The 57,671-nt window shown below is 40.9% G+C and carries 55 protein-coding genes, 2 tRNA genes and 1 pseudogene (1 of these 58 running past the window's edge); 18 read left to right on the forward strand and 40 right to left on the reverse strand.

Translation table 11 applies throughout. The annotated features are described in order from the left end of the window. Positions 1 to 216 precede the first annotated feature (216 nt). Positions 217 to 786 (reverse strand): annotated as a pseudogene (locus ASF86_RS17050) (TetR/AcrR family transcriptional regulator). 88 nt (positions 787 to 874) lie between these two features. On the opposite strand from ASF86_RS17050, the gene ASF86_RS17055 reads away from it, so the two are divergent. Next, positions 875 to 2,089, forward strand: coding sequence for an oxygenase MpaB family protein (locus ASF86_RS17055; protein ID WP_056483928.1), 1,215 nt, complete (start codon positions 875 to 877; stop codon positions 2,087 to 2,089). A gap of 67 nt (positions 2,090 to 2,156) precedes the next feature. Here the strand turns inward: ASF86_RS17055 and ASF86_RS17060 are convergent, their stop codons facing one another. The 4 genes from ASF86_RS17060 to def all read right to left on the reverse strand — a co-directional run bounded on the left by ASF86_RS17060 (position 2,157) and on the right by def (position 5,596). Continuing rightward, entirely contained in the window at positions 2,157 to 2,363 is a 207-nt protein-coding gene (locus ASF86_RS17060) for a DUF4199 domain-containing protein (protein WP_056483931.1), read from the reverse strand. A 54-nt stretch (positions 2,364 to 2,417) separates the two neighbouring features. Next, positions 2,418 to 4,523 carry a TonB-dependent copper receptor gene (locus ASF86_RS17065; RefSeq protein ID WP_017391507.1) on the reverse strand — a complete coding sequence of 702 codons (2,106 nt, stop codon included), beginning with the start codon at positions 4,521 to 4,523 and terminating at the stop codon, positions 2,418 to 2,420. A gap of 73 nt (positions 4,524 to 4,596) precedes the next feature. Then, the gene (locus tag ASF86_RS17070) at positions 4,597 to 5,022 is read right to left on the reverse strand and encodes a DUF2946 family protein (protein ID WP_017391508.1); all 426 of its coding nucleotides are present in this window, start codon (positions 5,020 to 5,022) and stop codon (positions 4,597 to 4,599) included. A 43-nt stretch (positions 5,023 to 5,065) separates the two neighbouring features. Beyond that, positions 5,066 to 5,596 carry a peptide deformylase gene (gene def / locus ASF86_RS17075; RefSeq protein WP_004795267.1) on the reverse strand — a complete coding sequence of 177 codons (531 nt, stop codon included), beginning with the start codon at positions 5,594 to 5,596 and terminating at the stop codon, positions 5,066 to 5,068. A 122-nt stretch (positions 5,597 to 5,718) separates the two neighbouring features. Between def and ASF86_RS17080 the strand changes: the two genes are divergently transcribed. Genes ASF86_RS17080 through ASF86_RS17090 form a run of 3 tightly spaced genes read left to right on the forward strand, consistent with a single transcriptional unit; the run spans position 5,719 to position 8,645 of the window. Next, positions 5,719 to 6,873, forward strand: coding sequence for a LysM peptidoglycan-binding domain-containing protein (locus ASF86_RS17080; protein WP_056483933.1), 1,155 nt, complete (start codon positions 5,719 to 5,721; stop codon positions 6,871 to 6,873). Between the two features lie 20 nt (positions 6,874 to 6,893). Then, positions 6,894 to 8,024, forward strand: a complete 1,131-nt coding sequence (gene dprA / locus ASF86_RS17085; protein WP_056483935.1) for a DNA-processing protein DprA — start codon at positions 6,894 to 6,896, stop codon at positions 8,022 to 8,024. A gap of 51 nt (positions 8,025 to 8,075) precedes the next feature. Then, positions 8,076 to 8,645 carry an L-threonylcarbamoyladenylate synthase gene (locus ASF86_RS17090; protein WP_056483937.1) on the forward strand — a complete coding sequence of 190 codons (570 nt, stop codon included), beginning with the start codon at positions 8,076 to 8,078 and terminating at the stop codon, positions 8,643 to 8,645. A gap of 390 nt (positions 8,646 to 9,035) precedes the next feature. Here the strand turns inward: ASF86_RS17090 and ASF86_RS17095 are convergent, their stop codons facing one another. Together ASF86_RS17095 and ASF86_RS17100 are read right to left on the reverse strand one after the other, a co-directional pair. Continuing rightward, positions 9,036 to 9,956: a DMT family transporter gene (locus tag ASF86_RS17095; protein WP_003655508.1), complete on the reverse strand. Its 921-nt coding sequence runs from the start codon at positions 9,954 to 9,956 to the stop codon at positions 9,036 to 9,038. A gap of 105 nt (positions 9,957 to 10,061) precedes the next feature. Continuing rightward, a complete protein-coding gene (locus tag ASF86_RS17100) occupies positions 10,062 to 10,715 on the reverse strand; it encodes a TetR/AcrR family transcriptional regulator (protein ID WP_081407765.1) in 654 nt (217 codons plus the stop codon). Between the two features lie 135 nt (positions 10,716 to 10,850). Here ASF86_RS17100 and ASF86_RS17105 point away from each other — a divergent pair, with 135 nt between their 5' ends. From ASF86_RS17105 to ASF86_RS17120, 4 genes are all read left to right on the forward strand, one after another. Next, entirely contained in the window at positions 10,851 to 12,065 is a 1,215-nt protein-coding gene (locus tag ASF86_RS17105) for an MFS transporter (RefSeq protein ID WP_005037438.1), read from the forward strand. A gap of 21 nt (positions 12,066 to 12,086) precedes the next feature. Continuing rightward, positions 12,087 to 12,851, forward strand: coding sequence for an AraC family transcriptional regulator (locus ASF86_RS17110; RefSeq protein ID WP_056483943.1), 765 nt, complete (start codon positions 12,087 to 12,089; stop codon positions 12,849 to 12,851). 121 nt (positions 12,852 to 12,972) lie between these two features. Further along, complete coding sequence (locus ASF86_RS17115; protein WP_004640554.1) at positions 12,973 to 13,518, forward strand: glutathione peroxidase; 546 nt, start codon at positions 12,973 to 12,975, stop codon at positions 13,516 to 13,518. Between the two features lie 141 nt (positions 13,519 to 13,659). Then, positions 13,660 to 14,256 (forward strand): hypothetical protein, encoded by a 597-nt coding sequence (locus ASF86_RS17120; RefSeq protein ID WP_081407766.1) that lies wholly within the window; start codon positions 13,660 to 13,662, stop codon positions 14,254 to 14,256. 62 nt (positions 14,257 to 14,318) lie between these two features. Here the strand turns inward: ASF86_RS17120 and ASF86_RS17125 are convergent, their stop codons facing one another. The 10 genes from ASF86_RS17125 to ASF86_RS17170 all read right to left on the reverse strand — a co-directional run bounded on the left by ASF86_RS17125 (position 14,319) and on the right by ASF86_RS17170 (position 22,496). Then, the gene (locus tag ASF86_RS17125; protein ID WP_003655525.1) at positions 14,319 to 14,738 is read right to left on the reverse strand and encodes a F0F1 ATP synthase subunit epsilon; all 420 of its coding nucleotides are present in this window, start codon (positions 14,736 to 14,738) and stop codon (positions 14,319 to 14,321) included. A 17-nt stretch (positions 14,739 to 14,755) separates the two neighbouring features. Next, positions 14,756 to 16,150, reverse strand: a complete 1,395-nt coding sequence (atpD, locus tag ASF86_RS17130; RefSeq protein WP_003655528.1) for a F0F1 ATP synthase subunit beta — start codon at positions 16,148 to 16,150, stop codon at positions 14,756 to 14,758. Between the two features lie 30 nt (positions 16,151 to 16,180). Beyond that, positions 16,181 to 17,050, reverse strand: a complete 870-nt coding sequence (gene atpG, locus ASF86_RS17135; RefSeq protein ID WP_003655530.1) for a F0F1 ATP synthase subunit gamma — start codon at positions 17,048 to 17,050, stop codon at positions 16,181 to 16,183. Positions 17,051 to 17,127: 77 nt separating this feature from the next. Next, positions 17,128 to 18,672, reverse strand: coding sequence for a F0F1 ATP synthase subunit alpha (atpA, locus tag ASF86_RS17140; RefSeq protein WP_005037448.1), 1,545 nt, complete (start codon positions 18,670 to 18,672; stop codon positions 17,128 to 17,130). Between the two features lie 46 nt (positions 18,673 to 18,718). After that, on the reverse strand, positions 18,719 to 19,255 hold the full coding sequence (locus ASF86_RS17145) for a F0F1 ATP synthase subunit delta (RefSeq protein WP_003655534.1): 537 nt from the start codon (positions 19,253 to 19,255) through the stop codon (positions 18,719 to 18,721). Positions 19,256 to 19,267: 12 nt separating this feature from the next. Continuing rightward, positions 19,268 to 19,738, reverse strand: a complete 471-nt coding sequence (locus ASF86_RS17150) for a F0F1 ATP synthase subunit B (protein ID WP_003655537.1) — start codon at positions 19,736 to 19,738, stop codon at positions 19,268 to 19,270. A gap of 38 nt (positions 19,739 to 19,776) precedes the next feature. Then, positions 19,777 to 20,022 (reverse strand): F0F1 ATP synthase subunit C, encoded by a 246-nt coding sequence (gene atpE / locus ASF86_RS17155; protein WP_000424060.1) that lies wholly within the window; start codon positions 20,020 to 20,022, stop codon positions 19,777 to 19,779. Positions 20,023 to 20,107: 85 nt separating this feature from the next. After that, the gene (gene atpB, locus ASF86_RS17160; RefSeq protein WP_017391519.1) at positions 20,108 to 20,983 is read right to left on the reverse strand and encodes a F0F1 ATP synthase subunit A; all 876 of its coding nucleotides are present in this window, start codon (positions 20,981 to 20,983) and stop codon (positions 20,108 to 20,110) included. Between the two features lie 104 nt (positions 20,984 to 21,087). Beyond that, complete coding sequence (locus tag ASF86_RS17165) at positions 21,088 to 21,486, reverse strand: ATP synthase subunit I (RefSeq protein WP_003655545.1); 399 nt, start codon at positions 21,484 to 21,486, stop codon at positions 21,088 to 21,090. Positions 21,487 to 21,656: 170 nt separating this feature from the next. Next, positions 21,657 to 22,496, reverse strand: a complete 840-nt coding sequence (locus ASF86_RS17170) for a metal ABC transporter solute-binding protein, Zn/Mn family (protein WP_005037453.1) — start codon at positions 22,494 to 22,496, stop codon at positions 21,657 to 21,659. Between the two features lie 127 nt (positions 22,497 to 22,623). On the opposite strand from ASF86_RS17170, the gene ASF86_RS17175 reads away from it, so the two are divergent. The 3 genes from ASF86_RS17175 to znuB are packed head-to-tail and all read left to right on the forward strand — an operon-like array spanning position 22,624 to position 24,695. After that, positions 22,624 to 23,121 (forward strand): transcriptional repressor, encoded by a 498-nt coding sequence (locus tag ASF86_RS17175; protein ID WP_003655556.1) that lies wholly within the window; start codon positions 22,624 to 22,626, stop codon positions 23,119 to 23,121. Beyond that, the gene (gene znuC / locus ASF86_RS17180; protein ID WP_056483949.1) at positions 23,094 to 23,882 is read left to right on the forward strand and encodes a zinc ABC transporter ATP-binding protein ZnuC; all 789 of its coding nucleotides are present in this window, start codon (positions 23,094 to 23,096) and stop codon (positions 23,880 to 23,882) included. The genes ASF86_RS17175 and znuC overlap by 28 nt, the downstream gene beginning before the upstream one ends. Before the next feature lie 3 nt (positions 23,883 to 23,885). Next, complete coding sequence (gene znuB, locus ASF86_RS17185; protein ID WP_005049046.1) at positions 23,886 to 24,695, forward strand: zinc ABC transporter permease subunit ZnuB; 810 nt, start codon at positions 23,886 to 23,888, stop codon at positions 24,693 to 24,695. Between the two features lies 1 nt (position 24,696). Here znuB and ASF86_RS17190 read toward each other — a convergent pair whose 3' ends face one another. After that, a complete protein-coding gene (locus ASF86_RS17190; protein WP_005037459.1) occupies positions 24,697 to 25,323 on the reverse strand; it encodes a LysE family transporter in 627 nt (208 codons plus the stop codon). Between the two features lie 159 nt (positions 25,324 to 25,482). Here ASF86_RS17190 and ASF86_RS17195 point away from each other — a divergent pair, with 159 nt between their 5' ends. Then, complete coding sequence (locus ASF86_RS17195) at positions 25,483 to 26,403, forward strand: Dyp-type peroxidase (protein ID WP_056483952.1); 921 nt, start codon at positions 25,483 to 25,485, stop codon at positions 26,401 to 26,403. Between the two features lie 42 nt (positions 26,404 to 26,445). Here the strand turns inward: ASF86_RS17195 and ASF86_RS17200 are convergent, their stop codons facing one another. Continuing rightward, a complete protein-coding gene (locus tag ASF86_RS17200) occupies positions 26,446 to 28,143 on the reverse strand; it encodes an NAD-dependent malic enzyme (protein ID WP_004640531.1) in 1,698 nt (565 codons plus the stop codon). A gap of 496 nt (positions 28,144 to 28,639) precedes the next feature. Between ASF86_RS17200 and argS the strand changes: the two genes are divergently transcribed. After that, positions 28,640 to 30,430 (forward strand): arginine--tRNA ligase, encoded by a 1,791-nt coding sequence (argS, locus tag ASF86_RS17205; RefSeq protein ID WP_056483954.1) that lies wholly within the window; start codon positions 28,640 to 28,642, stop codon positions 30,428 to 30,430. 156 nt (positions 30,431 to 30,586) lie between these two features. Then, positions 30,587 to 31,201, forward strand: coding sequence for an SPOR domain-containing protein (locus tag ASF86_RS17210; RefSeq protein ID WP_003655571.1), 615 nt, complete (start codon positions 30,587 to 30,589; stop codon positions 31,199 to 31,201). Positions 31,202 to 31,240: 39 nt separating this feature from the next. Here the strand turns inward: ASF86_RS17210 and ASF86_RS17215 are convergent, their stop codons facing one another. From ASF86_RS17215 to guaA, 7 genes are all read right to left on the reverse strand, one after another. Continuing rightward, positions 31,241 to 31,909 carry a glutathione S-transferase family protein gene (locus ASF86_RS17215; protein ID WP_026056168.1) on the reverse strand — a complete coding sequence of 223 codons (669 nt, stop codon included), beginning with the start codon at positions 31,907 to 31,909 and terminating at the stop codon, positions 31,241 to 31,243. 112 nt (positions 31,910 to 32,021) lie between these two features. Next, positions 32,022 to 32,429 (reverse strand): OsmC family protein, encoded by a 408-nt coding sequence (locus ASF86_RS17220; RefSeq protein WP_003655574.1) that lies wholly within the window; start codon positions 32,427 to 32,429, stop codon positions 32,022 to 32,024. Beyond that, on the reverse strand, positions 32,426 to 33,373 hold the full coding sequence (locus ASF86_RS17225; protein WP_056483958.1) for a pirin family protein: 948 nt from the start codon (positions 33,371 to 33,373) through the stop codon (positions 32,426 to 32,428). Before ASF86_RS17225 ends, ASF86_RS17220 begins: the two co-directional genes overlap by 4 nt. A 157-nt stretch (positions 33,374 to 33,530) precedes the next feature. Next, positions 33,531 to 33,836, reverse strand: coding sequence for a DUF3861 domain-containing protein (locus tag ASF86_RS17230; RefSeq protein WP_042898427.1), 306 nt, complete (start codon positions 33,834 to 33,836; stop codon positions 33,531 to 33,533). A 22-nt stretch (positions 33,837 to 33,858) separates the two neighbouring features. Then, entirely contained in the window at positions 33,859 to 34,248 is a 390-nt protein-coding gene (locus ASF86_RS17235) for a Fur family transcriptional regulator (protein ID WP_056483960.1), read from the reverse strand. A gap of 13 nt (positions 34,249 to 34,261) precedes the next feature. Next, positions 34,262 to 34,789 carry a PadR family transcriptional regulator gene (locus ASF86_RS17240; protein WP_056483963.1) on the reverse strand — a complete coding sequence of 176 codons (528 nt, stop codon included), beginning with the start codon at positions 34,787 to 34,789 and terminating at the stop codon, positions 34,262 to 34,264. A 190-nt stretch (positions 34,790 to 34,979) separates the two neighbouring features. Further along, entirely contained in the window at positions 34,980 to 36,548 is a 1,569-nt protein-coding gene (guaA, locus tag ASF86_RS17245) for a glutamine-hydrolyzing GMP synthase (protein ID WP_004640513.1), read from the reverse strand. A gap of 385 nt (positions 36,549 to 36,933) precedes the next feature. On the opposite strand from guaA, the gene ASF86_RS17250 reads away from it, so the two are divergent. After that, positions 36,934 to 38,151 (forward strand): DUF445 domain-containing protein, encoded by a 1,218-nt coding sequence (locus ASF86_RS17250; RefSeq protein ID WP_171058524.1) that lies wholly within the window; start codon positions 36,934 to 36,936, stop codon positions 38,149 to 38,151. A gap of 66 nt (positions 38,152 to 38,217) precedes the next feature. On the opposite strand, the gene ASF86_RS17255 is transcribed toward ASF86_RS17250, so the two are convergent. Next, a complete protein-coding gene (locus ASF86_RS17255) occupies positions 38,218 to 38,655 on the reverse strand; it encodes a DoxX family protein (RefSeq protein ID WP_003655588.1) in 438 nt (145 codons plus the stop codon). 194 nt (positions 38,656 to 38,849) lie between these two features. Between ASF86_RS17255 and ASF86_RS17260 the strand changes: the two genes are divergently transcribed. After that, a complete protein-coding gene (locus tag ASF86_RS17260; protein WP_056483966.1) occupies positions 38,850 to 39,491 on the forward strand; it encodes a DedA family protein in 642 nt (213 codons plus the stop codon). 7 nt (positions 39,492 to 39,498) lie between these two features. On the opposite strand, the gene ASF86_RS17265 is transcribed toward ASF86_RS17260, so the two are convergent. The 5 genes from ASF86_RS17265 to ASF86_RS17285 all read right to left on the reverse strand — a co-directional run bounded on the left by ASF86_RS17265 (position 39,499) and on the right by ASF86_RS17285 (position 42,332). Further along, entirely contained in the window at positions 39,499 to 40,089 is a 591-nt protein-coding gene (locus tag ASF86_RS17265; protein ID WP_056483969.1) for a LysE family translocator, read from the reverse strand. A gap of 214 nt (positions 40,090 to 40,303) precedes the next feature. Further along, entirely contained in the window at positions 40,304 to 40,690 is a 387-nt protein-coding gene (locus ASF86_RS17270) for a hypothetical protein (RefSeq protein WP_004795328.1), read from the reverse strand. Between the two features lie 10 nt (positions 40,691 to 40,700). Then, positions 40,701 to 41,543, reverse strand: a complete 843-nt coding sequence (locus ASF86_RS17275) for a ParA family protein (protein WP_005037493.1) — start codon at positions 41,541 to 41,543, stop codon at positions 40,701 to 40,703. 76 nt (positions 41,544 to 41,619) lie between these two features. Further along, on the reverse strand, positions 41,620 to 42,012 hold the full coding sequence (locus ASF86_RS17280) for a SirB2 family protein (protein WP_004640503.1): 393 nt from the start codon (positions 42,010 to 42,012) through the stop codon (positions 41,620 to 41,622). Between the two features lie 11 nt (positions 42,013 to 42,023). Beyond that, positions 42,024 to 42,332 (reverse strand): BolA family protein, encoded by a 309-nt coding sequence (locus ASF86_RS17285; RefSeq protein ID WP_004640501.1) that lies wholly within the window; start codon positions 42,330 to 42,332, stop codon positions 42,024 to 42,026. Positions 42,333 to 42,562: 230 nt separating this feature from the next. On the opposite strand from ASF86_RS17285, the gene ASF86_RS17290 reads away from it, so the two are divergent. Continuing rightward, positions 42,563 to 42,638, forward strand: a tRNA-Gly gene (locus tag ASF86_RS17290). 45 nt (positions 42,639 to 42,683) lie between these two features. Next, a tRNA-Gly gene (locus ASF86_RS17295) sits at positions 42,684 to 42,759 on the forward strand. 94 nt (positions 42,760 to 42,853) lie between these two features. On the opposite strand, the gene ASF86_RS17300 is transcribed toward ASF86_RS17295, so the two are convergent. The 8 genes in view from ASF86_RS17300 to ASF86_RS17335 are tightly spaced (at most 53 nt apart) and all read right to left on the reverse strand, a layout consistent with a single transcriptional unit that may run on beyond the window. Further along, entirely contained in the window at positions 42,854 to 43,615 is a 762-nt protein-coding gene (locus tag ASF86_RS17300) for a 4'-phosphopantetheinyl transferase family protein (RefSeq protein ID WP_056483972.1), read from the reverse strand. Next, positions 43,615 to 45,468 carry an alpha/beta fold hydrolase gene (locus tag ASF86_RS17305; protein ID WP_056483975.1) on the reverse strand — a complete coding sequence of 618 codons (1,854 nt, stop codon included), beginning with the start codon at positions 45,466 to 45,468 and terminating at the stop codon, positions 43,615 to 43,617. Before ASF86_RS17305 ends, ASF86_RS17300 begins: the two co-directional genes overlap by 1 nt. A 53-nt stretch (positions 45,469 to 45,521) precedes the next feature. After that, positions 45,522 to 46,796: a hypothetical protein gene (locus tag ASF86_RS17310; RefSeq protein ID WP_056483978.1), complete on the reverse strand. Its 1,275-nt coding sequence runs from the start codon at positions 46,794 to 46,796 to the stop codon at positions 45,522 to 45,524. Beyond that, positions 46,793 to 50,434 (reverse strand): outer membrane lipoprotein-sorting protein, encoded by a 3,642-nt coding sequence (locus ASF86_RS17315; RefSeq protein ID WP_056483980.1) that lies wholly within the window; start codon positions 50,432 to 50,434, stop codon positions 46,793 to 46,795. Before ASF86_RS17315 ends, ASF86_RS17310 begins: the two co-directional genes overlap by 4 nt. Positions 50,435 to 50,458: 24 nt before the next feature. After that, positions 50,459 to 54,418: a non-ribosomal peptide synthetase gene (locus ASF86_RS17320; protein ID WP_056483983.1), complete on the reverse strand. Its 3,960-nt coding sequence runs from the start codon at positions 54,416 to 54,418 to the stop codon at positions 50,459 to 50,461. After that, complete coding sequence (locus tag ASF86_RS17325) at positions 54,415 to 54,675, reverse strand: acyl carrier protein (protein ID WP_056483985.1); 261 nt, start codon at positions 54,673 to 54,675, stop codon at positions 54,415 to 54,417. Before ASF86_RS17325 ends, ASF86_RS17320 begins: the two co-directional genes overlap by 4 nt. Next, positions 54,672 to 56,447, reverse strand: a complete 1,776-nt coding sequence (locus ASF86_RS17330; RefSeq protein WP_081407768.1) for an acyl-CoA dehydrogenase — start codon at positions 56,445 to 56,447, stop codon at positions 54,672 to 54,674. The genes ASF86_RS17325 and ASF86_RS17330 overlap by 4 nt, the downstream gene beginning before the upstream one ends. Before the next feature lie 50 nt (positions 56,448 to 56,497). Then, positions 56,498 to 57,671, reverse strand: partial view of a fatty acyl-AMP ligase gene (locus tag ASF86_RS17335; RefSeq protein ID WP_056483991.1) — the 3' portion only. 716 nt of this gene lie beyond the right edge of the window; the window shows 1,174 of its 1,890 coding nt (coding positions 717-1,890); its start codon lies off the right edge, out of view; it ends in the stop codon at positions 56,498 to 56,500.

The raw sequence follows: 57,671 nt of genomic DNA on the forward strand, positions 1-57,671 counted from the left end.
AAGCAACCAACTCAATTCCAAGTAACTGTTTTTCAACAAGTTTCTATCTGCATCACCGCCGATGGATGTGCATTATAGAGGATTAAGATCCCTTTGCAAGCGAAAATTAAAAACTTATGACTTGAGCGTTCATTTTTAAAACAACAATCATATTAACTAATTGTTTTATATCAATAATTATTTTAATTATTTATTTTTGACTTAAATAAGCCAGTATCATGCTCGATAATTCTTGTTTAAGTTGTTGTTCTGAGATAAGAAAATTGTTCTGACTAACATATCTCATCATTGTAAAAAGCGTACTATTGATGATTACAAAGGATTTATGCTTCACCTGTTCGAAGTCCCATTGATGGGGATTTCTACTAAATGTATATAGTCCAACTTCAAAAAAATGTTTTTCTAAAATCTGAGCAGCTTGCGAATGACTATAGTCATGCCAATGCTTTAGTACCTCTATAAAAAACCATGATCGGCTTTTAATGCAGCAAATCCTAGTTCTATTGCTAAGGGGATAAGGATATCCAAAGGAATATTTCCTTGCTGCATAACTAATTCTTTGAGTTGCTGCCCCAATAGTTCGCTTTTACGGCGCAACAGTTCTTCTATGATTTGATCTTTATTCTCAAAGTATTGGTAAATTGAACCCACACTTACTCCAGATCTCTCTGCAATTTTAGGAGTGGTGGTATGGAGCAATCCATATTGGGCAATACAGTGCTGTGTCGCCTCTAAAATATGGTCAACAATAATTTTTGAACGCTGTTGCTGTGGGGCTTTTCTCATTGGTTTTTTATTCTTTAAATGTGAATTGAATGCGAATAATTATTCATATTAGCCTATTTATTATTCAGTTCAATAAGTAAGTGACAATATGCAAACAAGCAGCCCGACTCGACTTGCCTCTTTTAATGACATGCAAGACAGTAATTTCTTTACTCAGTTTTTAAATGTCTGTTGCGAAAAACCAGCACAGCCAAGCTATACAGAATATGTGTCTTTACAACGTGCTCTTTATGAAGGGGACGTTGTAATGGATAAAGTAATTGATTGGGTTATGCAAGATCCCAAAGATCACCGCATGATTTTTGAGAAGATATTATTTCAAGGCCGCGATGACTTATCTAAACCCATACCTATTGAGTTAGAAAGTTTCTTTAATTACATTGAACAAAAGCCTGAATGGCTAGATCAACATCAAATTGATGAGGCTATTAAATTTACTCATCGTTTAGGAATAAATAATGGTTTTATTCTTAGAGATTTATCTTTGATGGCAGGATATTTATACCCTGGGTTTAATCAGCCTCTAATTTTAACAGGTGCATTAAAGAAACAGGCGGGTACTCGTTTAGCAGAAACCACAAAATGGTGGGTGGATATTACTGAACCTCAAGGGCTTTCTCGTTTGGGTTCAGGCTTTACCTCGACCATTTATGTTCGCTTTATTCATGCACTCGTTCGCCGGCAATTGAAAAAGTCTGATCGTTGGGATAGCGAAGTTTGGGGAATTCCTCTTAATCAGTTTGATTTAGCAATGACCAATTTAGCGTTTAGCAGTGTGGTTTTACTCGGTATTAGAGCTTTAGGAATATGGCCGACAAAACAGGAAACTAAGAATTTTTTACATTTTTGGCGTTATGTTGGCTGGCTGATGGGTATTGAGGAAAAATGGCTTATTCAATCTGAAACCCAAGGCTGGCGGTTACTTTACTGGATGCAGTTTGCTCACCCGCGCTCCGATCACAGCAGTGTTGAGTTAGGATCAAGCTTATCTAAAGAGCCTTTTGAGAGAAAATATCTGCATTTACGCTCTTTGCAGCAGAAGCTTGCTTACCGACAACATTTAGAACTTACACAATTTTTTATTGGTAAGAAAAGAATGAAACTACTCGGATTACCTCAGCAGTCTGCTTCATGGTTTGCTTATTATCTGATTTTGCGTAATTCATTACTTTATAGTGGTGCAAAGCTTTCACCAAAAATTGAAAACTTCTTATCCAAATCAGGGCGTAATATACAAAAACTTGGTCTAAGTCTTTATCAGAATCAAGGTAAAACAAAAACCTTGGCGAGTATGCATCAATAATTTTCCAAGCCTAAAAATAAAGAATGGAAGTCTGGATATCAGACTTCCATTTTTAAATGTTAGGAACTTATTGAGGCGATGAACTATGCATTTCAGCGTGATTCATTTGCTCAGATGTCTCCATCATTTGCTTATTTTTTTGACTTGGCATGTAGTCAGGCTCATTGTTGATTGCCAAGTAAAAAATGATCATAAACAATAAACTCAAGATAGAAGCCACAATAAGTAACTTCCATCCCCACCAAGACTGTTCAGGCGATAATTTATTTGTCATTTCATTTCTCTCATTAAATTAATATTTTCAGTTCATTTAATTCGCTACAGCTTATTAAAACTTCATGCTCATACGAACCCAGTAGTTTCTTCCAATATTATTGAACTGCTCTTCACTCGCAAATCCAAAGCCTGCACTACCCGCTTTATTTAAGTGTTCGGTGTAGGTTTTATCTAATACGTTGTCGATGCCGACAGAGACATCAATATCTTTACGAAGGTTGTAACTTCCGTTTAGAGAAAGAGTTGAAAAACCTTTACTTGGTTTTAGGTCATATCCCACGATGTTACCCTGATGTAGACTCACGCGGTTTTGCTCAGCAACAGCTCGCCACAACAGACCTAAATTATATTTGTCAGCTACATAGCGAATATTTAAACGACCTTCTAAAGGGGAGATTTGAGGTAGTGGTTTATCATCTGTGGTGTTTTTACCCCAAGCATACATCGCACTCAAATCTGCCTGAATATGATCAGTAAATTGATATCCAATACCCGCTTCCGCGCCTGCAATGGTTGCATCGACATTTTTAGCGCCTGGCGTAATGCCGTGACTACCATGCCCACCATGCTCGTTAGTATGCAAGTGACTATGATCATGATAATTCATCAAAATATAGTCATCTACTAAGCCTGCATAAGCAGAAGCCCATGTATTTAAAGCACCATGTTGTTGTTGGAACCCCATATCCAACTGTAGTGTTTTCTCAGGATTTACACCATTAAAGGTATTAGTTGAGCCAGCATTTCCATGCTCAGGCGAGAAAAGCTCCCAATAATCAGGCATACGCTCTACATAACCTAAACCGATATAGCTTTTTAGGTCATGCTCAGGATGTTGGTTTTCCCAGCGTACAAATGCGCTTGGTAAAGTCTTTTCAAGTTTGGTGTTAAAGCCTTGTGCTTGAGAGTCGGCACGTTCATCTTCAATTGTGACTCGATCTAAACGCACACCTGTGACCAGTTTGCTGAGATCGTTCCATTGATAACCAAGCTCACCAAAAGCACCGTATGATTGAAAACGCATATCTTGACTAAACGGCATATTCATTTTTGGTGAAGACATGCTTCCACCATGTTTATTAAATTGAGAATCTACACCTGTAATCAAACTCCATTTATTCCATTCAGTGGTCATGGCTAAACGTGAATTTAGTGTTCTACGCGTTACTTGCATAGCTGATTTATCTAGATATATTTCATGAGTTTCATGATCATGCTTTATTTCTGGCTGCCGTAAGCTAAAGTTATCCATAATATGGTCGTTATAGCTGTAGTTCACCTGCCCTTCTATTTTCTTGATGACATTAGTGATGTTTTTCTTTTCAAAACGTAGACCTAAGCTTTCACGCGAAAATTGTGAACCGTCCATTGAACGTCCAGCATAAAGCGATTCGCCATCAGATTTTCCACCAGTGAGTTCAACCCATGTGTTTTCATCTGGAGTGAAACCAATCGCCACATCAGCATTCCATTTTTCCCATGCTGAAGGTACGGTATTGCCGTCACCATCTTGATAACTATTGGACTCTGAACGATTAGCATTTAAACGAATATATTTCTTTTCATTACCAATTGCCGCTTCAACATTATGGTCAATACGCCCATATGAACCTAACAAAACACTGGCTTGCCCACGATAAGGTTTCTCTGTAGTGAGCTTTTCAGGCTGACGTTCAAAAAGAACAGTCGCTGCTGAACCCGTATTGGCATATTGAACCGTTTGCGGACCTTTAATGACAGAAATACGGTCATAACTTTCTGGAGAGATATAAGAAGTTGGGGCATCCATACGGTTTGGGCATGCGCCTAAATTTTCGGTTCCGTCAGTTAGAATTTTGATGCGTGAACCAAACATACCTCGGAATGTTACATCGCCATTTGTTCCACCGCTTTGTATTGAGTTAAAACCCATAATACTTTGCAGGTAATCTGCACCATCTGTAGCAGGTACTGGCTGAATCGGTTGCTTTGGATCTGCATGAACAATAAGACCATTTGCATCATTGCCTTGCTGTGCTGTAACAACGATAGGTGCCAATGAATGAAGTGTTTTGGTATCGACATCATTTTTTTGGGAATCAGCAAAAGCTATACCCGAATGAGAGACAGCAAACATCGCAACCCATAAAGGTTGTAATAAGAATTTAGAATGTGACATTTTTTATACGCTCTAAAACATAAATAAAGTGATATTGAAGTCAGTTAAGACCCCAACAAAAAATTGCTTTTATTTATGCAAATAGAGGTGGTGCACGCCCTTGCGGGAGTAGGAAAAGTCGCTGTAGCGCAAAATAAACATGTTTGAATGCTTGCTGATAGGCGACTAAGCGAACTTGTATGCGAACTAAAACTTCTTTTATGCCGAATTCAGGCGGTAAAACCAGATTGGCATAGACGGTACAATATTGACATTGATGGTTTGCATCATGATGGTCATGGTGTTCAGGTACTTGAGCCTGCTCAATATGATGTTCATGATGTGAATGCATGGTATGTGACATGGCTTCCGTCTGTGCTTTAGGCTTCAGCAAAGCACGGGTAATAGTTTCACAGACCGGAGCAATTTGATATTGCTTCGGTAATAGCGGCTGTAGAAATACCGCGACCTGTAAAAATACTGCTGCGCATGCAAGCAACAGACCACTACGAAAAACCAAAAATCACATCCACACTATATTAATATTTGAAGAATAGAAATTTTTAACGTTTTACTGCAACTTTTTCACGCTCACGTTGACGAACAACTTTTTCGACTTTTTCTCGCGCACGCTGACGTTTAAGTGGCGACAAATAATCCACAAATAATTTGCCATTTAAGTGATCCATTTCATGTTGGATACAAACAGCGAGAAGTCCATCAGCTTCTATCTCAAATGCTTGACCTTCAAGGTTAATTGCCTCAATTTTCACACGTGACGGGCGCTCAACTTTGTCGTATATTTGTGGCACCGATAGGCAGCCTTCTTCGTACTGCTGCTTATCTTCTGTCAGTGGAGTGATTTTGGGGTTAATAAAAACCAAGGGTTCATCTTTAGCTTCAGATAAATCTATAACGATTAACTGAATATGACGATCTACCTGTGAAGCTGCTAAACCAATACCTGGTGCGGCATACATGGTTTCAAGCATATCTGCTGCAAGTTGACGAATTTCATCAGTAACTTCTTCAACAGGCTTAGCAATGGTACGAAGACGGGGATCAGGAAAACTTAAAATAGGTAATAAGGCCATACTGACGTCCTCACTTATGCCATTGATTGAAAAACCAAATGAAGGAAATACTTCATCGAAAAATTGTGTGTAAGCCGCTCATTATAACGCATCTGCACACATAATTTTTAGGAATTATCATAATGAAAAAGGTTTTTAACGGCATGGATGAATTTCATGCTTTGGGGATAAAAAAGCATTTACTTGCTTTCGCACTTTTTACAGGGGTTGTAATGGGTACAGTAGCAGAGGTTCATGCTGCTAGTCCGAACCATAATCCACCCTCTCTAAAAAGTAATGCACCACATGTCTACGTTGTAAAACGAGGAGATACGCTGTGGGATATTTCTGGTCATTTCCTAAATAAACCTTGGCGCTGGCCAGAAATCTGGGCAAGTAATCAGCATGTCAAAAATCCACACTGGATTTACCCGGGTGACCGCTTATTGTTATGCAGTTTAGCTGGTCGCCCATTGATAGGTAAAGATGAGGGAGATGGTTGTGTCGGCATTATTCGTCGCTACACAGGCCAAACAGCAAACTTACAACCTCAAGTTCGTGTGGAGTCGCTCAACGATAATGTGCCTGTTATTCCACTTGAAGATATCAAACAGTGGTTAGAACACGGCACAATTTTACCAGCCGATGCAATTGAACACACCCCCTATGTAGTGGGAACTGCCGATCAGCGCGTACTTGCTGCAAAGGGTCAAACGATTTATGCCCGTGGACAAGGCTTAGTTAATGGCCAACGTTATGCAGTCTACCGTGAAGGTGAACCTTACTATTTCACAGACAGTAAAGGCAAAAAGCACAGTCTAGGTATTGAACTACAACAAGTTGCCTCGGGAATTGCGATCTCTTCTGAAAAAGACATAACAACGCTTGAGTTAACTGATAGCTACGATTCCGAAGTGCGTCGTGGTGATCGGGTTATGCCAGAAGAAGAAGCAACATTACCTACTTTATTTTATCCGGTAGACGCCACTCAAGTTACAGATGCCGGCAAGATCATTCGTGTAATGGGTTCAATTGGCAGCGCTGCCAAAAATAGTGTAGTGACTTTGGACCGCGGTACGGCTCAAGGTGCTAAGGTTGGTCAAGTTTTTGATATTACCCAACAAGGTGAAACCATTCGAGACCCTAAAACCAAAGAACCAATACAGTTGCCTGGACAACAGATTGGTAGTCTTATGGTTTTTAGAACCTTTGATCAGCTTAGCTATGCCTATGTATTAGAAAGTGAATTACCTATTAAGGTAGGTTCAAGTATTCAGCCACCTCGTTTTGATGATTAACGCTGGATATACCCTTTACAATGCTTACTCAACTTTCATCACACCATTACCACACCCTTAAAGTGTGGTATTTGGTTCAGCACTCTTTAGTTAGCTTTAAAAAAATTTTCGACTATTTCGGTAGCTGTGAAACGGCTGTACAACCTGCTGGGTTAGCCCAATGGTCTAATCTCGGTTTACATGCCAATCATTTAAAACGCGTAGATGAATTTCAAACTGCTCAAGGTCAGGCTCATTTTGAAAAATTGATTGAGCAGATCCAGCAATATACCGACTTTATTTTAACGCCCGATGACTCTGGTTATCCTACGCAATTGCTACCTTACACAGATCATCCGCCCATCATTTTTGGAAAAGGCCAAGCTCAAGCTTTGCTACAGCCACAAATTGCTATTGTAGGTAGTCGAAAACCAAGCCCGCATGGTCGTCAGGTTGCTTATGACTTTGCCTATTACTTAAGTGAAAAAGGATTTTATATAAGTAGTGGTTTGGCATATGGAATTGACGAAGCTGCTCATCAAGGAGCTTCAGTACATCAACGAACTATTGCTGTAACCGGAACAGGTCTAGACAGCACCTACCCTGCTCAGAATAAAAAACTTGCAGAACAGATCTTGGCTCAAAACGGCGCCATCATTACTGAGTTTCTACCCGGTACGCCACCATTACAGCAGCATTTTCCACGTAGGAACCGAATTGTTAGTGGTTTGAGTTTAGGAGTACTCGTCGTCGAAGCAACTTTAAAAAGTGGCTCTCTGATTACTGCCAACAAAGCTGCTGAGCAAGGTAAAACGGTGTTTGCTATTCCTGGCCATATTTATAGTGAGTTTCATCAGGGCTGTCATCAACTCATTCGTGAGGGCGCAATCTTAGTCGATCACCCTGAACAGATTATTGAGGACCTTGCTCTCCCAACACAGTGGCAGAGTCAACAACAAAGCCAAAGTGAAGCAACTGAAACTGGCGCGCCAGAAATTCCTGAACATTTAATTAAACTATATCAATCTTTAGACTGGATCGGTCAAGATATCGATCAGCTTGTTGTGCACCATTCACAACCCGTTGCTGAACTCACCTCTTCACTCATGGAACTAGAACTACTTGGTTTATGTATGCAACAATCAGGGCTGTATTTACGTTGTCGCTCTTAGTACTGGAGCGCACAATAGCAATTCTGTCTGATTGAAAGGAAGAGTATTACCATGATTACCACCTCAGTTACCGAAGCAGCCGAAAGTTTACATCAAGGTCAAGTCTTGGCGTATCCAACTGAGGCAGTTTGGGGGCTAGGTTGCGACCCTTTTAACGAACAAGCTTTTCAAAAAATTCTAGAGCTGAAACAAAGACCTATTGAGAAGGGTGTCATTTTATTAGCCGGCCATATTAGCCAAGTTGAGCACCTGTTAACCTCTTTACCTCAAACAACCCAACAAGAAATTATTGATTGTTGGACGCATCACCAACCCTCAGAAAGAGCCACAACTTGGCTCTTGCCAGCTGGTGAACATATTCCTTCATGGATTAAAGGTGAACATCCACTTGTCGCTGTTCGAGTCACCACACATCCTTTGTGTGTAGCATTATGCAATGCTTTTCATGGTTTTATTGTCTCGACTAGTGCCAACCCGAGCGGGCAAGAACCTGCTCATTCACTACAAGATGCCTGCCAATACTTTGGTTCACAATTAAACTATCTCAATGGTGATTTAGGCCAAAGTCAGCAGCCAAGTAGAATTATTAATGCTCTCACAGGCGAGATTATCCGCGCTTAATTTCAAACAAAAAAAAACTCAGTTATATAGGGATAACTGAGCATAAAAAAGGATGGGTATATACCGCATCCAGAGGGTTTGGATATCTCTGCAACGAAAGATAATTTGCCAAAAAGAGCGTCTTTCGTAGTGGTCGCTATTATGTGGCAATAGACTAAATGAGAGAAATATATAATTTCTCTAAAAAAAGCATGAAAAGTGTAGAGAATTTACGGTTTTTCGCTTAAAAATTAAAATTATATTAATATTTTTATTCGGCTTTTTTAATATTTATATTTCAACCTAGTTTTATAATCTATTTATAAATCATATAGAAAAGCTTTAACTAATAAAAAAATGGCATATTTTCATTAATTTTTTTCAAAATATGCCATAGTTTTTTTAGTGGTCTTAGTTTTGCTCTTGTATCAACTCACTCTTTTTGGAACTGACCTTCTTTTGAGCCATGATGATACCAATTAAAATTATTACACCACCTAGTGTGTGATAAATGGTCCACTGCTCAGATAACCAGACACTCGCAATAATTGCTGTAAACACAGGAACTAAGTTCATAAAGATACTTGTTCTATTAGGACCAAGTTGCTGAACAGCCAACATCCAAACTAAAGGCGCAATGAGTGAAGCAAATACTCCTGCATAAATAGCACTCGGAGCATTTTGTGCATTTAAAGCATCCAGTCCGAACCAGAAAATCAAAGGAAGGTGAAATATTACAGAAAAACCAATCTGGACATATAAGCTCGTCATGATTGGAAGTGGCAACTGCCATTTTTTTAGAAAAACCCCATAAAATGCATAAAAGAACACAGCGATAATCATTAAGGCATCACCAAGATGTCCACCAGAACTTAATAAGTGACCAATATCTCCTTGGGACATGACATAGAGCAAACCTGCAAAAGACAAAATACTGCCAAAAACTGCAAAGCGATTAGGCACATCTTTTAAAATGGCAAGAGAAACGAAAATCGTAAAGATCGGAATAAATGCATTCACAATTCCCATATTAGTTGCACTGGTATAATGGGCAGCCGTATAAGCAAGCCCTTGATAAAGCACCATTCCAAATGCACTTAATACTGCTAATTTAGGCAAATACTGTTTTAATAAGTGTCGCTGTTTCCAAACCGGTAACAACATAAATGGGGTTAAAATAATAAAGGCGATTAACCACCGGTAAAAACTGATACTGACCGGAGAGATATAATCAGAAACATAGCGGGTAACTACAATATTCAAAGACCAAATCAGTACTGCCAAAATGGGAAATATAAATGCCCATTTATGATATTTCATGACCTGACTCATAGTAATACGCCATCTGTAAAAGAGAGTTTATTTTGAAGAATGTCTTAATAAATTGAAATATCGTATTTCCGACATTGATATTGAACTTAGGACATCATCCATTTTTTAGAATAATGTCCAAGTCTTCATGGCATGTTCCACAACTTTGTGTAATTGCTCGGTACTCGCCCCATCTCTTGCCTGAATCGTTAACCCTTGAATGACAGTTGCATAAAAGTCTGTCATTTCCTGTAACGGTGCATTCGAAGACAAATCACCCTGCTCTACGCCTTGTTGAAGACGTTTGAATAATTTTTCTTTGGTCTTTATTCTTTTATCGAGAAGATTTTGCTGCACATTCTGAGTAGCGTCAGAACAATTCATAGCTGCAACAACGAGCATACAACCAGCGGGCTTATTTGGCTGGACGAGTCTTTTAACGTTATCGTATAGATAAAGTTCAAAAGCGATTTTTGCTGTTTTTGCTTCTAAAAAGATGGTTTCAATAGGGCATGCTTCATGAGCCAAGTAGTAATCAATACTTTGATAAAACAGCCCAGCCTTATCTCCAAACGTACTGTATAAACTTGGTGCTGTAATTTCCAAAGCCTGTGTTAAATCACTGATCGACGTTGCTTCATAGCCATGCTCCCAAAAAAGCAACATTGCCTTTTGCAAAACCTGCTGTTCATCAAAGCATTTAGGACGTCCACGCTTTTTTTTCAGCGTGTCCTCAGCAGCGATCAAATTCGTTTCATGCCTATTTGTCATAAAGATCACATCTATTTTTATAACAATCGTTATTAAATTAATTGACGTTCGATTTTTTATCAACTATTTTATTTTCATAATGATCGTTAGTTAATTAATAAATTGCCTTTCCTCACTCCAAATTTAGCCAAGTAAGGATTTCCTATGGACCAATCTTCTATCTCTAAAGCGCGACCCACGACCTCCCCACAGGGAAGCTGGTTTGCCATTTTGGCCGTTGCCATTGCAGCATTTGCATTAGTAACAAGTGAATTTTTACCTGTTGGTGTTTTAAATAGTGTTGCAACAGATTTAAATATTTCTGTAGGTACAGCCGGTCTTATTATTACTGTACCCGGCATTATGGCCGCGATTGCCGCCCCCTTATTACCAGTTTCAGTGAAACAACTTGATCGACGCTATGTTCTCATTTTACTGACAGCAATTATGGTTATTGCCAATACCATTACTGCTTTTGCTGAAAACTTTCATATTTTATTACTCAGTCGCTTAATCTTAGGCATCTCAATTGGCGGGTTCTGGGCCACGGCAATCGCTTTAAGTGGAAAATTAGCTCCCGCTCATCTCCCTATTGCTAAAGCAACTGCTGTTGTAATGGCTGGTGTAACTTTTGCGACAGTTTTAGGTGTTCCTATTGGAACATGGTTAAGTGAATTTTATGGCTGGCGCAGCGCTTTTGGAATTACAGCAGGAATTGGCTTAATTGTTTTAATCTTACAATTAATCTTTTTACCTAAACTTGTTCCAGACTCGCCAATCCATATGAGGGACTTACCAGCATTATTACGCACGCCTAAAGCACGTAGCGGCATGCTGATTGTCTTGCTTATCGGCCTTGCTCATTTTTGTGCATATAGCTATTTAGCACCTTTCTTTAAGAATATTGCTGGCTTTAACGGAACAACGATTAGCTCATTATTATTGCTCTACGGAATTGCAGGTATTTTCGGAAATGCATTTGCTGGATATAGTGGTAATTTGAATGTCCGATATACACTTGCCTTTGTTAGTGCTTGCTTTGCAATTGTATTTTTTGGATTCCCACTTTTTGCCATCCATGAATTTGGTGCTATTGTCTTAACTGCTTTATGGGGCTTCGCATTTGGTGCTTTTCCTACCTCAGCCAATATCTGGATGTTTGTACATGCGCCACATGCAGTTGAAAAAGGTATGCCTCTTTTTGTAGGTATGTTTCAGGTCATGATTGCCACAGGTTCATTATTAGGCGGTTATGTGGTTGATCATTTCAATGAAAATACCTTAATTTATGGCGTATTAAGTTTTGTAGCTTTAGCACTCGTAAGTACTTTTACCCTAGCAAAAGGCTTAAATAACCCTAAAGCGACCTGTGAAAATTAAAATATTAGTCTGAGTACAAAGATGAACAATGAGGACCAACAATTTTCTTTATTGAACAGTATAGAAGTTCATGAATTTCTATATCAAAAAGAAGATATTGTTCGTCCTCATGCCTCGCTCTGGGGAGATTTTAATTTCAGCTTAAATGGCATTTTAGAAATGCAGGTGGAAGAACAGCTATATCTGTCTCCACCTAGTTATGGACTTTGGATTCCACCTCAAACGGTTCATCAATCGACTGATATTGATCACGAAATTCACTATATCTGTATTCGTCTACATCCCCGCCTATGCTCTGTTTTAGGAGATGTCTGTCAGTGTTTTAGTATCCAGCCCTTTTTTCGGACGTTGGTCCTCCAAATTCTGGAACAACAGAAGCAGAATAAAAAACCTGAATATTTAGAACATCTTTTACAAGTCTTATTCGACCAATTACAACAAGCCCTAGCCTATTCGCATTATTTGCCTCAAACGCGGCATCCAGTTTTATTGCCTATTTTAGAAAAGCTTTCCGACCCATTACTTTTTGATCACTCTTTACAACAGTTACTCCAAAATTTCTCGGTAAGTGACCGTCACCTGTTACGTTTGAGTCAACAAGAGCTACAACTCTCTTTATCTGAATGGAGAAATCGAGCCAAAATTGTTTATGCGATTCATCAAATACGACAAGGTACTCCAATTAAACGTTTAGCATATGATTTAGGTTATCAACATAGCTCAAGTTTTATTGAGTTTTTTAAACGTTATACTGGACAAACACCTATTCAAATTAGAAATAACTAGAATTCGCTTTATCTTTTAAAATCTTTTTCTTTTTTGAACACGAATATTATTGCACTACCCCTCAATAGCAGTTAAAACAAATGCGTTACTTGATATCAACTACAATCTTTAGGAAATACTCATGACACAATCTGTATATCACATCCCAGTAAAAGCTATTTCAGGCGAAACGGTTGACCTTGAACAATATAAGGGCAAGGTTTTACTTATTGTAAATACTGCTTCTAAATGTGGTTTAACTCCACAATACGAAGGCTTAGAAAAGCTTTATCAAGCAAAAAAAGATCAAGGCCTTGAAATTTTAGGTTTTCCAGCAAACAACTTTAAAGAGCAAGAACCAGGTTCAGATGAAGAAATTCAACAATTCTGTTCATTAAATTACGATGTTCACTTCCCTTTATTTTCTAAAGTGTCTGTTGTCGGTGAAGATAAGCACCCACTCTATGAAACTTTGACAGCAGCTCAACCAGAACGTACTGGTGAAGGACCTTTCCGTGAGCGTTTAGAAGGTTTAGGTATTCCAACTAATCCAGCTCCAGAAGTTTTATGGAACTTCGAAAAATTCTTAATTAATAAAAATGGCGAAGTAGTGGCTCGTTTTGCTCCAAACCTAACTGCGGATGATGAACAAATCGTTAAAGCAGTTGAAGCAGAGTTAGCAAAATAACGTTTAAAAACGTAAAAAAGAGCGTTTTCTACGCTCTTTTTTATTATCTGGTCAAAATGTTGTTTGTTTGCAAAAATACAATCTTTCTCCATATTTTATGCCTATAGTACCTATTTGCTTTATTTGATGTTGTTTGTAGTTATGAAAAAAGTTTTACAGGGTGCGTTTCTTCCTTTTGTAATTTTTGCCTCAGGCATGCTTTTACTCGGGTGTGATCAGGCACAAGACCATGCTACTGAACAAGAAAATACTGAAATAACTGAAAAGGCGTCCGATCAAGCTATTGAACGACAAGAGTCAGATATTGCTCCAAGCAAAACCGAATTTAAAAGCGGCAATATTTTTTATATGGTTCGAGATGCTGCTAATTTACAGCTTAAAGCTGGAGATTATGTTGAACAACTTAAAGACACTCAACTTGACGTTGAACAAGCTATTCAAGATAAAAATCAAAATGAATTAAAAACAACTGTTTCAACTTTAAAACAGCAATTACAAGGTTTAAATCAAGCTCTTCTCACCTTAGATATCAAAAGTCAGGAAATTGAGAATATTCGCCAAAGTTTATTACATGCAAATCAACAAGCTCTAAGCATGCCTTTACTAAATGGGAAATTAGATCAAATCAATTTTGAACAAATTGAAAAACAGCTTAATACCATTCAAATGGATATGGTTAAACTCGCAGCTATGATTATGGCTGGAGATGAAAAACCTGATCCAAAAACTGATTCTTAAGTTATATCCAAATAATAAAAAAGCCACCTTACGGTGGCTTTTTTTGATGAACACTGCACAAATTATAATGCGCGGTTCTTCATCTTACGGATAGTTTCAAGCTGACCTGAAATCTCTGATAGAGATGCCAATGCAGCAGCTGAGTCCAAATCACTCTTTTGGTTCGCAAGCAATTGTTCAGCATTTTTACGTGCTTCTAAAATTGCAGCTTCATCCAAGTTGTCAGCACGGATTGCAGTATCTGCAAGAACCGTTACAACATGAGGTTGAACTTCTAAAACACCGCCAGATACATAGACGATTTCTTCTGTACCATTTTCCAACTGAACACGAATCGGGCCCGGTTGAAGCAAAGTCACAAGTGGTGCGTGTCCTGGCAAAATACCAAGTTCACCACCTGCGCCTTTCGCGATTAACATCGTTACTGCGCCAGAGTAAATAGACTCTTTAACACTTACGACATCACATTGCATAGTCGCCATGAGATGATCTCCTTAAATTAGAGTTTCTCAGCTTTAGCAATCACTTCGTCAATACCACCAACCATATAGAACGCTTGTTCTGGGATGTGATCGTATTCACCAGCTAATAGACCTTTAAAGCCACGAATCGTTTCTTTAAGCGATACTAATTTACCAGGAGCACCAGTAAACACTTCAGCTACGTGGAATGGTTGAGAGAAGAAACGTTGGATTTTACGCGCACGGTAAACAACCAATTTATCTTCTTCAGCTAACTCATCCATACCCAAGATCGCGATGATGTCTTTAAGCTCTTTATAACGTTGCAAAATGTTCTGTACAGAACGTGCAATTTCATAATGCTCTTGACCAACAACTAATGGGTCTAACTGACGTGAAGTTGAGTCAAGTGGATCGATCGCTGGATAGATACCAGAAGATGCGATGTCACGGCTCAATACTACTGTTGCATCTAAGTGAGCAAATGTAGTTGCAGGCGATGGATCTGTTAAGTCATCGGCAGGTACGTATACTGCTTGGATCGATGTGATCGAACCAGATTTAGTAGACGTAATACGCTCTTGAAGAACACCCATTTCTTCTGCAAGTGTAGGCTGGTAACCTACTGCAGATGGCATACGACCTAACAATGCTGATACTTCAGTACCTGCAAGAGTATAACGGTAGATGTTGTCGACGAATAATAATACGTCACGACCTTTACCATTTTCGTCTTTTTGATCACGGAAGTATTCAGCCATAGTCAAACCAGTTAACGCTACGCGTAAACGGTTACCTGGTGGCTCATTCATCTGACCGTAGACCATTGCTACTTTGTCAAGAACGTTAGAATCTTTCATCTCGTGATAGAAGTCGTTACCTTCACGAGTACGCTCACCAACACCAGCAAACACAGATAAACCTGAGTGAGCTTTCGCGATGTTGTTGATCAACTCCATCATGTTAACGGTTTTACCAACACCAGCACCACCGAATAAACCAACTTTACCACCTTTTGCAAACGGGCAAAGTAAGTCAATTACTTTAATACCAGTTTCTAAAAGGTCAGTAGAAGCAGCTTGTTCAGCATAAGAAGGCGCTTGACGGTGAATTGGCAAACGTTCTTCAGTTGCAACTGGACCAGCTTCATCAATTGGGCGACCCAAAACGTCCATGATACGACCAAGCGTAGCTGGACCTACTGGAACAGAAATCGGTGCATTTGTGCTAGTTACATTAAGGCCACGTTTAAGACCTTCTGTAGAACCCATTGCGATGGTACGAACAACACCATCGCCAAGCTGTTGCTGAACTTCTAATGTAGTTTCAGTACCGTCAACTTGGAGAGCGTCATAGATCTTAGGAACGCTATTGCGCTCAAACTCGACGTCGATAACCGCGCCGATGATCTGAATGATACGACCGCTACTCATTGCTGTCTCCTCAATTCAAACTTAATAATGTTAAACGGCAGCGGCACCGCCAACGATCTCAGAAATTTCCTGAGTAATCGCGGCTTGACGCAGCTTGTTGTAAATGAGTTGTAGGTCTTTAATCAGTTGTCCTGCGTTGTCTGTCGCTGCTTTCATCGCGACCATACGAGCTGACTGCTCACATGCAACGTTTTCAATCACACCTTGATAAACCATAGACTCGATATAGCGAACCAACAAACCATTTAACAATTGTTCTGCTTCTGGTTCGTAGATATAGTCCCAACCATAAGTACGGTTGAGATCATCGCCTTCTTCTGCTGGTGCTAAAGGAACAAGTTGTTCTACTTTAGGCTGCTGAGTCATTGCATTAATGAAGCCATTTGATACGAGGTAGATACGATCTAATTCGCCCTTATCAAATGCATCAAGCATAACTTGGACTGAGCCAGTTAACTGTTCCAAACTCGGCGCATCGCCAAGTTGGGTAGTTGCACCAAGCACTTTACCGCCGTAATTCTTAAAAAACGAAACCGCTTTTTGACCAATTAAAGCAAATTCAACTTCAATTGACTGCTGTTGTTGTGCTTTGACATGCTGCACAACTTTCTTGAACAAGTTAATGTTCAAGCCACCGGCCAAACCACGATCTGAAGACACTACGATATAGCCAACGCGCTTAACTGGGCGGTCAACCATATAACGGTGTTTGTATTCAGGGTTTGCTTGAACCAAGTGAGCAATTACACGGCGCATATTATCGGCATACGGACGGCCCTGAGCCATGCGCTCTTGCGCACGACGCATTTTAGAAGCAGCTACCATTTGCATCGCGCGAGTAATCTTTTGCGTGCTCTTGATACTAGCTACTTTGGCGCGAATTTCTTTTAAATTTGCCATACGCTTAACCTAGTATTCGAAAGCCCTTTCGAGCTTCCGAAGGTTGATCCGTGAACCAAACTTAACTAAAACTAAACTTAGTAAGTTTGAGTCGCTTTAAAGCTTTCAATACCTGCTTTGATTGCTGCTTCGATGTCTTTGTTGTAATCACCAGTTTCATCGATTTGTTTCATCAACGGAGCATATTCTGAGCGGAAGTAAGAGATTAACGCAGCATCAAAGTCTACGATTTTCTTAACTTCTACGTCAGCCATATAGCCTTCGTTAGATGCATAAACAGAAACAGCTTGGTCAGCAATTGAGTAAGGAGCATATTGCTTTTGCTTCATTAACTCAGTTACACGTTGACCATGTTCAAGTTGCTTACGAGTTGCTTCGTCAAGGTCAGAAGCGAACTGAGCAAACGCAGCCAATTCACGGTATTGTGCTAAAGCAGTACGGATACCACCAGACAATTTTTTGATGATCTTAGTTTGAGCAGAACCACCAACACGAGATACAGAGATACCCGCGTTCACAGCAGGACGAATACCTGCGTTGAATAATGATGTTTCTAAGAAGATCTGACCGTCAGTAATCGAAATTACGTTCGTTGGTACGAATGCAGATACGTCACCTGCTTGAGTTTCAATAATTGGCAATGCAGTTAAAGAACCAGTTTTACCAGTTACTGCGCCATTAGTGAATTTCTCAACGTAGTCAGCAGATACACGAGAAGCACGTTCAAGAAGACGTGAGTGAAGATAGAATACGTCACCCGGATACGCTTCACGACCTGGTGGACGACGTAAAAGCAATGAAATTTGACGGTAAGCAACAGCTTGCTTAGACAAATCATCATAAATAATAAGAGCGTCTTCACCGCGGTCACGGAAGTATTCACCCATTGTACAGCCAGAGTACGGAGCTAAGTACTGCATTGCAGCAGGATCAGCAGCCGCAGCAGCGACAACAGTTGTATACGCCATAGCGCCAGTTTCTTCTAGCTTACGTACAACGTTTGCAATTGTTGATTGTTTTTGACCAATCGCAACGTATACACATTTAATGCCAGAATTTTTCTGAGCGATAATCGCATCGATCGCCATCGCTGTTTTACCAGTTTGACGGTCACCAATAATCAACTCACGCTGACCACGACCCACAGGAATCATGGTATCAACTGATTTATAACCAGTTTGAACAGGTTCGTCTACAGACTGACGCCAAATTACGCCTGGTGCTACTTTTTCAACAGCATCAGTTAATTTCGCATCAATTGGGCCTTTACCATCAATTGGGTTACCCAAAGCGTCGACAACACGGCCAAGAAGTTCCGGACCAACTGGAACTTCAAGTACACGACCTGTACAACGAGCTTTTTGACCTTCTTGAAGGCTTAAGTAGTTACCTAAGACAACGGCACCCACTGAATCCTGTTCTAGGTTCAGTGCCATACCAAATAAGCCGCCGTCAAATTCGATCATTTCACCGTACATTGCATCAGCAAGACCGTGAATGCGCACGATACCGTCGGATACCATAACAATGGTACCTTCGTTTTTAGCGGTCGCGCTGGTGTCCAGATCGCTGATACGCTGTTTAATGAGCGCACTGATCTCGGATGGATTCAGTTGTTGCATTGCGCTATTCCTCAATCTTTTAATAGTTCAGTCTTCATCATTTGCATTATGCAAGAAGACGAGTACGCATTTTTTCAAGCTTGTTAAGCGCAGAATCATCTATCACTTGATCGCCTGCACGAATTACAACACCTGCAATAAGCTCAGGTTTAACTTCAACTGAAACAGTTACAGTACTGTTAAAACGCTTTTCTAAAGCAGATTTCAACAATTGCTCTTGCTCAGCAGTTAATGGGAAAGCCGATTCAATCACGACATCCACATTGTTGTTATTCTGTGATTTAAGCTGTTCATATTCTGCTTCAATTTCAGGTAACAACATTAAACGATCGTTATCTGCAAGAAGTGTCAAAAAGTTAGACACTGCTTGAGACTGATCTTCACCTAAAACTTTAGCAAAAAGCTTCACTTGCTCCACAGGAGTAAGTTCAGGGCGATTTAAATAAGCGGAAAATGCTTCGTCTTGCACCGCAGCACTGAGCACTTGTAACGCATTCGACCAATTGTCTGTTGCACCTTGCTCAGAAGCATAAGCAAATGCTGCTTTGGCATACGGACGTGCCAACGTCAAGAGTTCAGCCATGATTCGCCTCTCTTAAAGTTTAGCAGCCAGCTGAGACAGCATGGCGTTATGAGCTTCTGCGTCAACTTGCTGGTTCAGGATTTTTTCTGCGCCAGTTACTGCCAAAGCAGCTACTTGTTGACGTAATTCTTCGCGAGCAGAATTGATTTCTTGATCAACAGCTTCTTTAGCCTGTTGACGAATACGCTCACCTTCAGCCGCAGCTTGAGTACGAGATTCTTCGATCAATTGTGCTGCACGACGGTTCGCTTGTTCGATCAATTGAGCCGCTTGTGCTTTAGCTGCATCAAGCTCTTGCTTTACTTGCGATTGTGCATCGGCAAGCTCAGCTTTCGCTTTTTCTGCTGCATTTAAGCCATCAGCAATTTTACGCTGACGCTCACTAATCGCATTGATTAGTGGTGGCCAAACAAACTTCATGCAGAATGCAACAAAGAATGCAAACGCAATCGCTTGACCAATCAATGTGAGGTTGATATTCATTGCAATTCCTCAAATAGTGGATTTAGGAATTAAGATGATTAACCTACAAATGGATTAGCGAAGATGAAGAACAAGCCAATACCAACACCGATCATAGGCACAGCATCAAGAAGACCCGCGATTAAGAACATACGAGTTTGAAGTTGTGGAGCCAATTCTGGTTGACGAGCAACAGCTTCTAGAAAGCGACCACCCAAAAGACCAAAACCAATCGCAGTACCTAAAGCACCGAAAGCGATCAAGATAGCAGATGCAATTGCAACTAGACCTAAAGTGAGTTCCATGAAAAATTCCTCAGAGGTTAGGTTATTACCAAATTAAATTAAAAAAAATTCAGCCCAACCATCGTTTGATAGTTAGGCAATACCATTAATGTTTTTCGCTTGCCATGCTCAAGTAAACGATGGTAAGCATCATAAAGATGAATGCCTGCAACGTGATTACAAGAATGTGGAAGATCGCCCAAGGCACAGATAACGCCCATTGAATCCAGAACGGCAATAAAGCAATTAGGATAAAGATCAGCTCACCTGCATACATGTTACCGAATAGTCGGAGAGCTAATGAAATCGGACGAGCAAGGAATGTTACCAATTCCAAAATCAAGTTCACTGGAATAAGCAACGCTTTTGCAACTGGATTACTTGGGTTAAATGGGTTAAGTGCCAACTCGCCAACGAAACCACTAACACCCTTTTCGCGGATGCTGTAGAACAAGATAAGTACAAATACAGATAAAGACATACCTAAAGTAATGTTTGGATCTGTAGATGGAACGATCTTGAAGTAAACGTGGTGAGGGTTCATACCAAATACGTTTGTACCCACAAATGCTGCAACTTGAGGAATCCAGTCAACTGGGAACAAGTCCATTAAGTTCATGAGGAAAATCCACACGAAAATAGTTAATGCAAGCGGAGCGATTAAACGTGATTTGCCATGAAAGGTGTCACGGACACTTGAGTCAACAAACTCAATGATCATTTCAATTGCAGACTGGAATTTAGTTGGAACACCTGCATTTGCAGCTTTCGCAACCATCCAGAATAACAAACAGAAAATAACACCAAGGCCAATTGACCAACCCATTGAATCCAAGTGAATTGCAGTGAACCCCATCGAATGAGCTTCTTCAGCAGTCTCAGCCAATTTCCATGTACCGTCTGGCATTTTGCCATAGGTCATATTGGTCAAGTGATGCTTGATATACTCTGTCGAAGTGAGGGCATGTTCTTCAGCAGCCATAAATCACACCTGGTCAATGTCAATTACTAAAAAGAAGGGTTACGAACATCGGCGTACTGTCGATATCTCGCCACCCTCCAAAAAATCTTCAATTCTTCTTGTTTCTATACCCGTTTTTCTAGACGTGACACCCAAAATGGAGCGACCCACGACATTGCCTGAACGAGAATAAAACCAAACAGCAATGCTAACGGTGATAAAGGTTTAACATTGCTCAAAATCAAAATAAATCCAACGATCATGATTGCAAATTTGCCTAACATGCCCCTATACATGTTAGACAGCACTTGTTTTGATGCTCTCGCACCTGCTGTTCTGAAGGATTGCCATGAGAAATAACTCATAGCAAGCCAGCAAACCAGTGCACCAAGTGCCGCACTTAATGCTGCTGTCATGTCTTTTATGCTCCACGCCACGAGGGCGGAAACAGGGATCATACATGCTTGTAAGAAGACCAAAGCTTTTGCTAATCGTCGGTCAATCAAGCGACTAGTTCGGCTCATTATTTATCCACTCACAGCATAAATGCTTGACAAGTTTAGCTGATGATCGCTTTTAATCGCAGGCATTATAGAGTTACACCCCTGAACATGCAATCTTTTCCCGACTTTAGTCGGGGTTTTTCATGACCGGTGGTGCTGACGCTACAGTCAGCCTTTGTTTATTTTTTATCTTACTTTTGCGTACTTAATACACATTTATCTGTTTTTATAGCCAGTTTCTTCCATGCAGTGACGAAATCATCCTCGTTATTCATGCTCTCGTCTACTGGCTGAAAAGTAATGTTACCTAATTTTTGATACTGACTTTTAGTCGTAAAACTTTCTGCGAGCAAACACATCTGATTTTTCGGTCGATTATCATTAAGATACTTAATTTGAGCCGCTGTTGGTGCAACATGCGGATCATCCGTCAAAGCACCTGCGAACTTTAAGTTTAACGAGCGCTCTAAATATTGATAGGCATCATGATATGACCAATATGGCTTACCATTACTTGTACTGTCGTAAACTTGTGCAGCCTGAAACATCTTACGGGCAAACATATTGGCATTATTCCAATATTTAGCCTTATTTTCAGGATGCTGCTGAGAACGTAAAGCAGCAATAAAGAAACCGATTCGAACTGCGTTGTTTGGTTCTAACCACACATGGGTGTCTACTGTATTAGGTAAAGCCACACCGCGTGTACTACGCAGGGGTAAAACAGAAACTATGCCACTATCTAATAAGGCAATCGCTTTCTTATTATTACCTAACAATTTATTTAGAGGTGCTTCATGAGCCTTACCCAACCAGATCACTAAAGATGCATCATTAATTGCTTTACGGTGAGCCGGTGTCAACTGTACGTCATGACCTGTCTGACCTTTAAGCAAAAGCTGAGGTTCTTCAACACCCTGAGTGATTTCTTTTGCAATCAGATAAATCGGGTGTGTAGAAACCACCAAACCCTGACTCCACCCTAACGTACTCAAAAGCGAGAACATACTGAAAACAAAAAAACGGAACATGCTAGACCATCAATTTAAATTAGCTCGAAGCATGTTATAATATAACAAAGTTACAAAAATACCTAAGATTAATCGAATGAAGCATCGCTTCATGCTAATATTCCGTTAAAAATTCGAGGTTATTTCTATGAGTTCCTGCTCGCATGAACATCATGATTCTTTGCATGGTGTGCATGATCACCATAATGTCGCAAACCGTTTAGCTGAAGCAGAAAATTTATGTTCTGCGACTGGCGCACGACTTACGCCTTTGCGCAAAGAAGTTTTGGAACTCATTTTAAACGCTTCAGGTCCAATGGGTGCATATGACTTACTCGCACGTATAAAAAGTCAAACTGATCGCCCGGCTGCTCCTCCAACTGTATATAGAACTTTAGATTTTTTATTAGAAAAGGGTTTGATCCATCGCCTAACTTCTATTAATGCCTATATTCCCTGTTGCCACCCTCGTGAAGGCCATCAAGCAGCATTCTTGATTTGTACCGAATGCCACATGGTTAAAGAAGCCTCTTCTCAAGGTTTAACTCATCAGCTTGACCAACTTGCAGCGTCAGATGAGTTCGTGGCTCAACACAGCATTATTGAAATTTCGGGGAAATGCCAACAGTGCCGCACAACTCCTTAAATCCTGTATTAATTCAGCTTGAGCAGGTTTCTGTTCATCGCGATGATCGGGATATTTTAAAAAAAGTTGATTTTGCTCTACATCAAAATGAAATTGTGTCTTTGATTGGTCCCAATGGTGCAGGTAAATCAACACTTATTAAAGTTCTACTCGGTATTCTCCAGCCGAGTGGTGGTCGAGTTATCCATCATAAAAAACTTAAAATGGCTTATGTGCCACAAAAGTTCAATCCTTCACACAGCCTACCTTTACGTGTTCAGGATTTACTTGATTTAGAAAAATGCAACCCTGCCCTGCGTCAGGAAATTATTCAAGACACAGGCATTTCCAAGTTACAACAATCAAAAGTACAACAACTTTCTGGTGGAGAACGCCAACGGGTACTACTAGCGCGTGCCTTACTTCGCCAGCCAGATATTTTAGTTCTTGATGAACCGATGCAAGGCTTAGATATTCAGTCAGAAGCTGAACTTTATGAGTATGTCCGCAGTTTGCCGGAAAGATATAGCTGTGCAATTTTAATTGTTTCCCATGACTTACAATGGGTGATGGAAGGAACACACCGTGTGGTGTGTTTAAATAAACATATTTGCTGTAGTGGACTACCCGAGAACATTCAACAACATCCTGAATATCAGGCAATATTTGGAACTCAACGGGTTTTCTATCAACATCATCATGATCATTGTGCTCACGGTGATGCTGCACACCCCTGCCCTCATAATGACCGCCCTCACATCCACCCAGAACCGGAAGCTTAAGCCATGATGGAATGGTTACAATTATTGTTGCCCGCATGGATTATGGGAACCTTGCTGGTGTTTTTGACTGCACCTCTTGGTTGTCTAATGCTTTGGAGACGGATGTCTTTTTTCGCTGACACCATGGCACACGGCACTCTACTTGGGGTCGCTATCGCAGGTGCTTTAAGTCTTCCTCTTTGGCTTGGTGTTGCAGGCACTGCCATTTTATTAGTCGCAATTTTATGGGCGCTCCATGACAATCGCTTACCCAATGATGCTCTCTTAGCCTTATGCTCAGCGACATTACTGTGTAGTGGTTTATTGTTTATTCAACATGTTCCAAGTTTAAGACCTGAGCTTTTGAGTTACTTATTTGGTGATTTACTCAGTATTGATTGGCCTGACTTACCTGTTTTCACTCTAGTTATTGCGATATCACTCGTAATTCTTTACCGCTTTTGGCAACCTCAAATTCAGTTTGCAATTGATCCAGACATTGCAGTCAGTGAAGGTGTTAGTGCGAACTGGCAACGTCTTATTTTCATGCTTTTATTGGCTTTATTTACTGTCTTAGCTTTGCGTGCTGTAGGTTCTTTACTTATGGGTGCATTACTTGTAATACCTGCTTTAAGCGCTCGCTTACTGGCAAACTCGCCAAAGCAAATGGTTATTTGGGCTTTTGTGTTAGCCCAGCTTGGGGTTAGTGTTGGATTATGGTCAAGCGCAGCACTGAATATCTCTACAGGCTTGAGTATTGTTTTATGTATGGCGTTAACTTTTGCCATTATTTTTATAACTCAAAAGCTAAAAAATCAAACACAGGCGGCCTGAATTAGGACGCCTGATGAACTGTACTTAATAATAAAGCCGCACAGCTAAACATAACAGCAAACCCCCTATTCAAATATTTTTGCTGTTTAGGGGAACGAAGTAATCTTAGAACCTTTGATGCCAGCCCTGTATATCCAGCCATGACAACCAAATCAATACTAATCATAGTCACAGCCATAATCAGGTACTGTATCCATTGAGGTTTACTCAAATCTAAAAACTGCGGCAGCACAGCCAATAGAAATACAATCGCTTTGGGATTACTAATATTGACCACAAAGCCATTTAGCAATAGCGCAAATACAGATTTATCTCTTTTTTCTTGTTGAATTTCTATATCTTTTATAGGTGCTGTCCACTGTAAATAAGCAAGATATAACAAGTAAATCACACCAAACCATTTCACAAACTGAAAAGCCAAAGGTGTCGTTGCAAATAAAACTCCAACACCCGCTGCCACCACCATAATTTGAAGTAGCAAAGCAATTTGTAAACCGATTGCATTCCAATAACCATGTCTAAAGCCATAGTTTAAACCACTCGACATTGAAGCAATTGCTCCCGCACCTGGTGAGATACTAATTACCCAACAGGCCAACATATAAGCAAACCAAACTTGCAGAGACATAGCGAAAAATAAACTATAAAAGTGGAATTATACTGTTTTATAAAACTATCTTGATGAGAATTCAAACAATAAAATCAAGAAATAGACTACTAACAGCTCTGCGCATCAGGCACAATAATTAAAACTCATATCAAATTATAATCGAGGAGATTCCTTCCAATGAGTGCTCAATCTGTCATTTTGCCGTTGCCATCAGACCATGCACGCTTTATTGTTCTTCGTTTAAAAGACTTAACTATTGATGAATTAAAAAACCAACTTAATGCTTTATTTGAAGCACGTGACCGCCTTATTACCCAACATTCAGATGCTCAAATTAAAACAGCAGTCGCTTTTGGTCCTGAATTATGGGAACAGCTATATTCGCAAACTCCTATAGGCTTTAAGCAACTTGCGCCTGAACAAGGTGCATTCAACATGCCCGTTGTACCAGCTGATGTTCTCATTCATATTGCCAGCATGCGCTCTGATATTTGTTTTGCATTGAGCCAAGCATTTTTTGAAGGTATTCAAGATAAAGTTGAGGTTCTTGATGAGCGTGTATGCTTCCGTTATTTCGATGGCCGAGATATGACCGGCTTCATAGACGGAACCGAAAACCCTCAATTTCCAGATGACCGAGCTGAAACAGCGCTCTTACCAGAAAGCACTGGGGTATTTGCAGATGGCAGCTTCATTTTTGCGCAGCGCTATGCCCATGATTTAGAAAAATGGAAAAAATTGAAAGTTGATGCGCAAGAAAATGTTATGGGCCGCACAAAACTTGAATCTATTGAATTAGATGATGACGTTAAACCAGAAAACGCCCATGTTGCCCGTACTGTTGTTGAAGATGATGAAGGCGAAGAAATGGAAATTCTACGTCATAGCCTACCTTATGGAGATGGTCGAGGTGATCAAGGCCTATTTTTTATTGCCTATACTAAAGATCTCACTATTATTGATGCCATGTTAAAGCGTATGTTCGGTACAAGTGGAGATGGTATTCACGACCGTTTATTGCATTTCGTGACCCCACTTGATGGTGCTTATTATTTTGCACCTAGTGAAGAGTTGCTAGAAGAAATTTTAGAAGATTAAAATAAAAAGAGGAGTTTAAGCTCCTCTTTTTTATTCTCATTCTTAGAAAGGAATACGCTTATATTTGCGGTATTCAGGTTTCCAGAACGACTGATCAATTTTCTGTTTCAACAAATCATCACTAATTGTTACAGCAACGCCATCAGCCATAGCAGCTTTTGCAACTTCGAACGCAATAACTTTAGAAACTTGTTGAATCTCACCCAATGGCGGTAATAAATCAGCTTGTGGATCTTTAAGCAATGGAGAGCAATTTGCTAAAGCACTACTTGATGCCATTAACATATTTTCTGTAACACGCTTAGCACCCGATGCCACCACCCCCAAACCAATGCCTGGGAAAATGTACGAGTTATTACACTGCGAAATATTGTAAAGTTTGCCGTGATGATTCACAGGAGCAAACGGACTACCTGTTGCAATTAATGCTTTACCTTCAGTCCACTCCACAATATCAGCAGGTACAGCTTCAACACGTGAAGTCGGATTAGATAATGGCATTACAATTGGTCGTTCACAATTTGCTGCCAAAGTCCTAATAATTTCTTCTGTGAACAAGCCAGGCTGTCCAGAAACACCAATTAACACTGTAGGCTTAGCATTTTTAACAACATCGAGTAGTGAAATAACTTCTTCGATATTGCCCCACTGATCAACCACCTCAGCTTTTTGTGCCAACTTACGCTGGAAGTCGAGCAAGTTTGGTTGATTCTCAGTGATCAAACCAAAACGGTCTACCATATAAACGCGAGCACGTGCTTCTGCATCAGTTAAACCTTCTGCAATCATTTGTGCAACAATTTGTTCTGCAATACCACAACCTGCCGAACCCGCACCTAAAAACGCAATTTTTTGATCTTTTAATTGCTTGCCCGCTGCACGACTCGCAGCAATCAAGCTACCAACCGATACCGCTGCTGTTCCTTGAATATCATCGTTAAAACAGCAAATTTTATCGCGATATTTTTCTAAAAGTGGCATCGCATTTTTTTGTGCAAAATCTTCAAACTGAATTAATGCTTTTGGCCAACGACGCTTCACAGCTTCAATCACCATATCTACAAATGCATAATATTCATCGCCACTAATACGTGGCTGACGCCAACCCATATAGATCGGATCATTTAACAATTGTGGATTATTCGTACCAACATCAATTGTGATTGGCAATGTATAGGCTGGGCTAATACCACCACAAGCCGTATAGAGTGAAAGTTTCCCAATCGGGATTCCCATTCCACCAATACCTTGATCACCAAGACCTAAAATACGTTCACCATCTGTAATGACGATAACTTTTACATTGTTTTTATTTACGTTTTGCAAAATATCATCAATCACATCACGATCTGGATATGAAATGAAGATACCGCGGTGACGACGATAGATATCAGAGAAACGCTGACATGCCTCACCTACGGTTGGGGTATAAATAATCGGCATCATTTCTTCGAGATGATTTTCGATTAAATGATAGAACAAGGTTTCGTTGGTATCTTGGATATTACGCAAATAGATATGTCGATTAATATCATCAGTGAAAGCGCAATATTGCTGATAAGAGCGCTGGCTTTGCTCTTCAATAGTTTCAATAATATGGGGGAGTAAACCGTGTAAGTTAAAGTTACTTCTTTCTTCTTCAGTGAAAGCCGAACCTTTATTTAAAAGTGGTAACTCTAAAAGTGTAAAACCTGCATATGGGATATAAAGGGGATGTTTACTTGGGTGTCCTGATATCATTGCCTATCTCATTTTCCAGCTTAGAGTAGAGAAAAACACGTTTTGTATGGTCTCTAAAACTCTTTGTGCGTATAAGCTTAAGCCTAATTCGTTCAAAATAGATATTTTAAACTGTGATGTTAAAATTAAAGACTATTTAGTTAAAACATGTTTAAAAATAATTAATAAATATCAACACTTTAATAATTTTATATTTTTAAAAAATTCTTTTATTTATCTAATTTCAAAAGCTTTTAATATATATTTTTACTTACATAGCCATTTTTATAATAAATAATGGTGAGATTAAAAGCTAATCTACTTTTTAAAACCTCTTAGAAGGCTTGTATTTGTTTGTTTTTAGAATAGTGAAGTGATTCACCCTGCAATATTCATTTAAAAAATAATCCTCAGTAAATTGCACAAAAAGAATTACTGGAATATCAAATCCACTCCCCTAACTCATAGGAAATTTGCTATATTTGACGTTTTTCTGCGACATCTATTTTCGATTGATATGAATACGGCAATACAAGCAGCTCTCGACCATGCAGTGCAAACTCTTCAACAAGAAGGGGTGCTTCCTTCCGACTGGAATAACACAAGCAACTTAACACGCACCAAAGACCGAAGCCATGGCGACTTTGCTTCTAATATTGCCATGATCGGCTCGAAAGCTGCTGGTATGAAACCACGTGATTTAGCTGAGAAAGTTCTAGCTGCATTACCAGAAGTTGCAGATATCAGCAAAGCTGAAATCGCAGGACCTGGTTTTATTAACTTCTTTTTAAATGCAGACCAGCGCTTTGCTATTCTTGACCAAATTCAAGCACAAAAAGAATTTTTTGGTCGCAGTCAGGCAAATGCAGCGAAAAAGATTCAAGTCGAATTCGTTTCTGCAAACCCAACGTCTAGTCTACATGTAGGACATGGTCGTGGTGCTGCATATGGTATGACTGTTGCTACGTTACTTGAAGCAACAGGTGCTAAAGTTGACCGCGAATACTATGTGAATGATGCTGGCCGTCAAATGGATATTTTGGCGACTTCTACTTATTTACGTTATTTAGAATTACTAGGTCAAAACCTTGTATTTCCAAAAAATGCTTATCAAGGCGATTACGTTAAAGAAATAGCACAGACTATTATTGATAAAGATGGCGATGCATATCTTCGTGAAGTGGCTGATGTTTATAAAGATGTGCCAGAAGATGTACAGTATGCTGAAGAACTAGATAGCGACGGCAATAAAGTCGTTTTATCTGGCGACAAAGAAAAACATATTGATGGTCTTATTGCCAACTCTCAACAATTACTAGGTGAAGGCTACCGCGTATTCCATCAAGCTGCTCTTCATGCCATTTTAGATGATATTAAAGATGACCTTGCTGACTTTGGTGTAACGTTCAACCAATGGTTTAGTGAAGCATCTCTTAGCGCAAAAATTGACGAAGCTTTAGAAACACTTGATCAACGTGGCTTCCTTTATGAAAAAGATGGCAACATCTGGTTTAAATCGACTGAATTTGGCGATGAAAAAGACCGTGTTGTTAAACGTCGTAACGGTCAAACCACCTACTTTGCATCAGACATTGCTTACCACTTAAATAAATTACAACGTGGTTATACCGACCTGATTGATATCTGGGGTTCTGATCACCACGGCTATATTTCTCGCGTAAAAGCGGCAATTGATGCAATGGGTTACGACTCTAAAAAATTGACTGTGCTTTTGGTTCAGTTTGTAAGTTTATGGCGTGGCGGAGAGATGGTTCAAATGTCATCTCGTTCAGGTCAGTTCGTGACTTTACGTGACTTGCGTAAAGAAGTGGGCAACGACGCAGCTCGTTTCTACTACGTGATGCGTAAGAGTGAACAACACATTGACTTCGACCTTGACCTTGCTGTGTCACAAAGTAAAGACAATGCTGTGTATTACATTCAATATGCACATGCACGTATTTGCCGTATGTTAGAAAAAGCATTAAGCACAGGCTTACAATTCGATGTAAACGCTGCACGTACACATGCTACTCGCCTATCTCTTGATGCTGAAACTGAGATTCTTGCTAAACTGGCAGCTTATCCAGATGCAGTGTTGCGTGCTGCAAATGCGTATGAACCACATCAGGTGGGTAACTACTTAAAAGAATTAGCTGCCTTGTTCCACGCTTGGTACAATGAACATAAAGTATTAAGCGATGATGCTGAGCTTACACAAGCACGTTTATTGCTTTCAATCAATGTACAACAAGTGTTGCATAATGGTTTAGAATTACTTGGTGTATCTGCACCAGACTCTATGTAAAAATTATATTGCATGGCAGTAAAATAAAGGTCATGCAACATATAGTAAGCAGTGGTTTGTAGAGTTAAAATAGCTTATACAAGCCACTGTTTTTAGCATCGTAATACGAGAATCAAACTCGAATTAAAACAATCAAAATACAGAGGAATAATCCACGTGTTTGGCAAAACGCAACGCGGTGTATCTGAAAGACCTAACAAGCCTAAAAAGCCCCTAATTCCCAAATGGTTAGGGACACTTGTCGCTATTTTGGCGGTCTTATGTATCGCTGTAATGCTTATGCTTTGGAAACCTTGGCAACCTGTTCCCGCAAAAAATCAGATTACTTCTGAACATTATCAAGAAGAAGATACCAATAAAGACTATCGTTTCTACGATCTACTACCCCAACAGCAAGTAACTCCTATTCCGGAACAAGCGATTCCTGAAAGCAAAAATCAAGGCACAGCCATGATTGTTGAGGCACCAAGTGCAACTCAACCAGCTGCTTCAGAAAGTGCAGGAATTGATACGAATCCATCAGCCACCGCTCCTCAGCAACCTACTTATATTTTACAGGTTCGCAGCTATAATGACCCAGATCAAGCTGATGCTCGCCGTGCAGAAATCATTTTAAATGGCTTATCTGCAGATGTAGTTAAGAGTACTGAAAATGGGCAAATATGGTACCGTGTTATTTCAGGACCTTATGACACCCAAGATGCTGCATTGGCTGCTCAACAGACTTTACAACACAGCGGCATTGACTCTATCGTGATCAAACGAAAGTAAAGTGAAAATAAAAAGGAACAAATATTTGTTCCTTTTCTTTTAAATATCAGCACAATTCCTTTCATTAGAACCAATTCCCTTTTTTTTCGCTTTTTGAAACGCTACCCTTCGCCGAATACGATGTAAAAAAGCCTGAATATTAGGGTATTTCCCTTGCAAGCGTGATTGCAAGGCTTCTAAAGGAAAACTCATTTGAATATCCGCAAATGAAAAGTCGCCTGCAAAATATTCATGCTCTGCCAAATAGTTTTCTAAAAAACTAATATGATCTTTCATACGTGGGCGGACAAAATTTGCCTTCACCCCTTCCGTGATTTTTTTTGCTACTGGTTGAATTAACCACGGCACATGCTTATTTACACTATTCATGACCAAAGTCATGACTAAGAGTGGCATGAGTGAGCCTTCTGCATAGTGCATCCAATAAATATACTGCTGTAAATCTTGGGGCTGTGTAGGTTTAAATTGTTGATTCTGATCATAACGTTGCTGTAGATATTCCAAGATCACAGCAGATTCTGCGATGACTTGCTCATCATCTGTCAGAATTGGAGCCTTACCCAAAGGATGAATACATTTCAATGTTTCTGGAGCGGAATAGTTAGGTAGGCGCTGATAATAATGAATATCATAATCTAAGCCTAATTCTTCTAAAGCCCATAAAATTCGAAATGATCGCGAACATTCCAGGTGGTGTAAACTAATCATGTTATTGCCTGCTTTTATTTTTCTTTTTACATAAAAAACAGCATGTGAACATGCTGTTTTATTCCATTTGTGGGATGGATATAAAATCATCCACCTCCACAAAATAGCATTTTTACACTGTAACAAGCACAGTATGAATGTCTAAACTACGTAACAAAGTTTTAGTGACCGGAGTTTTACTACATACCACTAAGATTTTTTGTTGGAGCTCTTCATCTGGTAAGTCTTTAAAAACAATACGACGCTCAATATGTTCTTCATGCTCTCTATTGGTATGAAAATCAATTTCAACTGAGAACTCACCAAAGTCATAACCTTTATGCTTCGCATACATTCTTAAAGTAATGAGTGTACAAGCTGCCAAACTTCCAGTAAGCAAATCATAAGGCGCTGGGCCTTGATCTTGCCCTTCTAGCTTTTCAGGCTCATCACAAAAATACTGATGGCGACCACTGGTAATCTCACCCTTCCATTGCTCGGCAAGGGGCTTTGCTTTACTACTTGCGATTACTGCTGTCATTTTGATGCTCTCATTTGATCTGGAAGAACAGGGGCTTCTAAGCGTGCACCAACATAATCTGGGATTTCACCAAAACGCGCATCATGATTAATCCATTGCTCACGAGCTTCTTTTAAATCATCCATTGTACGCGCAACAAAATTCCACCAGAGCAAAATCGGCGTTTCAAACGGTTCACCACCAATTAAAAGAACACGATTGCCTTTTTTTACTTCAATCTCAATTTCACTTAGTCCAGTATCCAAAACAACCATGTTATCAGCAGTTAACTCATGACCATTCACATGGGCAATACCTTCTAATGCCATAAAACCATATTCATAATTAGGATTTAATGGAATACGGGTTTTCGTATCTTCGGTAGCAATTAAATCGACACCCACTAAAGGCGTATGTACCACTACTGGAGAAGTAGTTGCCAGATATTCGCCCACAAGAACAGTAAATTCTAGACCGTCCTTTTCAACAACCGGCAACTCTGGATAATGTTCAAATTTCGGATCCATATTGCGCTTATGGTCAGGCAAAGCAATCCAGAGCTGAGCAGCGTGCATTTGAGTTTCAGTATCAGGTGCAACTTCTGTATGCGAAATGCCGCGACCTGCTGTCATCAAGTTAACTTGCTTAGGACGAATCAGTTGTTTTGAACCTAAACTATCGGTATGCATCATGGTTCCTTCAATCATCCAAGTGAAGGTTTGCAAACCAATATGAGGATGAGGGCCAACATCCAGACCGTCTCCTGCAGGAAAAGACACTGGGCCTGCATGATCTAGAAAACACCACGCACCAATCATTCGCTTTTGTCGGCTAGGTAAAGCCCGCTTAATCACTGTCCCCTGTCCAATTTCAGCAGAGCGAATTGGAAATTCCTGAATAAACTGATTGGCAAATTTTTCGCAATCGTTTGAATCAGAAATATCGTAATCATTATTATTGCTCATGATATTACTCTCTTTTACCTATGCTTTTGCAATGAGTTGTTATAGTGATCTTAACAATACACTCATTATTCAATATAGTCTTTTAGTAATACACAGGGTGTTATGAATGAGACAATCCATTTTTAATTATAGAAAAATTAAAGCTGCATGATACAGCTTACGATGATTGTGTTTTAACGAGTTGTTTTAGATTTTTCATGAACAATCCAAATTGTGGGAAAAACTCTTGAAATAGAGGGTGGTCTCGATTTTCCAACATAACTTCACTAAAAAGTTTTAGTCCAACCCCAAAAGATTTTGTAGTTTCATCATCAAAAAAATCTGCTTTTTTTAAGCGCTCCACAATTTCAAAGATATCGTCATGATTACCCGCATAAAACTCAAGACGCTCGGTATATGTAGAGGCCTCTCCTTTTGCATTCTTTAAATGTTGTACAGTGACATGATATTGATGTTGTTTCATATATAAATTCTCTATTAAAAATTTAATGACTTTTGATGATTTCAACCTGCATAAGATTGACTTCAAACTGGCTAAATACAGTTTTTAAAGAAGCTAAAAATTGCTCTTGTTTAGCGGCCGTTAGATCTGTACAGCGAATTTGCAATAATTGATTATTCTCGACTGTTGGTAAGTTAAATTTAGCTTCATCTCGTTGTGGCTGACGATTTGAAATTAAACCCACTCCCGCCAAGTCGTTCACTACCCGATAAACTGTGGCTAAACTTAATTTCTGTTTTTGGGCATATAACTTTTGGTAAATCTGTTTGACAGTTAGATCTTCTGCTTGCTGTTGAATTAAAGACAAAACAGCAAGTCTTGGATGAGTGACTTTTAGGCCCGTTTCTTTGATTTTATGCTGTAGCTCTAACATTTCTATTTCCAACTTATAATCGCCCAATTGCAACCGCAGCTTGATCAATTTTTTCAGCAATTTGATAAATCTGCTCTTGCTGTAAACTCGCCGAGTTCAACTTCAAACGTAAGGCTGTTTTTAGGTTTTCCATCGCACGGTGAATTTCAATTAATTCATCATTACTGTGAATTTCACGTCTAAGTCGTAATTTTTCTAATAGCTCAGTCAGCTTGTCTTGTTGTTCGGTTAAGTAAGTCTTACCCAACTCTGTGATTTGATACTGCTTACGTTCCACGTCTAACAAGATAATGAAATTCATTTCTTCCAGACTGGTTAATGTTGGATAAATGGTTCCTGCACTTGGCGTATAGCCATCACCCACCAAATCACTTATTTCTTTAATAATTTCATAGCCATGCTTTGGGCTTTGCTGAATAAGATGAAGTACTAAAAGTTTCATTCTGCCCGCTTCAAAAAGTCTCCCACGACGCCCTGAACGGTGATGGCTGCGATGATGCTCATTGTGTTCATCATGATGATGTTCTGATTGCTGTCTCATCTTTAAAGTTTCTCTAATATGTTTAATTTATGTTTGTTAAGATATATCTTAATATATCTTTTATCAAGCGTAAGTAATAAGATTAGATCTATTGTTTTGATATTTATTAAAATTAATTTTAATCGTTAAAATTTAAGTAATAAAAAAGGACGCTAATGCGTCCTTTTCTTTACCAACAAGCAGAGGAAAATTATTCCCACTCAATCGTTGCTGGTGGTTTAGATGACACGTCGTATACAACACGTGATACATCTTTAATTTCATTCATAATACGCGTTGAGATTTTATCAACTAATTCGTATGGTAAATGTGCAAAACGAGCTGTCATAAAGTCAACTGTTTCAACTGCGCGAAGTGCAATAACCCATGCATAACGACGGCCATCACCTACTACACCAACTGACTTAACAGGTTGGAACACGGCAAATGCTTGAGCTGTTTTGTCATACCAGCCGCTGTCACGAAGCTCTTGCATAAAGATGTCATCAGCAAGACGAAGAATATCCGCATATTCTTTTTTCACTTCACCCAAAATACGAACACCTAAACCTGGCCCTGGGAATGGGTGACGGTAAATCATGCTGTGTGGCAAGCCAAGTGTTGTACCTAATTTACGTACTTCATCTTTAAACAAGTCACGTAAAGGCTCAACCAATTCAAATTCTAAATCGTCTGGTAAACCACCCACATTGTGGTGAGATTTAATGACGTGTGCTTTACCTTGTTTGCTTGCAGCAGATTCAATCACATCTGGGTAAATCGTACCTTGTGCTAAGAATTTCACGCCATCAAGTTTACGTGCTTCTTCAGCAAAAACTTCAATAAACTCACGACCAATGATTTTACGCTTTTTCTCTGGATCAACTTCACCAGCTAATGCAGTTAAGAAACGTTCTTCAGCATCTGCACGAATTACACGGATACCCATGTTTTCAGCAAACATTTGCATTACTTGGTCGCCTTCGTTCAAACGAAGCAAACCGTTATCAACAAATACACATGTTAACTGGTCGCCAATTGCTTTGTGTAAAAGCGCAGCGACTACAGATGAGTCAACACCACCAGAAAGACCTAAAAGAACTTTTTCATCACCAATTTGCTTACGTAACTGCTCTACACGTAAATCAATGATGTGTTCAGGTGTCCAAAGGCCACCACATCCACAAATTTTATGAACAAAATTTGCAAGTAATTCTTCACCTTTTGCCGTGTGCGTTACTTCTGGGTGGAATTGCACACCATAGAAACGGCGTGTTTCGTCACTTACAGCAGCAACTGGACAACTTGGCGTGCTTGCAGTAATGCTAAAACCTTCTGGAATCTGGCTCACTTTGTCGCCATGACTCATCCAGACATGAAGTTGGTCTTCACGGTCTTGTAGGTTGCCAATCAGTTGGTCACGTTTAACGATATCAACTTCGGCATAACCAAACTCATGTACAGTACCCGGCTCAACTTTACCGCCTAACTGTTCAGACATGGTTTGCAAACCATAGCAAATACCCAATACTGGAACACCCAACTCAAACACCACTTGCGGTGCACGTGGGCTGCCTTCTTCATGCACACTCTCAGGTCCACCTGACAAAATAATGCCATTTGGCTTAAAAGCGCGAATGTCTTCTTCAGACATATCAAAAGCATACATTTCAGAGTAAACACCGGCTTCACGTACACGACGTGCAATGAGCTGGCTATATTGAGAGCCGAAATCCAGAATCAGGATACGATCTTCAGTAATTTGAGTATTGGTAGTCATGACAAACCACTAAATGGCAAAAGAATTAAGCGCGCCATTTTAACATTTTTCACGCTTCGGCGCACCGCAAATCATCATATATCTTATTTTTTTCATTTCTGAATCATTTCTATAGCTAGATTCTGTGACAGAAATCAATATTTAGTTATATTTATCAATAATCTGAGTTAATCTTAAAAACTTCACACGTATTGATAAATTCATCACATTCTATGCAGCATCACCATGAATTTGATGTTAAGATGACCCGATAAAACAGGCATTACCATGGAAAGGTAAATACCATAAGCGATATTTGTCTGTGTTTAAACAATTATCCATTTTTATGGCTTGTTGCCCCCTATCAAAATCAATAGAAATCCAAGGAACAACAATGCTTCAAACTATGATTGCAGATTTCCAGCAACATTTTTGGTTGTATATCTCTATTCCTTTTATGAGTGGTTTAATTGGCTATATCACCAAAGTGATTGCCATTCAAATGATGTTTTCGCCACTTGAATTTAAAGGCATTAAACCATTTCTAGGTTGGCAAGGCATCGTGCCACGCAAAGCCGAGAAAATGGCAACAATTGCTGTTGAACTGATGACAGCCAAGCTCATTAAACCTGAAGAAATTTTTGCCCGCCTAGATCCTAAACGTATTGCTAAAGAAATAGAAAAACCACTACTTGCCGCAGCTGAAGATATTACCCGTGATGTTGCGCAAGAATATCAGCCTGGGTTATGGGAAGGCATGCCAGAGTTTGCGCGCCAAAGACTGATTCGTCGTGTGCAATCAAAAGCACCCGAGATTGTTGAACATATCATGGGTGAAGTACAACGTGATGTGAACCGATATTTTGATATTAAACATCTGGTTATTAGCAACTTGCTTAAAGATAAGCGCCTACTCAATAATATTTTTAAACGAGTAGGAAAACAGGAATTTAAATTTTTCAGTAATGTCGGATTTTTCTTCGGTTTTGGTATTGGTGTGATCCAAATGTTTTGCTGGATCGTCACGCAAGGAAAATACCCGTGGATGCTTCCAATGTTTGGCGGCTTTGTGGGTTTTTTCAGTGACTGGATTGCACTACAAATGATGTTTAGACCACTTTATCCTAAAAAAATATTGGGTTATACATGGCAAGGTTTATTTATCAAACGTCAAAATGAAGTTGCAGCCGACTATGCTGCGCTCATTTCTAAACAGCTTCTGACTTCACGTCATATGATGGAAGAATTATTTTCTGGTACACATTCTGATCGTGTTATTGATCTGGTTAACCGTCATGTAAAACAAGAAATTGATATGCAAGCAGGCGTTATTCGCCCGTTGGTCGTATATGCAATTGGCGGAGAAAAATATCAGGATATGAAATCGCAAGTTGCTGAACGAATTATGCAACGGCTTCCAGAGACTATGAAATACGTAGAGTCTTATGCAGAAGATGCCATGAATATTCGTAGTACTTTAATTGAACGCATGCAGAAATTAACGCCTTCTGAATTTGAAGGCATGTTACGCCCTGCATTTAAAGAAGATGAGTGGGCACTCATTGCAGTTGGTGCAGTACTTGGTTTTGTTGTCGGGGAATTACAAATCCAGTTCATGCTCTAATTTTCAAATCATAGAAATAAAAAAACCGGATGAATTGATCATCCGGTTTTTATTTTGTCTTAAATATTATTTCTCGATTGCATGATCCAGACTAATACGACCAGCACCATGAAGCATCAAGAAGAATAAGCCACCTGCCATTGCAAGATTTTTCATAAAATGAATGCCATTGTTATATTGCGCCGCTGCATCAGCACCGCCTTGGTGGAATAAAAAAGCAGTAAGAATACTAAAGATCCCAAGCCCAAAAGCCGCAAAGCGTGCTTGAAAACCAAATAACAAGGCTAAACCACCACCGAACTCAACCAAGATAACTAAAGGAAGAATTCCAGCTGGAACTCCCATTGCTTCCATATATCCAGCAGTTGCTGCATAACCAGTAATTTTCCCCCAACCCGCAACAAGGAAGATATAGGCGATAAGAAGACGCGCAACAAGGCTAATGAAACTGTCTGCGCCTGATTGCGTTACGATATTTTTGACCACTACATTTGGATTAAACATATTGCCACCTTTATTTAAATGCTTATTTATTGATGAGCTCATTCTAGGTTTGAGACATTGATAATTAAATACTCAAAATCCATATATATCGTTGCATAAATGAGATGATCAATTTGTATTTTTTTGATGTTTTATACTGACTTTCTATAGGCTCACTGCTAGGATTTGAGCACGGTTTACCACTTGCTCTTATCATGGAACTTCTTGATTTTATTCTACACGTTGATCAACATCTCGCCGAATTTATTATAAATTATGGGACGTGGATTTATGGCATTCTATTTTTAATTATTTTTGTTGAAACCGGTTTAGTGGTTATGCCGTTCTTGCCGGGAGATAGTTTGCTATTCGCGGCAGGTGCTTTAGCTGCATCTACAGGTGCGATGGATCCATGGGTATTAGGCACTCTACTCTTCATTGCTGCCGTTTTAGGTGACACGGTAAACTACCATATTGGACGTTTTATCGGTCCACGTGTGTTTGAAATGAACTCTCGATTCATCAATAAACAGCACTTAGTTAAAACTCAAGAATTCTTTGCTCGTCATGGCGGCAAAACCATTATCTTTGCTCGTTTCATACCATTTGCCCGTACCTTTGCACCTTTTGTTGCTGGGGCTGGTAGCATGAACTATAAGTTTTTCCTAACTTATAACATTATGGGCGCATTCTGTTGGGTCGCTTCTTTTGTAACTTTAGGCTACTTATTTGGAAATATGCCAATCGTTAAAGATAATTTTACCCACCTTATTTTTGGCATCATTATTATTAGCGTTTTACCAGGCATCATCGCATTTATACGTGAAAAACTAAAAAATCGAAAAGCCAACGTTTGAGATTAATTTAGAAAAACCGGAATACTACTGGAAGCATACATAAAATAAGTAACATGGCCGATCCTTTATATAAATGATCGGCTTTTATTTTTTTGATTGGACCCGTTAACAATGCTCGTCCAAAAATCATCCAGAAACTTGCAGCCGGAATTAGGATTAATGTAAAAACACCAAACACTATGAGAAAATTTTCAGGCGAATTCCATGCTTCAGCAGGAAAGATACCCGCTGCAAACAACAAAGCTTTAGGATTTTTTAAGGTAGATAAGAATAATTGACGTGGTCGAATATTACGATGACTTTGACTGAACTGTTGTAAATGGGTGTTCTTCCATAAGTGAAAAGCAAGCCAGAATACATAAAGTACACTCGTAATATGCAAAATGAGCAGTAGTGCTGGCCAAATTGGAGCAGCTAAATGAATAAATACAGCCCAAAAGCTAATACCGTAGGCATAGCCTAACCATTCCATTGGAATAAGCCAGAATGCTTTAGATAAACCCTGAGAATGAGCAGCGGTTGCAAGTAAAGCATTTGTCGGCCCCGGAATGAGCAAAACAGCCAACATTGCCAATACAAAAAACCAACTCTCAATCATAAAATTTCCACAACATCCAAGATGGGGCCACCTTAAACGAAATAGGCAAAATATAGCAAGTTGATGAGGGCTTTTGATTATATAAAATACAGGATTTATGAAGCTTGAAAATTTAAAATGTATTGATTTATATTAATTTTATTATGAAACATTTTGCTAAACTTTATTCATCACAATATGCCTTAACTAGCATATTGTGATGCGAAATTGGCTACTAATTGGTCTTTTTTCGAACAATAATTGGACAATTTTTGAATTGAGCAGCCTGAACTATTGCTTCTTGCTGACCTAAAACACGTGAAAGTTCAGTATTTTTGGTTGAAGAAGATTGTCCCATATTGACAGAGATGGATGGACCGAATCCCCAACCGCCTCGTCCCCAGCCGCCACCTAGTCCAAGTCCAACACCCATACCGGTACTTTTCGGAGTTTGGACACCATTGTCGATATATTGTTGGATACGGTTATATTCACTTTGTAGCTGCTGACAGCCCAAAGATTGATATTGAGTCGGAGACACGTAAGTCGGTTTTACCGTCGTCGCACAAGCGCCTAGTAATAAAGTGGCTGCCACCAAAGGCGCAATATATAAGCCTTTCATCATTTTTCTCTTATCGTTTTGGCTCAATTTCACCAAACAATGTCTCATAAGCTTGAGTCAATTTATGTTCTGGTGCCAAATGAGCCAAAGGTAAATTTTTCTGATGCGATTCTTTCATTAAAACCGAAGGCGGTAACATGCTATTAAGTACAGGCAACCCTTCATCTTTCAACTGCTGAACCACTTCCCGAGGTAATTTTGCTTGAGCTTGAAATTGGTTGACGACAATTCCTTCAATTTCCAAGCGATCATTATGATCATCTTGCGTTTCGAGAACATTTTCAATCAATGTTTGTAACGCGCGCTTTGAAAAGACATCACAATCGAAGGGAATTAAGACTTTATCTGCTGCTATCAGTGCTGACAAAGTAAAAAAGTTAAATGCAGGTGGTGTATCTATATAGATACGATCATATCGTCCAATTAAGTTTTGAATTGAATCACGTAATTTATAAATTTTATGTTTACTTTCAAGTGCATGTTCAAGAGCACCAAGTGTTGGGCTGGCAGGAAGCACGTCTAATTTTGCAAAAGGAGTTGAATGTACAAAGCTATCAATATCTTTATTTCGCGGGGCTTTTAAAATCGAACCTAATGCATTACCGATTAAACCCTTTTGTTGATTGTTTCCCAACACATCATCAAAGAAATTTTCGATATTTGGTTCTAAAATTGATTTTTCAGCAGAATAGGTTGCGTCATCCCCTAAAAGGTACTGACTAGAGTTGGCTTGAGGATCAAGATCAATGACCAATGTCCTTAAGCCATGCTTGGCACTAATTGCGGCCAAATTTACAGTAATACTTGATTTCCCTACACCGCCTTTTTGGTTAAACACCACACGAGTTAACATGTTTCCCTCTGCATATTTTTTTACTGTACGCAGTTTAACCTAGAGCTTAAGCAAAAAGGCAAAGAATGTAGAACAATTAAGCAAAAACAGGCTTCACAATCACTAAAATAATAATAGCAATAAATGCGATAGCGCTAATCATTAAACCCGCCCTACGTTGCGCTAATAAAAGAGTGTCATCTTTTTTAAAGGCTTTCATAAGGGAAGATAATAAGACTAAAAATAGAATAATTTTAGCGTAAAACCACGGCTGTACCTGAAAGTCTTTCATAACCAATAAAATTGCGCCAGTAATAAAAACTACGGTAAATGATAGATGTTGTAAGGCAACTAATATTTTACGTCCCGCCGGATTTGGTTGTTCGCCTTGCACACCCACAAAAAGAGTCGAAGCGCGTAATACAAAAACCATAAGGGCGGCAGCCACCGCGGTCATGTGAATAATTTTAGTCAGTAAATGTGCATCCATGAAATTAGCCCTTAACTTTTAGGTGCATGAGCACATTCTGGGCTAGCGGGTGCCTGACCTTGCCACTCACTTGGTAAATAAGCATGAATTGCTAAAGCATGAATTTGTCCTGGATTCATTAAGTCTGAAGCTAAGGCATAAACTTTTTGATGACGTTGAACCAAACGCAATCCATTAAATTCATCGCTCACTACAATCACTTTAAAATGTGATTCTTTACCCGGGAAATAACCACCGTGTCCGGCAGATTCATTGATGACTTCCAAATGGCTGGGTGCAAGGGTCTGTAACCGTTCAATCAATTGTTGTTCAAGGCTCATAGCTTTTCCTTTTACGATTATTCGTATATTTGAACCTAGTATACCCTGTCTGCACACAAACAAAAGTTGCTCTTGTACGCTTTGGCTTCAAACAAAATGTCTATTTATTCGGCAACTTATCGATAAAAATACTTCTAAATACTCATTTCTGTTTTTATTTTATGCAATCAGCATAATTATTTGCATAAAGTTGTTGACCCATGTTTCGCTTAATGTATTATAAGCGGCACGCGGGAATAGCTCAGTTGGTAGAGCATAACCTTGCCAAGGTTGGGGTCGCGAGTTCGAGTCTCGTTTCCCGCTCCAAATTGGTTTTTTTTGAGAAAGTTTTCGTAAAAACTGCTTATATATGCGGGAATAGCTCAGTTGGTAGAGCATAACCTTGCCAAGGTTGGGGTCGCGAGTTCGAGTCTCGTTTCCCGCTCCAAATTTAAAAAGCCCTAGTCGAAAGACTGGGGCTTTTTTCTTTTGATTTCTTTATATATCTATACGTTTAAAATCACCAATTGTAGTGATTCAATCTAGTTATATTTGCAAGGTGTTGGGGTTATCCGATTCATAGATATAAATGGTAATAATTGAAAACAATCTAGATTAAAGCATTCTATATTGTGGCTCTGCTGTAAGCATATGGAAAAGATGAAGTTAGAATCGTAGATATAGCTTTCAAAATAATACTCTTCTGTTTTTTGAGCATTATTGGTTGAGTCGAGAAACTGTATACGTTCGGACAACACATGAAAGTTGAGCATCTTTAAATGACGACTCATTCCATCGCCAGTACATTTGATATAAGCCTCTTTTAACGTCCAAATTTGAAAAAACCGCTGATATACACTGAATGGATCAATCAGTTCATTCCCCTTAATCCATTCAATTTCACTTGGTGCTAACACACTATCCACACGCGTCCAATCGAACTCACGATCCACTCGTTCAATATCAACTCCTATTTCCCCTTCTTCAGTCACAGCAAGGATAATAACGTCTGCTGAGTGAGTAAGATTAAAATACACAGCCTTGCTGCCTTGTACAAAAGGCTTGCCGTTGGGATGTAATTGGAGGTTGACCTCATAGGGTGCAATACCTAGTTTATCTGCCAACACAGACTTCACTAACACACGAGAGATCAAGAAAAGACGAGCCGCTTTAGGGTGATATTGATCATATCTCAGCTTTTCTGCCTCGTTGAGAAAGCCGAGATAATGACTTAATACCAAATGATCTTGTGGTACCCGTGAAACTGGGCAGACATAAACCTGTACTTGGGCACGATCAGGCATTAGGAAGCTGTAGTGCTGATGTATTTCGTCAGAACAGGTGCGAGATAGTCAGAAACCGCATCTACATGTGTAACGTGTGGATTATGGCCTGCACCAGCGATAATATGTATAGGGATATCTGCGCTTATTGTGGTAACAATTGGATCTTTATCTCCCACAATGATTTCAACTTTAGAACTAAGTTCATTTAACAAAGCTGTCTGAGTTGCTCGCTGCTGCGGCAAACTAATACGGTGCATATACTCACTAATATGCTTGGCTACCGACACTCGACGTAAAGAATCCATTGCATAACCAACAGACGGATTTTGTTGTCCATCTGGATGTAGGTCTTTAGCAATCATATCTTTTGGCACAAAACGGAAAATCAGATTAGATATAGCTTGTATCTGAAACATTTTAGCGGCCTGCGCCTGAACAAAATAAGGCGATATGAGGATAAGGCGTGCAACTTTATCTGGATATTTCTTTGCAAGATTCAATGCAAAGAGACACCCTAGCGAGTGTGCAATAACAACACTATTTGGCGCTAAAAGCTTTGCAGCGGCATCAATAAATTGATGGTTGTTGTCTTCCATCATCTCATAACTGCCTGAACGCCCAAGACCAGGGAGGTCCATCATAGCCACCTGATCATATGTAATTTTATTGATGATTGGAGACCAGCATGCACTATCGAATGGAATCCCATGTAAAAATAGTGCAGATGATTTTTCTGATTTAACTGGCTGTTTAGTATAAATTTCTGTCCAATATCGACTCTGATAGCCAAAACCACTAGGTGTAGGTACTTGCATGCGACCAAAACGTGTAAGAACCAAGCGATCAATCCAGCGAGAGAAATAAGGACTGATATTGATCAGGTCAGCGATACCCATCTTCGCCGCCATCGCCTCTGCCCCAGCAACATGATAGTGCTCGGTAGAAATGAAAGAGAGTTGCTCTTTAGAACCGTCAAGTAATACCTCAGGTAATTTCTCGAGCAGACCTTTGGGTACTTGTAAATGTGGTGAGCTGACTCCTAAGTGCTCGGCAGCTAGGTGAACTAAGCTATGAAATTTCGGTGTCGCAGGATCAAGCAACATATACTCCTGAGCAATGGTCTCAGGATAAGACATCGTTCGGATCAGAAAGCTCACGATATACTGCATATTGCACAGCGGCAGGAATGTATCACGCCCACCTGGCAATGCCAGCAAGCGGCCCTGATATAGCTTATCAATCATGTCGGCGACACCTATATACTGCATATCGCCATATGTATAGAAACCATCAATGACTGTCGCTGGATTTATTGCAGTCCATGGCACATTTAAACGCTTACAGGCCTCAATGAAAGCTTGATAACCCAAAATTTTCGAAGCTTCATAGCCACCATGTTTGCAATACAACTCATCAGCCGACTCTTGCGGTGGAGCAGCCACACGATATCCGCCAATCCAGATAAATCGCTCAAGCTGCTTCAATGTTGCAGCCCATTCAATCAAAGCGAGTCCTGATTTAATGTTCGTACGCTCTGCTTCAGCTTTGCTAATGCCCCAATTAAATGAAGCAGCAAGATGATAGACAACATGGATCTTTGCCTGAGCATCCGCTAGCAGAGAGTCCAGCTTAAAATCACGGCTTAAATCATATTCAACAAATGAAATAGATGGATCAACTAATCCTTGCGTTGTAATGAAACCTAACAGCTTATCTTTCTTGGTTGCGGCATTACGCAGCGCAGCAATCACCTGATGACCTTCACGTAAAAGTTCAACAATCAATCTGCTGCCAATAAAACCTGCTGCACCTGTTACTAATATGGTCTTCCGTGAAAAATTATCTTTTTTTGCGTTATTTAAATTATCCATAAATCACCTTATTAGGGACTGGGCACTCCAGCATTGTTTTGGAGCGAATTATCTTAAAAATTATATCGAATCTGGGCATACACCAGACTGTTATCTCTAAATTGTCCTAACACCGTATCATTTTTACCCCAGAAGCGATCTCCACCTGCATTCAACTGCCAGTGATCATTGAGGCTGTAATTAATACGTACTCTCAACAATTCATTAGGCTCTGGTGCAAAATAGAATCCTGTTACTTCCAGCTTTAGATTATCGTTCAGCAAATTAAGTGCATAGCGCAGCATAGCTCCATACTGATCCTGCTCATATTGGTCACTGATTGTTTGCTGATAACGGTAAACTGTTCTCAATGATGGATTTGTTAGACTGTCGGCAGATCTGAAGTCCTCCGTATGTTTGTACACGCCTACTAAACTCAGCGTGGAGTTCTTTAATGACAATTCCGGTCCCATGACCACAGTTAAATTATTTTTCTTATGTGAAAGATCTTCGCTACCATCCGAGTCTGTCTTTGTATACGCAGCTTCACCTCGCCACACGAGATCTTTATGGTTATAACTGAAATCAAAGCCATAGACGGACATCGGATTATTTTTCAGTTGCAATGTTGCCTCCCCTGTTGGAGATGCTGAAAGAACTGACAAATCGGGCATATGATCCAAACCTGAAAAATACGATGCCCCAACATCTAGACCATCCACAGAATAATCCCAACGCATTGCAAACGCAGGGCGGCTCTTACGGTCTATGTCATACTGAACACCAGAAATCTGACGTAATGGAATCACATCTGAACGACTACGCGGATACCACAATGCCGTCCATTTATTGGTTCCAGATTCAGGAATATACGTCAATTTGAGAGCATCATTTCCAAGACGTTGATCTGTCTCATCTGGCACTAGACGCGTATAGTCACGCGGCGATAGGTTATCCGTTGGGTTAATCCCGTCAGCTCTCCCCCAGACTACAATTTGGCGACCAACGTCGAGATAAAACGTCTGATCCCAGTTATAAGATGCGTACAACTCACGTAAGTTGCGATTCACCTTACTCACCTGATCTGGATTTACAGTGTGGTCCGTTTCGTCTCCAATATTTATGTCGTAATGGATCTTAAACTCAGGGTTAAACTTGAGGGTACCATTGGACCAGAAACTTGCTTGCCCAATGTTTTTTAACGAGCTTAGATCACGACCCGATGACCAAACATCGAATCTGGCTGAGTTCTGGCTCACAAAACTAATTTCGCTGTCATCTGCATGAGCATGCTGCAGTAGCATAAAGCTACTGCAGCATGCAAATACCCAATAGGTACCTTGCATCATTTTTCAAGACTCTGCGGTGAGAAAATCTTATCAGATAAGGTTTTTTCTGCGGCAAAATCACTGACGATAACTTGTGTCATATGCTGAGTTTGCAGATTCTTTGCCATAGATTTCATGGCCTGCCATCTCGGTTTCACTTTGCCATAAGGGCGGATATCCGTGAACTCAATATGCTTTAACGGCTTACCTGCAGTATCCCAAATGTCGATGGTTGCTGTAACAAAGTTGTCTTTGAGTATGCACATGCGACGTTTGCTATAACCAAAGTCACTCTTCACAGTATTATTGATTGGCGTTGCTTCAATCATGTAGCAATCTTTGCCATTAAATTTGCCATCTGCAAGTTTAGTGTACTTCCAGTCACTTAACTTATAGCCAAGTACATCACCATAACTAAAGTCCGTACCAATAAAAGCATCACCCTTATTCGCCGATGCAAGACGGCGCACTTTTTTCAAGGCAGGCAGATAGACAAACATGCTATCACTGCCTTTTGAGTTCTCAATTAACAGCGTCGTGGTCCCCTGTACATCTGCAGGCGAGATGAACTCTGTCAAACGCATATTGTTCTGAGTATTCCCAGCCAGTTTGGTCATGTTTTTAGTCAGACGTACACGTTGATCGCCATTTTTAGAGGTCAACACAAACTTGGCACTGGCAGTTGAGCTCAGAAATTTAGAAGCATCGTCACTACGATTAACAATGTCTTGAACTTCATCTGCATAAGATGTTTTAGGCATCGACATTGTGAGCGCCGTACCCAACAAAAGGCTTGTCACGACAGTTTGTGCAACGGTAATGTTCTTCTTATTTGAGGGAAAGATAAAACGAGGTTTCAAGATTAGAATCATTGTAGGTACCATAATTAAGGTTGCAAATACACTGAAAAGCATCGCAATCACAATAAACATCGCTAGCCATTGATGGACGTGGAAGCCTTGCGACAAGGACAGCACACCGTAACCACCAGCAACCGCAGTCGCGACAAAAAGAGAGGCCTTACCAGCAGTACTTAAAGTTTTACGAATAGCATCTTTGATATCGCCCCCTTCTTCGCGCAAGATTTCACGCAAGCGATAGAGGAAGTAAATGGCATAATCTGCACCAATACCCACAGCCATGGCCGAGATGAGGGAGTTCGGAATATTGAGCGGAATGTCGAGCCAGCCCATCACACCAAAGATCGCAAGAATCGAGAACAGAAGTGGCGTCAGGACAATGAGTCCCGCAGAGAGCGAACGGAAAACCAGCGCTGAGATAAAGAATACGGCAAATGAAATCTGTAGAATATTCATGAGCTTGCCGTGAACCATTGTTTCAGTCAAAGCAATGGTCTGAGTCACATCACCACCAAAACTCACGACAGCTTTATCACCCAATTGACCCGCCATATACGTTTTTAGCGACTCAAGGATTTCTTTGATACGATGATTACTACCTGTTTTTAACAGAATCGTGATCTTGGCATAGCGCTGAGTCGTATCAATGTAAGATTCAAAATCAGTCGGTTCACCAGACATTGAATACAACAGCAGATACTGAGCAACAACATCTTTGGTTGCTGGAACCTGAAATGCCTGTGGCTGATCGGCATTCATTGCCTGATTCATTCTCTTGATATAGTCCACGATAGAGATGGTTTTACCGACCTCTGGAATTGAATTCGCGAACTTTTCTGTATTATCAATCGCTTTTAGAATTTCTGGATTTTCAATACCATCACGAACCTTTGTATCGACCATGATGTAGAGACTATTTGTACCGCCAAGAGACTGATTCAGAAATCTGTCATCTTGCTGCATTGGTAGGTCGCGCGAGAAGAAGTTACGGCTATCGTTATCTACCACAATACGGCTTGTGCCAATAGCAAGAAAGACGCCCAGTACTGCAATCACCGTCATTAGCATCATTCGCGGACGAACTGACAAAATGACATCGCCAATGCGTTTTGGAATCCAGTCCCAGATCGGTAAACCTTTACGTGCGACCTTGGTAACCGAAGGCGGTGGTAGCATCGAGCGAAGTACAGGAATAAAAGTCATCTCAATGATCAGCGTACTGATGATCCCGATTCCTGTAAAAATACCGAATGAACGGATGGTCGGAATATTAAAGGTCAACAGCGAGAAGAATCCAGCCGCTGCAATTCCGCCAGCCAATATCATAACCGGACCAACACGAACCATAGACTGCACCACGGCTTCGCTATTCGCAGCTTTAGGTTCCATACCTTGGGCAGTCAGTCGATCAAAGTCTTCATAGTATCGCTTGAGCAACTGCACGGCGTGCCCTGCCGCAATGGCCAGAATCAGAATAGGTGTAGGAGAGTTAAAGATATCCATTGGCTGTTTGAACAGACCCATCATCCCCATACCCCATGCCACAGCCAGTAAAGCTGTAACTAGTGGAAGGATCAAACCCTGCTTACTGCGGAATGCTTCGAAGTGCAATAACCCAATGACCAGTATCGCAATCGGGAACAAGATATTGATCCGTTTAGAGTAATCTTCAGCTTTATCCAAATAAACAGGATTGCCGCCGACACTGATAGTCATATCCTTAGACTGTTCAGCCGCTACGATTTTGTTGATTGGGCCCATCATCTTTTGGAAGCCCTCTGGACTTTCCTCAAGCTCAAGCAAAATAGCAGCAGTTTTCTGATCTTTAGATACGACCGAATTCATGTAGATTGGATTCAGCGCCAACAGTTTTTTCAGGTGATCGACATCACCTTCGGTCACAGAACTGTTCGGCAGTAGTTTCTTAGCATCAAATCCATCCGAATTGGCCGTGATCCCTTTGGCCTGACGTGCAGCCAGACTCATCAGAGTAGATCGAACCACACCCGGTGCATTATCCACTTCTTCGGTAATGCGTTTGACTTTTTCTAACACTTGCGGCTGATAAATATCACCCTGCTTCGGTGTAATACCAATCACGACCATGTACTTGGAGCCGAATTTCTTTTCTATCAGCTTGGTCGAGGTGATATAAGGATGTCCTTTGGGGGCAAGCGCATCTGGGTCAATAATAATTTTCACGCCAGATGCGAGATACGCCAGTGCAATCGTCAAAAGCATCACCACCGTCAGTACGATACGGCGATGTTTGAGAATCCAACGCGCATATTGTTCCATCACCTGATGAGTCTTGCGGCGTGGTTTATTGGTCTCGTGCGTCTGCTTACCAACCGACTCATAGGCTTCACCCTTCTGAGCCAATGCTTCAAGATTCGCAACATCTTTCTTGAACTGGGCGAGGACCATTTTTTTTAGCAGCGCTGGAGGCAATACACCAAAAAAGCTACCTGGCTCTGCCTCAAACACCCACTCAATCCATGTACCTTCCGGATGTGGTTTGAAGCGGTAAGTACCTGTGTAGTGGAAAGGTCCTTCCACTACTTTAAACGCATACAATTCGTTCGGTACTAGATGTGTGATTTCACCTTTAAAGGACATCTCACGTCCAATAAAGCTAAAACCGATTTCATACTTGCTGCCCACACGTGGAGTATTGTCTAGCAGTTCAGAATGCTTACACGACAATTGCCAGCCTGCATCATTGGCCGGGTTTGCAAGATAGTTGAAAACCTTGTCAATCTCGGCCGGTATGAGGAAAGCATGTTCTATGGTCACCATAGTGGTTCTACCTTCTTGTATTTCTTATGCGGGAATTGGATACATCTGATCAATTGTCTGGGCAACAGCCACGACATTCTCAGCGTACATAATTGATGAATGGTCACCAGGCAGATCTACCTGTGTAAATGTGTCTTTGACCAATTGATCCCAACCTAGACTTTCGCCAAAATCTTCCAGCTCATCTTTAGCCTTAACCAAGAGGATCGGAAAATCTTCAGGCTCTGGGAAATAGGTCTGGAGTGCGATGCCATTCGCCAAATAGGTATCAAAGTAAAGTCGGAAATCTGATGGGTCTGCATCTAGAGGTAGAACATTGATGGCCTTGGCTTCTTTAAGCACATGATCAAACATGTGATCTGGACTCAATTCACGCAAGTATTGCGCTGGTATCGTCAACTTCTTGCCATAAGGCGCAGCCAGATCACGGGCAAACCAAGACAAAAGCATTGCATCGTCGGCATCTTCAGGCACATTCTCTGTAATTGGAGCTCGGGTATCGATCATGACAATCCCTGTGACCTGCTGCCCCATTTGACGCAACTGATGACTGATCTCGTATGCAATCGCACCACCAAAGCACCAGCCACCGAGGAAATAAGGTCCCTCAGGCTGCGTCTTTTGCATTTCAGCAATGTAGAGCGTCGCCATATCTTCGATTGCCACTTCTGCTGCATCTGCTTCAATTAGTCCAGGAGACTGAATAGCACGCAAGGTACGTTTCGGATTAAGATGACGCGAAAGTTCCATATAACAGAAGGTACTGCCACCAATTGGATGGAACAGCCACAAGGGTTGCTCGTAAGTTCCACGGCGCAGTTCAATTACGATGGAAGGCTTAATTTCTTTATTTTCACGAATGATCTCGCCCAGACTCGCCACAGTGGAATATTGCGCCAGCAAAGCAACTGATAGTTCAGTACCAAAAGCTTTTTTGAGGTGATTAACAAGCTTCACAGCCAGTAATGAATGTCCACCCAAGTCAAAGAAGTCATCATGTATACCAACCCGTTTAACCGACAAAATCTGCTCAAAGGTAGTACAGAGTTCAATTTCAATCGGATCACGTGGCGCAACATAATCATTGCTTTGCTCAAACACAGGCTCAGGAAACGCTTTACGATCTAGCTTATTGTTAACCGTCATTGGAAACTGGTCCAATGTAATAAACGTATTTGGCACCATGTAAGCTGGTAGATGGATTTGCATCGTCTTTTTCAGATTAGCAATGTCAATCTCATGTCCAGTCACATACGCCACCAGTTTCTGATCATTGCTGGTAGTCGTCTTAACCAACACAACTGCGTCTGTGATACCGTCGATCTGTTTGAGAACATTCTCGATTTCGCCTAGTTCAATACGGAATCCACGAATCTTGACTTGGAAATCTAGACGTCCATGATGAGTTAAATGTCCATCCGTACGCAGACAGACTTTATCTCCGGTGCGATAGAGTCGACCGGCATTTGGTAGAGATGGCAAAGTTCTAAATTGCGCATCTGTCAGTTCAGGTCGATGCCAGTAATCGACTGCCAGACCATCACCTCCAATCCAGAGCTCTCCCATAACGCCTGGCGGGACTAAACGCTGCTGTTCATCAAGGACATAAAGCTGAGTGTTCGCCAGTGGTTCGCCTAAATCAATAAATTTTGCATCAGTGATACGAGCCGCACTTGACCATACCGTAGTTTCAGTCGGGCCATAAACATTCCAGAGACAGCCAACTTTACCCAGCAGTTTTTCTGCCAGAATAGTATCTAGCGCTTCGCCGCCACAGAGTGCAGTCAACCCTACATTGCCGCTCCACTCACTGTCTAAGAGCATTTTCCAAGAAGCCGGTGTTGCCTGCAAAACATTGATAGACTTAGTATTTAGATAATCTACCAATTGATTGCCGTCTTGTGATACCTCACGTGGGCAAACATGTACTACACCGCCGTACATCAGTGGAATCAGTAACTCAAGAATTGAAATATCAAACGCATAAGTGGTGATTGCTAACAACTGAGTCTCAGTCGTTACTTGCAATCTATCATTCATAGATAGCAAGAAATTGATGATTGAAGGATGCCCAATACGTACACCTTTTGGCTTCCCTGTCGAGCCTGAGGTGTACATCACATAAGCGGTCTCACCAAAGGCAAGCGTCTCGCGTACTTGCTCAAGAGGCACAACACCAGCTTGATTGATATCCAAACGTGGTACAGAAACGTTAAGAGCATCCATTAACTCGGTTTGAGTCAAGATTACTTTAGGTTCAGCATCTTCGATGATGTTATGTAGACGTTCACTTGGGAAATTAGGATCTAGTGGTACATAGGCTGCCCCTGCCGCCCAGATCCCGAGGATTGCTGCTGGTAATAATGCTGTGCGATCTAACATTAGACCTACACGATCACCACGGGTAACGCCGTGCGCACGCAAATATTCAGCAATACCGGCGATATGTTGACCTAACTGACTATAGCTAACCGCATGATCCTTCGAGGTCAGAGCATGATGATCACCACGTTCATCGATCTGCTTTAAAAGCATTCCTAATAGATCATGTTGAGGATAATCAGTAGCCTGTCCACGTAGGGCATCGAACTGGATACCATCCTTATAATCAGGTGCGATATCTAACTCAACGATCTTACGCTCAGGATAAGCCACCATCTCTGATAGTACAGCTTGCAGCAGTTGCACCATATTCTCGGCAGATTGTGCAGAAAATAGCTCGGAGTTGTATTTCAGTACGCCAACGAGTTCGCCTTGATATTCACCGCCCATTTCCAGCGTAAGATCCAATTGACCTTCTTGCTGGCGAACCGGAAAACTTCCTAACGTCAGGTCTTGACCAACCAAAGTCGCTGGAGTCTGGATTGGCAAGAGTAGTTCTTTAAACTCATCCATGCCGCCTAGACGTTCCCAGAACATTCCCACCTGTGCCAATGGATTAATACTGCCATCACGCTTTGGTGAAACAGCCTCAACCACTCTGGAAAAGGCAACTTTTTGATGCTTGAGACTTTGTCTTAAGTGTTCCTGCACCTGCTGTGTAAACTGACGTAAAGTCTGATCAGCATCGATGTTCATGTGAATAGCAATCGTATTGACAAACTGTCCCAGTGCATTGCGCAGAGAACGTTCAAGTCGACCAGCTACTGGTGTGGCAATAACGAGATCATTTTCATTCGATAGTTTGTGTAGCAGGATATAAAAGCCAGATAGTACGAGTCCAAACAGCGTGATCTCATAATCTTTCGCCAAGTTCACAAGACCAGACGACACTGACTCAGGCACACGGAAAACCAGTGAGCTGCCTTTATGTTGCTGCACAGCAGGACGTGGATAATCAAGCGGAATGCTATGCACGTGTGGTGCATGTTGCAACGCATTTTTCCAGAAGAGTAGACTCTCATCAGCATCATCGGTCACAGTGCTCTGCTGCTTATCTGCATACTGTGCAAACTCGATTCCGTTCACTACGTCTGACTCTGTAACTAGTCCAAAACGTTTGCAGACATCACGCAACAAGAGACCAATCGACCAGAAATCCATCAAGGCATGATGAATCACAACCGCAATCACATAGTGATTTTGCCCGCGCTCATAGCAATGAATACGCCACAGCGGTGGCTGGGTCAGATCAAAGGGCTGCTTCGTATCCTGCTCGACTAATTGCGTCAAATCAGATGCATCGACATGGCGGGCATCCGACACGATAATATTAGGATAGATGCGATCCCAGATAAGTTGCTCAATACCCTGATCATTGGCAGGCATGCTTACACGCAGCAGCGGATAATCATGCATTACCGACTCTAGAATCTCCATCGGCTTGTTGCCCAATGGTTGATTGACCTTCACATCAAAGGCCACCACCATATTGTAGGCACTGCACGTCGACTCAAGCCGCTGGATATACCAGATGCCGAGCTGTTCTGCAGAAATCGCATGGCGCGATAGAATTGCAGGTTCCAGTCGTACAAGGTTGTTCACGAAGCAACTCCCTGCTCCAACTGAGAAACGATATATTCAGCCAACGCATTAATGGTTGGGTAATCCCATAGTAGTGTCGGCTCAAGTTCCAGTTGTGTTAGATCCTCTAGATCCCCAGACACCGACAAAGCGACGATAGAATCAAGACCGTAACTGGTAAATTTTTGCTGTGGATCAAGAGTCTGGGGCTCGACACGCATTTCTTTGGCTACTAGCGTACGAATGATTTCGCTCCAGTAAGCTTTATCTTTATTCATGGGGTAATATCCTCTTTAACCGGTTTGGCATCACGCGGTGCCAGTGCAAAATCGATGACAGATAACATATGGTTGTTTGAAATTCGGTCTAGCAGATCTGCCAATGTGTTTTCACGTAGTGATGTCATTGGAGGGGACGTCTGCCCTTCAGCAGCATTTAGGAAAATGATCAGCCATGCACCATCCTGCAAAGCAGGTCTTAAGCCATGACGGTTAAAGACCCAAAAACCCAGCACAGCAATGCGGGCAAACAACTCGGCATAGTCGCGGGCTAAGCTGAAACGTAATGTTTCGAACTCTTTAGCCGCATCTGAACTTGAGAAATAATCTTGGATTTTTTGATCTAGCGTACGCTGCTCGATAAGAAGCTGATCAGCGCGCTCACGTAGCGTGGACAGCGTCTCAGCAGCCAGCCCCACTGTAACGTCAGCATCGTTGAGCATCTCGATGATCGTTCCCAGTGACTCCATCACCAAGTCACCATCTCGGTTGAAAATCTCAAGCTCGCGGAAATCAATAGCGTCGGTTTCCACCTGTAAGTCATACAACTGGCGATAGCGTGCTTTAGCTTCGGCTTGGTTGAGATGGTCGGCTTTTTTGCTACGCCCTTTATTGGCAGATTTGAGCTGAAAACTTAAGCTGTCTAGACAGACGGTACTACTGCCGTCAAATACACTAACGATCAGATGATCTCTGAAAGCTTTCTGGTACATTCCATCAGCATATGCATTTCTTAAGAAAAAACGCGACCCAAGCACTGAGGAAGTAATTTTGGCCAGTGACTCTACATACTCAGGTACGAGTACCTTGATGATAGGTGACCATGTACTGAACTGATTGATACAGACATGTAACCCGCGCGCGCCAACGAGTGATAACACCTCAGCTGCTAATAGATAGGCATAAGCTGTAGCAAGTTGCTCACGCACCAACGGAATGCTTATTACTTTTTTGTTATACAACTCGCGTTCGATAGCAAACTCGGTCGCGATGCGCAGCATCGTATCCCCCGCACCTAGAGAGAAGCTGCTGCAATATGCACGCGTCACCTGTAGCGTCTTGAGTCCAAGCTCCAATCCCTGACCTTCTTCACCGATCAGGGCATCTTTGTGAATTTCAGCATTGTTAAAGCCAATACCGCTAATATCTAGCCCACGCATACCCACCGTCGGCAAGCGGTTCAGGCTATAGGTTCCTTTAGAAGCCATGTGACGCTTATCAAGCCAGAATGCACTCAAGCTACGGGGTCCACGATCATCTGATGTTTTAGCAATCAGACTTAAAGAGTCACCTAGAGTCGCACGATTGATCGACCACTTTTCGCCATTTAAGACGTACTTGCTCTCGGAAGCTTGTGCAGTTACTTCACTGGATAACAGATCAGCTCCATGCGCTTTCTCGCTATAAGCAAGCGCTGGTGCAGCACCACTCAAAATCCGACTAGCGATGTTTTCGCATTGATTAGGATTACCGCCGATCCATACGATCACAGACCAAGCATTCGTGCTATAGGTCGAATTGATCGTTAGATCACGTCGTGCCAGCACGCGATGCAGATATAGCAACTCTTCACCAATTTCCATGCGACCTCCGAGCTCTGAAGGTACATAAAAACGGTTCATGCCCACAGCATTCAAAAAGTCAACGGCACGCTGAGGGTATTGCTCCTTCTCATCACGCTCGATGGCCGCGGACCAAGAAAAATCATTATTAGTATCATGTACGGAGCCTAAAATTTGCTCCAGACGAGCAGCAGATTGAAACTGCCGCAAATTGGACGTAAGTGACATGAGTTTTTGCTCAAATGATTAAAGGGTATGGATTAAAACAAAGCACTTTTCAGTCGATTAAAAATGAGCGCGCGCACTTCTCGCTCCTTGATCATTGAGTTGAGTAGATTGGAGCTATAACGAATCAGTTGCCCCCGCTGCTCACGATCACGGATGACTTCTAAGCCGTTCTTGACATAGTTTCGGGCCATCACCGTTCTACGGTTTGGATGTGTTAAACAGATCAGTTGACCGCGCTCGATCTGCTCTTTAATTTTTCTTCTTCTAATTTTGCCGCTGGTGGTCTTGTTTATCCGACCTTGATGCAGTAAATAGACACCTTCTACAGGCAAGCCGATATCAGCCGCCACTTGCTCTTTAACCTGAGTTCTGATGGTTTCAAAATTAAGGGTCTTGTCTATCGACTTCTTCTTGATCTCAAGCACAACCGTAACACCGTCAGAATTAGCGAAATTCACTGCTGCGACACAACCCTTACGGACAGCAGGATGCGCTACTTCGACGGAGCACTCGATATCTTGGGGGTAATAGTTTTTGCCACGGATGATAATCACATCCTTAAGGCGACCGGTCACATACAAGTCTCCGTTTTTGACAAAGCCCATATCACCAGTTCTTAAGTAATGCACTTGACTAGGCTTACCTGCTTTATCGAGGATGGTTGCAGCAAAGGTTTCCTGATTGACCTCCGGCTTCTGCCAGTAACCCGCAGTGACACTCTCGCCTGCTAGCCAGATTTCACCGACTTCATCAGCCCCCACCTCTTTGCGGGTATGCGGATTGACAATACGGCAATCAATGTGTGCTGAGATCTTGCCACAGCTCACCACTTGCACAGCTGTCTGATCTTGGCTGGTCTGCACCAAGTTGGCATTCAACTTTTCACGATCTATCGAGATAGCATTGAGAGGACCAGTTACACCACTGACTAAGAGCGTAACTTCTGCCAAGCCATAGCACGGCAAGAAAGTATCTAGTCTCAATTGCGACTGAGTATTGAACTTCTCCATGAAACGCTGCATGACGTTGGCCTTGATCGGCTCGGCACCGTTAAACAGCACACGCACACGGCTCAGATCAAGCGATGCAGCCTCATCATCCGAGATGCGGTGTAGGCACAATTCATAGGCAAAGTTTGGCCCACCACTAATCGTGACCCCTTTCTCGCTGATGAATTGCAGCCATTTAAGAGGTTTACGGATAAAA

Origin of the sequence: Acinetobacter sp. Leaf130 (assembly GCF_001423205.1) — a bacterium.
GTDB lineage: Bacteria > Pseudomonadota > Gammaproteobacteria > Pseudomonadales > Moraxellaceae > Acinetobacter > Acinetobacter calcoaceticus.

Bases quoted from the DNA above. Each gene is read 5' to 3' on its own strand.
- ASF86_RS17055 (WP_056483928.1), top strand. From the start codon at position 875: ATGCAAACAAGCAGCCCGACTCGACTTGCCTCTTTTAATGACATGCAA.
- ASF86_RS17060 (WP_056483931.1), bottom strand. From the start codon at position 2,363: ATGACAAATAAATTATCGCCTGAACAGTCTTGGTGGGGATGGAAGTTA.
- ASF86_RS17065 (WP_017391507.1), bottom strand. From the start codon at position 4,523: ATGTCACATTCTAAATTCTTATTACAACCTTTATGGGTTGCGATGTTT.
- def (WP_004795267.1), bottom strand. From the start codon at position 5,596: ATGGCCTTATTACCTATTTTAAGTTTTCCTGATCCCCGTCTTCGTACC.
- ASF86_RS17080 (WP_056483933.1), top strand. From the start codon at position 5,719: ATGAAAAAGGTTTTTAACGGCATGGATGAATTTCATGCTTTGGGGATA.
- dprA (WP_056483935.1), top strand. From the start codon at position 6,894: ATGCTTACTCAACTTTCATCACACCATTACCACACCCTTAAAGTGTGG.
- ASF86_RS17090 (WP_056483937.1), top strand. From the start codon at position 8,076: ATGATTACCACCTCAGTTACCGAAGCAGCCGAAAGTTTACATCAAGGT.
- ASF86_RS17095 (WP_003655508.1), bottom strand. From the start codon at position 9,956: ATGAGTCAGGTCATGAAATATCATAAATGGGCATTTATATTTCCCATT.
- ASF86_RS17105 (WP_005037438.1), top strand. From the start codon at position 10,851: ATGGACCAATCTTCTATCTCTAAAGCGCGACCCACGACCTCCCCACAG.
- ASF86_RS17110 (WP_056483943.1), top strand. From the start codon at position 12,087: ATGAACAATGAGGACCAACAATTTTCTTTATTGAACAGTATAGAAGTT.
- ASF86_RS17115 (WP_004640554.1), top strand. From the start codon at position 12,973: ATGACACAATCTGTATATCACATCCCAGTAAAAGCTATTTCAGGCGAA.
- ASF86_RS17120 (WP_081407766.1), top strand. From the start codon at position 13,660: ATGAAAAAAGTTTTACAGGGTGCGTTTCTTCCTTTTGTAATTTTTGCC.
- ASF86_RS17125 (WP_003655525.1), bottom strand. From the start codon at position 14,738: ATGGCGACTATGCAATGTGATGTCGTAAGTGTTAAAGAGTCTATTTAC.
- atpD (WP_003655528.1), bottom strand. From the start codon at position 16,150: ATGAGTAGCGGTCGTATCATTCAGATCATCGGCGCGGTTATCGACGTC.
- atpG (WP_003655530.1), bottom strand. From the start codon at position 17,050: ATGGCAAATTTAAAAGAAATTCGCGCCAAAGTAGCTAGTATCAAGAGC.
- atpA (WP_005037448.1), bottom strand. From the start codon at position 18,672: ATGCAACAACTGAATCCATCCGAGATCAGTGCGCTCATTAAACAGCGT.
- ASF86_RS17145 (WP_003655534.1), bottom strand. From the start codon at position 19,255: ATGGCTGAACTCTTGACGTTGGCACGTCCGTATGCCAAAGCAGCATTT.
- ASF86_RS17150 (WP_003655537.1), bottom strand. From the start codon at position 19,738: ATGAATATCAACCTCACATTGATTGGTCAAGCGATTGCGTTTGCATTC.
- atpE (WP_000424060.1), bottom strand. From the start codon at position 20,022: ATGGAACTCACTTTAGGTCTAGTTGCAATTGCATCTGCTATCTTGATC.
- atpB (WP_017391519.1), bottom strand. From the start codon at position 20,983: ATGGCTGCTGAAGAACATGCCCTCACTTCGACAGAGTATATCAAGCAT.
- ASF86_RS17165 (WP_003655545.1), bottom strand. From the start codon at position 21,486: ATGAGCCGAACTAGTCGCTTGATTGACCGACGATTAGCAAAAGCTTTG.
- ASF86_RS17170 (WP_005037453.1), bottom strand. From the start codon at position 22,496: ATGTTCCGTTTTTTTGTTTTCAGTATGTTCTCGCTTTTGAGTACGTTA.
- ASF86_RS17175 (WP_003655556.1), top strand. From the start codon at position 22,624: ATGAGTTCCTGCTCGCATGAACATCATGATTCTTTGCATGGTGTGCAT.
- znuC (WP_056483949.1), top strand. From the start codon at position 23,094: ATGCCAACAGTGCCGCACAACTCCTTAAATCCTGTATTAATTCAGCTT.
- znuB (WP_005049046.1), top strand. From the start codon at position 23,886: ATGATGGAATGGTTACAATTATTGTTGCCCGCATGGATTATGGGAACC.
- ASF86_RS17190 (WP_005037459.1), bottom strand. From the start codon at position 25,323: ATGTCTCTGCAAGTTTGGTTTGCTTATATGTTGGCCTGTTGGGTAATT.
- ASF86_RS17195 (WP_056483952.1), top strand. From the start codon at position 25,483: ATGAGTGCTCAATCTGTCATTTTGCCGTTGCCATCAGACCATGCACGC.
- ASF86_RS17200 (WP_004640531.1), bottom strand. From the start codon at position 28,143: ATGATATCAGGACACCCAAGTAAACATCCCCTTTATATCCCATATGCA.
- argS (WP_056483954.1), top strand. From the start codon at position 28,640: ATGAATACGGCAATACAAGCAGCTCTCGACCATGCAGTGCAAACTCTT.
- ASF86_RS17215 (WP_026056168.1), bottom strand. From the start codon at position 31,909: ATGATTAGTTTACACCACCTGGAATGTTCGCGATCATTTCGAATTTTA.
- ASF86_RS17220 (WP_003655574.1), bottom strand. From the start codon at position 32,429: ATGACAGCAGTAATCGCAAGTAGTAAAGCAAAGCCCCTTGCCGAGCAA.
- ASF86_RS17225 (WP_056483958.1), bottom strand. From the start codon at position 33,373: ATGAGCAATAATAATGATTACGATATTTCTGATTCAAACGATTGCGAA.
- ASF86_RS17230 (WP_042898427.1), bottom strand. From the start codon at position 33,836: ATGAAACAACATCAATATCATGTCACTGTACAACATTTAAAGAATGCA.
- ASF86_RS17235 (WP_056483960.1), bottom strand. From the start codon at position 34,248: ATGTTAGAGCTACAGCATAAAATCAAAGAAACGGGCCTAAAAGTCACT.
- ASF86_RS17240 (WP_056483963.1), bottom strand. From the start codon at position 34,789: ATGAGACAGCAATCAGAACATCATCATGATGAACACAATGAGCATCAT.
- guaA (WP_004640513.1), bottom strand. From the start codon at position 36,548: ATGACTACCAATACTCAAATTACTGAAGATCGTATCCTGATTCTGGAT.
- ASF86_RS17250 (WP_171058524.1), top strand. From the start codon at position 36,934: ATGATTGCAGATTTCCAGCAACATTTTTGGTTGTATATCTCTATTCCT.
- ASF86_RS17255 (WP_003655588.1), bottom strand. From the start codon at position 38,655: ATGTTTAATCCAAATGTAGTGGTCAAAAATATCGTAACGCAATCAGGC.
- ASF86_RS17260 (WP_056483966.1), top strand. From the start codon at position 38,850: ATGGAACTTCTTGATTTTATTCTACACGTTGATCAACATCTCGCCGAA.
- ASF86_RS17265 (WP_056483969.1), bottom strand. From the start codon at position 40,089: ATGATTGAGAGTTGGTTTTTTGTATTGGCAATGTTGGCTGTTTTGCTC.
- ASF86_RS17270 (WP_004795328.1), bottom strand. From the start codon at position 40,690: ATGAAAGGCTTATATATTGCGCCTTTGGTGGCAGCCACTTTATTACTA.
- ASF86_RS17275 (WP_005037493.1), bottom strand. From the start codon at position 41,543: ATGTTAACTCGTGTGGTGTTTAACCAAAAAGGCGGTGTAGGGAAATCA.
- ASF86_RS17280 (WP_004640503.1), bottom strand. From the start codon at position 42,012: ATGGATGCACATTTACTGACTAAAATTATTCACATGACCGCGGTGGCT.
- ASF86_RS17285 (WP_004640501.1), bottom strand. From the start codon at position 42,332: ATGAGCCTTGAACAACAATTGATTGAACGGTTACAGACCCTTGCACCC.
- ASF86_RS17300 (WP_056483972.1), bottom strand. From the start codon at position 43,615: ATGCCTGATCGTGCCCAAGTACAGGTTTATGTCTGCCCAGTTTCACGG.
- ASF86_RS17305 (WP_056483975.1), bottom strand. From the start codon at position 45,468: ATGGATAATTTAAATAACGCAAAAAAAGATAATTTTTCACGGAAGACC.
- ASF86_RS17310 (WP_056483978.1), bottom strand. From the start codon at position 46,796: ATGATGCAAGGTACCTATTGGGTATTTGCATGCTGCAGTAGCTTTATG.
- ASF86_RS17315 (WP_056483980.1), bottom strand. From the start codon at position 50,434: ATGGTGACCATAGAACATGCTTTCCTCATACCGGCCGAGATTGACAAG.
- ASF86_RS17325 (WP_056483985.1), bottom strand. From the start codon at position 54,675: ATGAATAAAGATAAAGCTTACTGGAGCGAAATCATTCGTACGCTAGTA.